This is a genomic window from Lysobacter sp. MMG2 (assembly GCF_016735495.2).
GTDB lineage: Bacteria > Pseudomonadota > Gammaproteobacteria > Xanthomonadales > Xanthomonadaceae > Lysobacter_J.
On sequence record NZ_JAERQY020000001.1, the window covers coordinates 1,082,625 to 1,138,880 of the forward strand.

At 68.2% G+C, this 56,256-nt stretch carries 52 protein-coding genes and 1 tRNA gene (2 of these 53 running past the window's edge); 16 read left to right on the forward strand and 37 right to left on the reverse strand.

Annotation, left to right across the window (positions count from 1 at the left end):
* Positions 1-756, forward strand: the 3' portion of a protein-coding gene (locus tag JI752_RS04885; protein ID WP_216959994.1) for an energy transducer TonB. It extends 117 nt beyond the left edge of the window; 756 of the gene's 873 nt are visible here — the last part of the coding sequence; its start codon lies beyond the left edge, outside the window; its stop codon occupies positions 754-756.
* Positions 757-907: 151 nt separating this feature from the next.
* Here JI752_RS04885 and tsaB read toward each other — a convergent pair whose 3' ends face one another.
* The 4 genes from tsaB to mrcB all read right to left on the reverse strand — a co-directional run bounded on the left by tsaB (position 908) and on the right by mrcB (position 6,844).
* Positions 908-1,624, reverse strand: coding sequence for a tRNA (adenosine(37)-N6)-threonylcarbamoyltransferase complex dimerization subunit type 1 TsaB (gene tsaB / locus JI752_RS04890; protein WP_216959996.1), 717 nt, complete (start codon positions 1,622-1,624; stop codon positions 908-910).
* Positions 1,621-3,756 (reverse strand): ATP-dependent DNA helicase, encoded by a 2,136-nt coding sequence (locus JI752_RS04895; protein WP_216959998.1) that lies wholly within the window; start codon positions 3,754-3,756, stop codon positions 1,621-1,623. The genes tsaB and JI752_RS04895 overlap by 4 nt, the downstream gene beginning before the upstream one ends.
* A 164-nt stretch (positions 3,757-3,920) precedes the next feature.
* A complete protein-coding gene (locus JI752_RS04900) occupies positions 3,921-4,463 on the reverse strand; it encodes a tetratricopeptide repeat protein (protein WP_216960000.1) in 543 nt (180 codons plus the stop codon).
* A gap of 2 nt (positions 4,464-4,465) precedes the next feature.
* Positions 4,466-6,844 (reverse strand): penicillin-binding protein 1B, encoded by a 2,379-nt coding sequence (gene mrcB / locus JI752_RS04905; RefSeq protein WP_216960002.1) that lies wholly within the window; start codon positions 6,842-6,844, stop codon positions 4,466-4,468.
* A gap of 144 nt (positions 6,845-6,988) precedes the next feature.
* On the opposite strand from mrcB, the gene JI752_RS19505 reads away from it, so the two are divergent.
* The 3 genes from JI752_RS19505 to JI752_RS04920 are packed head-to-tail and all read left to right on the forward strand — an operon-like array spanning position 6,989 to position 11,435.
* Positions 6,989-8,242 (forward strand): glycosyltransferase family 4 protein, encoded by a 1,254-nt coding sequence (locus tag JI752_RS19505; RefSeq protein WP_216960003.1) that lies wholly within the window; start codon positions 6,989-6,991, stop codon positions 8,240-8,242.
* Positions 8,242-8,469 (forward strand): hypothetical protein, encoded by a 228-nt coding sequence (locus JI752_RS04915; protein ID WP_216960005.1) that lies wholly within the window; start codon positions 8,242-8,244, stop codon positions 8,467-8,469. Before JI752_RS19505 ends, JI752_RS04915 begins: the two co-directional genes overlap by 1 nt.
* Entirely contained in the window at positions 8,466-11,435 is a 2,970-nt protein-coding gene (locus tag JI752_RS04920) for a glycosyltransferase family 1 protein (protein ID WP_216960007.1), read from the forward strand. Before JI752_RS04915 ends, JI752_RS04920 begins: the two co-directional genes overlap by 4 nt.
* Before the next feature lie 18 nt (positions 11,436-11,453).
* On the opposite strand, the gene JI752_RS04925 is transcribed toward JI752_RS04920, so the two are convergent.
* Both JI752_RS04925 and JI752_RS04930 read right to left on the reverse strand, forming a co-directional pair.
* The gene (locus JI752_RS04925) at positions 11,454-13,079 is read right to left on the reverse strand and encodes a hypothetical protein (RefSeq protein WP_345777320.1); all 1,626 of its coding nucleotides are present in this window, start codon (positions 13,077-13,079) and stop codon (positions 11,454-11,456) included.
* Positions 13,080-13,133: 54 nt separating this feature from the next.
* Positions 13,134-15,296: a bifunctional (p)ppGpp synthetase/guanosine-3',5'-bis(diphosphate) 3'-pyrophosphohydrolase gene (locus JI752_RS04930; RefSeq protein WP_216960010.1), complete on the reverse strand. Its 2,163-nt coding sequence runs from the start codon at positions 15,294-15,296 to the stop codon at positions 13,134-13,136.
* Positions 15,297-15,363: 67 nt separating this feature from the next.
* Between JI752_RS04930 and JI752_RS04935 the strand changes: the two genes are divergently transcribed.
* The gene (locus JI752_RS04935) at positions 15,364-15,870 is read left to right on the forward strand and encodes a hypothetical protein (RefSeq protein ID WP_216960014.1); all 507 of its coding nucleotides are present in this window, start codon (positions 15,364-15,366) and stop codon (positions 15,868-15,870) included.
* A gap of 47 nt (positions 15,871-15,917) precedes the next feature.
* Positions 15,918-16,397: a hypothetical protein gene (locus JI752_RS04940; protein WP_216960017.1), complete on the forward strand. Its 480-nt coding sequence runs from the start codon at positions 15,918-15,920 to the stop codon at positions 16,395-16,397.
* Positions 16,398-16,403: 6 nt separating this feature from the next.
* Here the strand turns inward: JI752_RS04940 and hrpA are convergent, their stop codons facing one another.
* A complete protein-coding gene (gene hrpA, locus JI752_RS04945) occupies positions 16,404-20,465 on the reverse strand; it encodes an ATP-dependent RNA helicase HrpA (protein ID WP_216961819.1) in 4,062 nt (1,353 codons plus the stop codon).
* A gap of 97 nt (positions 20,466-20,562) precedes the next feature.
* Here hrpA and JI752_RS04950 point away from each other — a divergent pair, with 97 nt between their 5' ends.
* The 5 genes from JI752_RS04950 (at position 20,563) to JI752_RS04970 (ending at position 24,930) form a co-directional block, all read left to right on the forward strand.
* Positions 20,563-21,108: a Dps family protein gene (locus JI752_RS04950; protein WP_216960020.1), complete on the forward strand. Its 546-nt coding sequence runs from the start codon at positions 20,563-20,565 to the stop codon at positions 21,106-21,108.
* Positions 21,109-21,273: 165 nt separating this feature from the next.
* Positions 21,274-23,088 (forward strand): DNA helicase RecQ, encoded by a 1,815-nt coding sequence (gene recQ / locus JI752_RS04955; protein WP_216960022.1) that lies wholly within the window; start codon positions 21,274-21,276, stop codon positions 23,086-23,088.
* Positions 23,089-23,217: 129 nt separating this feature from the next.
* Positions 23,218-23,634: a GFA family protein gene (locus tag JI752_RS04960; protein WP_216960023.1), complete on the forward strand. Its 417-nt coding sequence runs from the start codon at positions 23,218-23,220 to the stop codon at positions 23,632-23,634.
* Between the two features lie 19 nt (positions 23,635-23,653).
* Complete coding sequence (locus JI752_RS04965) at positions 23,654-24,091, forward strand: GFA family protein (RefSeq protein WP_216960025.1); 438 nt, start codon at positions 23,654-23,656, stop codon at positions 24,089-24,091.
* A gap of 566 nt (positions 24,092-24,657) precedes the next feature.
* Positions 24,658-24,930, forward strand: coding sequence for an HU family DNA-binding protein (locus JI752_RS04970; RefSeq protein ID WP_216960027.1), 273 nt, complete (start codon positions 24,658-24,660; stop codon positions 24,928-24,930).
* 359 nt (positions 24,931-25,289) lie between these two features.
* Here the strand turns inward: JI752_RS04970 and JI752_RS04975 are convergent, their stop codons facing one another.
* Complete coding sequence (locus JI752_RS04975; RefSeq protein ID WP_216960029.1) at positions 25,290-26,045, reverse strand: toprim domain-containing protein; 756 nt, start codon at positions 26,043-26,045, stop codon at positions 25,290-25,292.
* Between JI752_RS04975 and JI752_RS04980 the strand changes: the two genes are divergently transcribed.
* Both JI752_RS04980 and dcm read left to right on the forward strand, forming a co-directional pair.
* Positions 26,026-26,220 carry a hypothetical protein gene (locus JI752_RS04980; protein WP_216961904.1) on the forward strand — a complete coding sequence of 65 codons (195 nt, stop codon included), beginning with the start codon at positions 26,026-26,028 and terminating at the stop codon, positions 26,218-26,220. The genes JI752_RS04975 and JI752_RS04980 overlap by 20 nt on opposite strands.
* 67 nt (positions 26,221-26,287) lie before the next feature.
* On the forward strand, positions 26,288-27,226 hold the full coding sequence (dcm, locus tag JI752_RS04985; RefSeq protein ID WP_216960031.1) for a DNA (cytosine-5-)-methyltransferase: 939 nt from the start codon (positions 26,288-26,290) through the stop codon (positions 27,224-27,226).
* A gap of 1 nt (position 27,227) precedes the next feature.
* Here the strand turns inward: dcm and JI752_RS04990 are convergent, their stop codons facing one another.
* From JI752_RS04990 to JI752_RS05095, 22 genes are all read right to left on the reverse strand, one after another.
* Positions 27,228-28,166: a hypothetical protein gene (locus JI752_RS04990; RefSeq protein ID WP_216960036.1), complete on the reverse strand. Its 939-nt coding sequence runs from the start codon at positions 28,164-28,166 to the stop codon at positions 27,228-27,230.
* Entirely contained in the window at positions 28,156-29,271 is a 1,116-nt protein-coding gene (locus JI752_RS04995) for a hypothetical protein (RefSeq protein ID WP_216960038.1), read from the reverse strand. The genes JI752_RS04990 and JI752_RS04995 overlap by 11 nt, the downstream gene beginning before the upstream one ends.
* Before the next feature lie 286 nt (positions 29,272-29,557).
* Positions 29,558-29,633, reverse strand: a tRNA-Lys gene (locus JI752_RS05000).
* Between the two features lie 111 nt (positions 29,634-29,744).
* Positions 29,745-30,443 (reverse strand): 7-cyano-7-deazaguanine synthase QueC, encoded by a 699-nt coding sequence (gene queC / locus JI752_RS05005; protein WP_216960041.1) that lies wholly within the window; start codon positions 30,441-30,443, stop codon positions 29,745-29,747.
* Between the two features lie 25 nt (positions 30,444-30,468).
* Positions 30,469-31,146, reverse strand: a complete 678-nt coding sequence (gene queE / locus JI752_RS05010; RefSeq protein WP_216960044.1) for a 7-carboxy-7-deazaguanine synthase QueE — start codon at positions 31,144-31,146, stop codon at positions 30,469-30,471.
* Between the two features lie 17 nt (positions 31,147-31,163).
* Positions 31,164-31,943: a tol-pal system protein YbgF gene (gene ybgF, locus JI752_RS05015; RefSeq protein ID WP_216961822.1), complete on the reverse strand. Its 780-nt coding sequence runs from the start codon at positions 31,941-31,943 to the stop codon at positions 31,164-31,166.
* A 33-nt stretch (positions 31,944-31,976) separates the two neighbouring features.
* Complete coding sequence (gene pal, locus JI752_RS05020) at positions 31,977-32,486, reverse strand: peptidoglycan-associated lipoprotein Pal (protein WP_216960047.1); 510 nt, start codon at positions 32,484-32,486, stop codon at positions 31,977-31,979.
* 69 nt (positions 32,487-32,555) lie between these two features.
* Positions 32,556-33,872, reverse strand: coding sequence for a Tol-Pal system beta propeller repeat protein TolB (tolB, locus tag JI752_RS05025; protein ID WP_216960050.1), 1,317 nt, complete (start codon positions 33,870-33,872; stop codon positions 32,556-32,558).
* A gap of 164 nt (positions 33,873-34,036) precedes the next feature.
* A complete protein-coding gene (gene tolA / locus JI752_RS05030) occupies positions 34,037-35,008 on the reverse strand; it encodes a cell envelope integrity protein TolA (RefSeq protein ID WP_216960051.1) in 972 nt (323 codons plus the stop codon).
* Positions 35,008-35,457, reverse strand: a complete 450-nt coding sequence (gene tolR / locus JI752_RS05035; RefSeq protein ID WP_216960053.1) for a protein TolR — start codon at positions 35,455-35,457, stop codon at positions 35,008-35,010. The genes tolA and tolR overlap by 1 nt, the downstream gene beginning before the upstream one ends.
* Positions 35,458-35,545: 88 nt before the next feature.
* Positions 35,546-36,331 (reverse strand): protein TolQ, encoded by a 786-nt coding sequence (gene tolQ, locus JI752_RS05040; protein ID WP_216960055.1) that lies wholly within the window; start codon positions 36,329-36,331, stop codon positions 35,546-35,548.
* A gap of 67 nt (positions 36,332-36,398) precedes the next feature.
* Positions 36,399-36,830 (reverse strand): tol-pal system-associated acyl-CoA thioesterase, encoded by a 432-nt coding sequence (ybgC, locus tag JI752_RS05045; RefSeq protein ID WP_216960057.1) that lies wholly within the window; start codon positions 36,828-36,830, stop codon positions 36,399-36,401.
* The gene (gene ruvB / locus JI752_RS05050) at positions 36,827-37,858 is read right to left on the reverse strand and encodes a Holliday junction branch migration DNA helicase RuvB (RefSeq protein ID WP_216960058.1); all 1,032 of its coding nucleotides are present in this window, start codon (positions 37,856-37,858) and stop codon (positions 36,827-36,829) included. The genes ybgC and ruvB overlap by 4 nt, the downstream gene beginning before the upstream one ends.
* Before the next feature lie 62 nt (positions 37,859-37,920).
* The gene (locus tag JI752_RS05055) at positions 37,921-39,840 is read right to left on the reverse strand and encodes a potassium transporter Kup (protein WP_216960060.1); all 1,920 of its coding nucleotides are present in this window, start codon (positions 39,838-39,840) and stop codon (positions 37,921-37,923) included.
* A gap of 39 nt (positions 39,841-39,879) precedes the next feature.
* Entirely contained in the window at positions 39,880-40,470 is a 591-nt protein-coding gene (gene ruvA, locus JI752_RS05060; RefSeq protein ID WP_216960062.1) for a Holliday junction branch migration protein RuvA, read from the reverse strand.
* 130 nt (positions 40,471-40,600) lie between these two features.
* Entirely contained in the window at positions 40,601-41,128 is a 528-nt protein-coding gene (gene ruvC / locus JI752_RS05065; protein WP_216960065.1) for a crossover junction endodeoxyribonuclease RuvC, read from the reverse strand.
* A 27-nt stretch (positions 41,129-41,155) separates the two neighbouring features.
* A complete protein-coding gene (locus JI752_RS05070) occupies positions 41,156-41,884 on the reverse strand; it encodes a YebC/PmpR family DNA-binding transcriptional regulator (RefSeq protein WP_216960068.1) in 729 nt (242 codons plus the stop codon).
* A 37-nt stretch (positions 41,885-41,921) separates the two neighbouring features.
* Positions 41,922-42,572 (reverse strand): alpha/beta hydrolase, encoded by a 651-nt coding sequence (locus tag JI752_RS05075; protein ID WP_216960071.1) that lies wholly within the window; start codon positions 42,570-42,572, stop codon positions 41,922-41,924.
* Between the two features lie 160 nt (positions 42,573-42,732).
* The gene (locus JI752_RS05080; RefSeq protein ID WP_216960074.1) at positions 42,733-43,251 is read right to left on the reverse strand and encodes a GNAT family N-acetyltransferase; all 519 of its coding nucleotides are present in this window, start codon (positions 43,249-43,251) and stop codon (positions 42,733-42,735) included.
* Between the two features lie 2 nt (positions 43,252-43,253).
* The gene (locus tag JI752_RS05085) at positions 43,254-43,535 is read right to left on the reverse strand and encodes a DNA primase (RefSeq protein ID WP_216960077.1); all 282 of its coding nucleotides are present in this window, start codon (positions 43,533-43,535) and stop codon (positions 43,254-43,256) included.
* A 6-nt stretch (positions 43,536-43,541) separates the two neighbouring features.
* Positions 43,542-45,338 carry an aspartate--tRNA ligase gene (gene aspS, locus JI752_RS05090; RefSeq protein ID WP_216960080.1) on the reverse strand — a complete coding sequence of 599 codons (1,797 nt, stop codon included), beginning with the start codon at positions 45,336-45,338 and terminating at the stop codon, positions 43,542-43,544.
* 132 nt (positions 45,339-45,470) lie between these two features.
* Positions 45,471-45,785 (reverse strand): zinc ribbon domain-containing protein, encoded by a 315-nt coding sequence (locus JI752_RS05095; RefSeq protein WP_216960083.1) that lies wholly within the window; start codon positions 45,783-45,785, stop codon positions 45,471-45,473.
* Positions 45,786-46,028: 243 nt separating this feature from the next.
* Between JI752_RS05095 and JI752_RS05100 the strand changes: the two genes are divergently transcribed.
* On the forward strand, positions 46,029-46,940 hold the full coding sequence (locus JI752_RS05100) for a PhzF family phenazine biosynthesis isomerase (RefSeq protein ID WP_216960085.1): 912 nt from the start codon (positions 46,029-46,031) through the stop codon (positions 46,938-46,940).
* A 172-nt stretch (positions 46,941-47,112) separates the two neighbouring features.
* On the opposite strand, the gene JI752_RS05105 is transcribed toward JI752_RS05100, so the two are convergent.
* Entirely contained in the window at positions 47,113-48,954 is a 1,842-nt protein-coding gene (locus tag JI752_RS05105) for an ABC-F family ATP-binding cassette domain-containing protein (RefSeq protein WP_216960088.1), read from the reverse strand.
* A gap of 207 nt (positions 48,955-49,161) precedes the next feature.
* Between JI752_RS05105 and ybaL the strand changes: the two genes are divergently transcribed.
* On the forward strand, positions 49,162-50,847 hold the full coding sequence (ybaL, locus tag JI752_RS05110; protein WP_216960090.1) for a YbaL family putative K(+) efflux transporter: 1,686 nt from the start codon (positions 49,162-49,164) through the stop codon (positions 50,845-50,847).
* Positions 50,848-50,857: 10 nt separating this feature from the next.
* Entirely contained in the window at positions 50,858-51,490 is a 633-nt protein-coding gene (locus JI752_RS05115) for a YceH family protein (RefSeq protein WP_216960093.1), read from the forward strand.
* A gap of 72 nt (positions 51,491-51,562) precedes the next feature.
* On the opposite strand, the gene JI752_RS05120 is transcribed toward JI752_RS05115, so the two are convergent.
* The 6 genes in view from JI752_RS05120 to cobD are tightly spaced (each overlapping or abutting the next) and all read right to left on the reverse strand, a layout consistent with a single transcriptional unit that may run on beyond the window.
* Positions 51,563-52,309: an adenosylcobinamide-GDP ribazoletransferase gene (locus JI752_RS05120; RefSeq protein ID WP_216960096.1), complete on the reverse strand. Its 747-nt coding sequence runs from the start codon at positions 52,307-52,309 to the stop codon at positions 51,563-51,565.
* On the reverse strand, positions 52,306-52,866 hold the full coding sequence (locus tag JI752_RS05125) for a histidine phosphatase family protein (protein WP_216960098.1): 561 nt from the start codon (positions 52,864-52,866) through the stop codon (positions 52,306-52,308). The genes JI752_RS05120 and JI752_RS05125 overlap by 4 nt, the downstream gene beginning before the upstream one ends.
* A complete protein-coding gene (gene cobT, locus JI752_RS05130; protein WP_216960101.1) occupies positions 52,863-53,909 on the reverse strand; it encodes a nicotinate-nucleotide--dimethylbenzimidazole phosphoribosyltransferase in 1,047 nt (348 codons plus the stop codon). Before cobT ends, JI752_RS05125 begins: the two co-directional genes overlap by 4 nt.
* Entirely contained in the window at positions 53,906-54,427 is a 522-nt protein-coding gene (cobU, locus tag JI752_RS05135; protein ID WP_216960104.1) for a bifunctional adenosylcobinamide kinase/adenosylcobinamide-phosphate guanylyltransferase, read from the reverse strand. Before cobU ends, cobT begins: the two co-directional genes overlap by 4 nt.
* Entirely contained in the window at positions 54,415-55,890 is a 1,476-nt protein-coding gene (locus tag JI752_RS05140) for a cobyric acid synthase (protein ID WP_216960106.1), read from the reverse strand. The genes cobU and JI752_RS05140 overlap by 13 nt, the downstream gene beginning before the upstream one ends.
* Positions 55,887-56,256, reverse strand: the 3' end of a protein-coding gene (cobD, locus tag JI752_RS05145) for a threonine-phosphate decarboxylase CobD (RefSeq protein ID WP_216960109.1). Its footprint extends 626 nt past the window's final position; the window shows 370 of its 996 coding nt (coding positions 627-996); the start codon falls outside the window, past its right edge; its stop codon occupies positions 55,887-55,889. The genes JI752_RS05140 and cobD overlap by 4 nt, the downstream gene beginning before the upstream one ends.

Consider the following 56,256-nt stretch of genomic DNA (forward strand, 5'->3'; position numbering starts at 1 on the left):
AAGGCGGCGCCGGTGATGCCGACGCTGGACGTGATCCTCACCCAGACCACCAGCGCGCTGACGCCGAAACAGGCGGATTTCCTCGCCCAGGCCAACAACCAGGGCGGCGGCGAGCACGACAAGAGCACGCGCCCGCGCGAGGCGCAGTCCGGTCCCCTGCCGCAGGCCGCCACCGGCATCGCGCCGCGCACGCTGCGCGCGCAATCGCCCGCGCCACAGCCGGCGCCGCAGGCGCGCGTGGTCGCCAGCACGCGCGGCGACACCGCCACGCCTACGCCGCGCAGCACGCCCTCGCCCAGCGAGCGTCCGCTGCCGCGCGGCGAAGAAAAGATCGAGCGCGACATGCAGATGGCGCGACTGGCGGCCGAGATCCACATGCGCTCGGAGCGCTACGCCAAGCGTCCATCGCGCAAGTTCGTCTCGGCCAGCACGCAGGAATACGTGTGGGCCGGCTACCTGCGCGAATGGGTGGACCGCGTCGAGCGCGTGGGCAACCTCAACTATCCCGATGAAGCGCGTCGCCGCCGGCTTGCAGGACAGGTGGTGATCAGCGTGGCGATCCGCCGCGACGGATCGGTCGAGCGCGCCGACATCGTGCGCAGCAGCGGCATTTCCCTGCTCGATGCCTCGGCGCTTCGCATCGCCAAGCTCGCCGAGCCTTATCCGCCGTTGCCACGCACCGAGGAAAACCCGGACATCCTGCATGTCACGCGGACGTGGAACTTCCTGCCGGGCGGTGAGCTGGTCGACGATTGAGCGCGGCGCGCTCGCGGCGCAGGCCCGGTGTCATCGAGCTCGCACCGGCAACTTCGCGATTACGTCATCCCAGCGAAAGCTGGGATGACGGGTAACGGAGCGGTGGCTAATGGGCGAAGACTCGCACGAGCCAGTCGCCCGACGCCCTCAACTACCGTTTCGCTTCCCGCAGCGCCTGCTGCTCGCGCAACGTCAACGCGACGTTATTGCGCAGATACGCAGGCTCGATGCGTTCGGCCGGCACCGCTTCACCGCGCGCATAGGCCTTTACGGCGAGGCGTGCGATATCCGCCGCATGCGGCAATTGCGTTGCATCGATCGATGCAAAACGACTGGAAAGACGCTGCGAAAGCGCATTCTCGGCCGCACCGAGACCGGTACCGACACCGAACCATCCGCTCTCGTCGCCGGGCACCACGACGCTGTCGGGCGCGCCGACGCGCTCATCGCTCAACGCAAACGCATCGCCATCGCGCAGCTGGAACGCGGCCGAGTACACCTCGCCCATGCGCGCATCGATCGCGGTGAGCACGCGGCGCGGTGCGCCGTCGCCGTCCGCATCGGCCCGCATCGCAAGCGCGGCGAGCGTGGACACTGGCACCACAGGGCGGTCCAGCGCCAGCGCGATGCCCTGCGCCAGCGCGATCGCCAGCCGCACGCCGGTGAACGCCCCGGGGCCACGGCCCACGGCGATCGCGTCGAGCTGGGAGCGCTTCACGCCGGCATCGGCCAGCAGTTCGTCTGCCCATGGGAGCGAGAGTTCAGCGTGCCGGCGCGGCGCGAGCTCGAACCGCTCGCGCACCTGGCCGTCGATCGACAAGGCGATCGACAGGGCTTCGGTAGAGGTTTCCAGGGCGAGCAGCTTCATGGCGTGGATTCTAGCGGCGTGGCGGCGGTCTCCGTCGCGAAGAACGCCCCCACGTCCTCGACGTGCCGCGTCTTGGGCAGCGGCGGCAGCGAGTTGAGGAAGACGCTGCCGTAGGTCTTGCTGGTCAGGCGCGGATCGCAGAGCACCAGCACGCCGCGGTCGCTTTCGTTGCGGATCAGGCGGCCTGCGCCCTGCTTCAGCGCGATCACCGCCTGCGGCAGTTGCTCGTCGCGGAACGGATTGCCGCCGTTGCGGCGGATCGCGTCCAGGCGCGCTTCGAACACCGGGTCGTCCGGCGCGGCGAAAGGCAGTTTGTCGATCACCACCACGCTCAGCGCATCGCCGGCGACGTCCACGCCTTCGCGGAAACTCGCCGCGCCCAGCAGCACGCCATTGCCGGACGCGCGGAAGCGGTCCAGCAGCACCGGACGCGGCGCCTCGCCCTGCACGAACAGCGGCCACGGACCGTCCTTGAGCAGTTCCGCCGCTTCGCGCAGGGCCCGGTGCGAGGCGAACAGCACGAAGGCACGGCCGCCCGAAGCTTCGAGCACGGGCCGGATCTTCTCCACCATGCTCTCGTTGTAGTTGCGCACGGTCGGATCGGGCAGCCCGCGCGGCATGTAGCACAGCGCCTGCGTTTCCCAGTCGAACGGACTGGGCACCAGCAGGGTGTGCGGCGGGTCTTCACCCTTGAGGTACAGGCCGAGCTTGATCGCGAAATGCTCGAAGCGACCGCCGACGGCGAGCGTGGCCGAGGTGAAGATCCACGCCGCCTGCGAACGCGCGCGGTGCTGCGCCAGCGGGCCGGCGACGTCCAGCGGCGTGCGGCTGAGGCGGAAGCCGCGCGCGGTCAGCTCGTACCAGAGCACGCTGCCGTCGTCCTTGGGCTTCTTCTTCGCGCCGGCGCCGACGTCATCGGCGCTTGCCTCCTGCGAATCGACCTCGGCGAAATCCTCGGCGAATTCGTCCTCGTCCTGCGAGTGCGTGGAATCGTCGCGCCAGCGCTTCAACCGGCCTTCGAACTCCACCGCGCGCGCGGCGCAGGCATCGAAGCCCGGCGAGGCCGACGCGAACGGCAGCACCGCCGCATGGAACGCGCGCAGCGCATCCTCCAGCCCATCGAAGGCCTGCTCGACCGTGGGCTCTTCGGCCGCGCGGCGACGCGTGCCACGCACGGGCAGTTCGTCCATCGCGGCACGCAGCGCGCGCACGCTCTGTTCGAGTCCTCGCGCGGGATCCTGCACGGCGGCGAGCGCGGACGGCACCTGGCGGCATTCGGTCAGCGCGTCACGGGCCAGTTCGACCAGCGGACGCGCGCTCAGCGCTTCGCCGAAGAACTGCGCAGCCAGTTCCGGCAGCTGGTGGGCCTCATCGACGACGAAGGCCTGCGCACCGGGCAGGATTTCGCCGAAGCCTTCCTGCTTGAGCGCGAGATCGGCCAGCAGCAGATGGTGGTTCACGACCACCAGATCCGCCGCCTGCGCGCGCTGGCGCGCCTGCACGACGAAGCAGTCGTTGAAGAAGGGGCACTCGCTGCCCAGGCAGTTCTCCGCCGTGCTGGTGACCATCGGCAGCAGCGGCGAGTCGTCGGGCAGCGCGTCGAGTTCGGCCAGATCGCCCATGCGCGTGCGGCCCGACCAGGCGACGATGCGCTGGAACTGCGCGGCCATCTCGCGCGAAGTGAACTTGGGCTCGCCCTGCGCCTGGCGCATGCGGTAGTGGCACAGGTAATTGGCGCGACCCTTCAGCAGCGCGGTCTTCAGGCCGACGCCGAGCGCATCGCGCACGCGCGGCAGGTCGCGGTGATAGAGCTGGTCCTGCAGCGCGCGCGTGCCGGTGGAGACGATGGTCTTCTTGCCCGACAGCAATGCCGGCACGAGGTAGGCGAACGTCTTGCCGGTGCCGGTGCCGGCTTCGGCCAGCAACGTGCCGCGATGGTCGACGGCCTCGGCCACGGCCGCGGCAAGGTCCTGCTGCGCCGGCCGCGAGGCGAAGGACGGAATGTTGCGCGCGAGTTCGCCGCCTTCGGCCAGCGCTTCGCGGCTGGCCTGGGCCAGACGGCTGACCGGGCGCGCGTCGTCCGGCGCGGCGTCGCGGGTCGATTCGATGGGCGATGGCGCCTGCGCGTGCATGAGGTCTCGACGTGGTCCCGGGGTCGCGCATCTCGCGCATGGATCGCATGCGGACGCCACCTGTCACGACACGCGCCGATCAGGAGAACTCGCGGGACGGCCAGGCCGTCGCTGCGCATACGGGGCCTATTCTAGCCCCGGCCTTCCGTCCGGCCCGTCGATCGTCAGTAACGCACGGGCGCGGCGACGGTGCAGGCGTCGCGTTCGCGGCGCGCATCGGCGACCGAGTCACCCGGAACTTCGACCGGAACCGCGCGCGCCTGCCGCACCTGGGCGATGGTTTCCCAGTGGCGGCGGCACAGCGGGCCGACCTTCGAGCCGCGCTCGATGCCCTGCCGCGCGAAGCGTTCTGCGCCGGCGAGGTCCTTTTCCAGCAGCGCTGCCTCGGCGCGCTCCTGCAGCAGCGCCGGATCGTCCGGGTTGAGCTGCAGCGCGTGGTCGAGCGCCTGCGCGGCCTGCGCGTATTGGCCGGCTTTCTCGAAGCGCTCGGCGTCCTCGCGCAGGTCGTCGACCTGCGGATCGCGGATGGGCTGCACGTCCAGCTCGGTGCTGGCCGCGCCGCCGGATGCGCGGATCGCGGTCACCGCGGCGACGGGGTCGATGGTCGGCGCCGGCGGGGGCGGCGGCGTGGTGCTGCATGCGGCCAGGACGGCGCCGGCCAGTGCAGCGATTGCGATGCGGGGGATGCGGGGGATGCGGGGGGACATCATCACGGGGTCTCTGGCGGCGGGGCGTCCTCGCGCGGGGCTTCTTCTTCCTTGCGGCCGATGCCGAACCAGTCGCGCCAGCCGCCGCTTTCCTCCTGCACGGGCTCCGGCGCGGGGCACGGGGCGTACGGGGGAGCGAAGCCGGCGACGAAGGCGAAGCGGCGCGCGCCGGGGCAGTCGGCGTCGGTGGTGTTGGAGGCGATCGTCCACTGCCAGTCGATGCCCTTGTTGCCCACTTCCAGCGGCGCGGTGGGCAGGCGCGAGAAGATCGCCGACCACACGCGCATCGCGCCGGTGGCGCCGTACAGGCCGGTTTCCTTGTTCTGGTCGTTGCCGACCCAGATCACGGCGAGGTGATCGCCGGTCCAGCCGGCGAACCAGCTGTCGCGGCCATCATTCGACGTGCCGGTCTTGCCGGCGGGCGACAGACGACCCAGACCGTCGCGCACGAGCTGCGTGCCGGTGCCGTTGGACACCGCCTGCTGCAGCGCGATGGTGATCAGGCGCGCGGCGATGGCGTCGCCTTCCTGCGCCGGGGCGGGTTCCTTGTCGTAGCGGTTGAGCGCTTTCCCGTTGGCGTCGAGCACGCCGCGCACGGCGTGCAGCGGCTGGATCTCGCCGCCGGAGGCCAGGAACTGGTACAGCTGCGCCATCGCATACGGGCTCTGGTCCACCGCGCCGAGGATCAGCGAGGGGTTCGGCGTGGATTCGATGCCGGCCAGCGTGCGGATCAGGCTAGAGATGCGCTCCGGATCCACCTGCATGCCCACGCGCACCGTGGCCTGGTTGTAGGACATCGCCAGCGCATCGATCAGGCGCACCGTGCCGTGGCTGCGGCCGTCGGAATTGCCGGGGTTCCAGTTCTTGTTCTTGCCCAGCGCGACGGTGACGGGCGAGTCGTCCACCCAGCTGGCCAGCGAATACTTGCCCGGCTGCGCCAGCGCCAGCAGGTACACGAACGGCTTGAGCAGCGAGCCGACCGGACGCTGCGCTTCGACCGCGCGGTTGAAGCCGTGCTCGGCGACGCTGCGGCTGCCGACCACGGCGACGACGTTGCCGTTGTGCACGTCGGTCACCACCAGCCCGGTCTGCAGCGGCGGACGGCGCTTGTTGTCCAGGCTCTTGAGCGTACGCGCGACAGCGCCTTCGGCCATGGCCTGCGCTGAAGGCGACATGCCGCTCATCACGCTCAGGCCCGCGCCGGCCAGCGCATCGGCCGGATAGTCGCGCGCCATCTGGCGGCGGATCAGGTCGATGTAGGCCGGAAAGCGGTTCGCAGCGGTGCTGCCGGGATCCTGGGTCACGCCCAGCGGAGCCTTCAGGGCGCGCTGGTATTCGGCGTCGTCGATGAGCTGCGTTTCGTGCATTTCGCCCAGGACGAAGTTGCGGCGTTCCAGTGCGCGCTCGGGATTGCGACGCGGGTCGTAGTACGACGGGCCGCGGACGATGCCGATCAGCAGCGCGATCTGTTCGGTGCTCAGATCGGCCAGGTCGCGGCCGAACCAGAACTCCGCGCCGGCGGCGACGCCGTGGATCGCCTGCGCGCCGCGCTGGCCCAGGTACACCTGGTTGAAGTACGCCTCCAGGATCGTGCCCTTGTCGTAACGGGCCTCGATCAACAGGGCGTACAGGATTTCCTTGCCCTTGCGGCTGATCGTGCGCTCGCGGCCGATGCCCAGCAGGCCGCTGCGCGCCAACTGCTGGGTCAGCGTGCTGGCGCCCTGCGTGCTGCCGGTGGCGGTCTTGAAGGCCGCGCGGATCATGCCGCTGAGGTCGATGCCGTAGTGGCTGTTGAAGTCGCGGTCTTCCACCGCCTGCAGGCCGGTGACCAGCAGCTCCGGCACTTCGCGCAGGCGCACCAGGCGGCGTTCCTCGTTCTTCTGGCCGTAGAGCGTGGCGATGCGTGCCGGGTCCAGGCGCGCGGACTTCAGTGCGCGCTTGTTCTGCGGATCACGCACCGAGGCGACCTTGCTCCCGGAGAGCACCACTTCGATGCGACGCGCCTGGACGTCGCCGTCCACGTCCTTGAAGCCGCGGCTGGACACCAGCCAGCGTCCGCCGTTGCGGGCATAGGTACCGGGCCGGGTGCCGTCGCCGGCGTGATACGCGGCCGCGTCGAGTTCGGTCTTGAGCGTGGCGGCGTCCAGGGTCTTGCCGGGCGCCAGTTCGAGCGGGCGTGCGTAGACGCGGGTCGGAATCTGCCACTTCAGCTGGCCGAAGCGCTCGCCGACTTCGTGATTCAGATACAGCGTGTAGGGGATCAGGAAACCCAGCCCCAGGCCGATCGCCGCCAGCACCCAGATGACCAGCCTCCGGCGCCACTGCGGGGCGCGCTCGTCGGCGTTGTCGTTTTCGTCTTCGTCGTACTCGATGTGGGCCACGGCATGGGAGAATGGCAGGGCTGTGCCCTCGTCCGGGCGAGTCTAGCGCAGCCTTCCATCGCCACCCCGCGCTCAGGGTGTCCAGGGATTACTCCGAGCTGAATGAAACCGGCGGCGCACAAGCGCTGGCCTGAAGGTCAAAACGTGTTCGACGAGGTTGTCTGGCAATTCAAGCGGTGGGTTCAACGCTATCGACGCCTGCTTTCCAGCCTGCGCATGCGCGGCTGGGCGGGGACGCTCGAACGCGTGCGACAGCCCAGGCCGAATGAGGCCCCCGACACAGGGCCGGCGGTAAGCATCCCGGTGCCGGCCCCCGGCACGCGCCGCATCCTCATCGTCGATGCGGTGTTTCCGGATCCCGAACGCGATTCCGGTTCCGTGCGCCTGTGCACGATGATCCGCCTGATCGGCGAAATGGGCTGGCACGTGCATTTCCACGCCGACGAAGGACGTGCCACGCCGACGGACCTGCGCCAACTGTCCGCGCTGGGCGCAAGCGTCTGCGAAGGCGGCATCGTGCGCTGGCTGCGCGCGAATGGCGGGGCGCTGGACGCGGTGATCCTGTCGCGCGCGCCGGTCGCCGACCAGTACCGCGGCCTGGTGCGCAAGTTCGCGCCGCGCGCCCTGTTGATCTTCGATACCGTCGACCTGCATTTCCTGCGCGAACGCCGCGGGGCAGACCTGCTCGGTGATCCCGCGCTGCAAAGGCAGGCGCAAGCGACGCTGCGTCGGGAACTCGAACTGATCGCCGCCTGCGACCTGTCGCTGGTGGTGAGCGAGGAAGAGAAGCGGATGCTTGCCGACCTGGCTCCGCGACACCGCGTCGAACTGCTCAGCAACATCCACCGCGTGCATTCCAGCGCCACGCCGTTCGAACAGCGGCGCGACCTGCTGTTCATCGGCGGCTTCTCGCACCCGCCGAACCTCGACGCCATGGTGTGGTTCACGCGCGAAGTATTGCCGCTCGTCCACCGGTCGCTGCCGGAGATCACCCTGCACGTCGTGGGCGACCTCACCCAGGCCGCCATTGCGCAACTGAGCGCCCCGCGCGTGGAGTTGCACGGACGCGTGGCCGACCTCAGCGCACTGCTCGACGGATGCCGCCTGTCGGTGGCGCCCTTGCGATTCGGCGCGGGCGTGAAGGGCAAGGTGAACACCGCGATGAGCCACGGGCTGCCCGTGGTACTCACGCCCATCGCCGCGGAAGGCATGCACGTTTCGCACGAGCGCGACGCGATGATCGCCGGCGACGAGCGCGAGTTCGCCGACGCAATCGTCCGTGCCTACCTCGATCCGGCGCTGTGGCACAGGCTGTCGGACGGCGGCCTGCAGAATGTCGCCACGCATTTCTCCGAAGACGTTGCACGACAAACCCTAAAGAACATCCTTCCACACTGATGCGGATCGCCCAACTCAATCGTCTCATCACGCGCCAGCCGGCCATCAAGCGCGGCCTGGTGCGCCTGGTCGCATGTTTTCCGGCGCTGGACATGTACCTGCGCCGCAGGATGCACCGCGACCATCACCAGCCCCCGGTGCTGTTGATGGAAGCGGCGCGACTTCCGGAAGAAGCCGCCGCGATCTACCGTCGCCTCAATGAACGCAAGGCCGGTCGCCGCGCATGAAGATCCTGGTCGACCTCCTGGGCGCTCAGACCCAGAGCCATCGGCGTGGCATCGGGCGCTACACGCGCGACCTGGTGCGCGCACTGCTCGACATCGCCGATGACCGCCACGAAATCCACTTCGCACTGAGTTCGCCACTGGATGGGCCCAGCGATGCGCTGATCGCGGAGTTCGGCGCGCGAGTACCGCCGCACCGCATCCACTGGCTGCGCCTGCCCTACGAAACGGCCGCCTACGACCCCGCCAACCAATGGCGCCGCTGTGCCGGTGCGCGCCTGATGCGTCATCAGCTGGAGGCGCTGCGTCCTGACTGGGTCCTGCATACCAGCGTCGTGGAAGGTTTCAGCGACGATGCGCTGGTGCCCGATCGACCGGTCGACGCGGTCCGCACCGCATCGGTCCTCTATGACCTGATTCCGCTGCATGTTCCGGAACTGCTTCCCGAGGCGAAGAACCGGGACTGGTACGAAGAGCGGTTAACCTATCTCAAGCGCTCCGACCTGCTGGTGGCGATCTCGGAGTGGACACGGCGCGACGCGATCTCGCTCGTGGGCCTGGAAGAAGACCAGGCGATCTTCATCGGAACGGCGGTCGACCCGCGTTTCACGCCGGCCGCCGCGACATCGCCCGCCGGCCCGTTGCTCAAGGCGCGCATGCAGATGCAGCGGCCTTTCGTGATGTACGCCGGCGGCTTCGACCAGCGCAAGAACGTCAACACGCTGCTCGACGCCTATGCGCGCCTGCCCGTTGCGCTGCGCGAGGGACATCAGTTGCTGCTCGCCGGGCACGTCGACCCGACCGCACTGGAGACGCTGCGTTTCGAAGGCAGGCGACTGGGATTGGGTGAGGATGACGTCCTCATCACCGGCTCGGTTTCCGACGAGGAACTCGCCTGGTTGTACGCAAGCTGCGCGCTGTTCGTATTCCCGTCGCTCATGGAAGGATTCGGCCTGCCACCGCTCGAGGCGATGGCCTGCGGCGCGCCGGTCCTGGCCAGCTCGGCGACGAGCATTCCGGAAGTCATCGGACGCGAGGACCTGCTGTTCAATCCGGATGATCCGGGCGAACTCGCGCAGCGCATGGCACGCGTGCTCAGCGATGCCGCTTTCGCAGCGGAACTGCGCGACTACGGTCCGCGCCGCGCAAGCGAGTTCGACATGAAGCGCGTCGCCGCGCGGATGCTGGCGGGCATGGAACGCAAGGGCGGCGAGCCGCCGTTGCAGGCCCGGCCGGCCGCGGAGCGCGTCGCGATCCAGACCCCGCACGGGCTGCCGTCGTGGTTGCCCGCGAGCGCGAACGCAGCGGCCGCATCGCCGCATGGCGCCCCCTCCACGAACGATCCCATCGGCCTGACCGTGCTGCGCACCGACACGATGCCCGTCGCGGCCGTCGCCGAGGCCGCGGCCGCACGGCCCTGCGTCGTCCTGCTTGGCGAGAGCCTGCGCAAGACAACGGCCGAAGACGCTCGCGCAGGTATCTACGTCGCGAGCGGCTACGCTGCTCTGGCAGCGGCCGATCGCAGCGGAATTCAGCCCGCGCTGTCGGCGTGGGCGCCGAGCCTGCGTGAGGCGGTCGCCATCGTCGCGCAGACGCCCGCGTTGGCCGAACAGGCCCGCGCGCTGCTCGGTGATGAGGGCCACCCGCGCGTGTTCGAAGCATCCTCGCGCTGGCAGGAGGACGTCGTGCACGAGTGCGGGACGTCGGAGCGGGCGCGCGAGGCACGGCTCATCGAGGACATCATCGCCCTCCCCGGCTCGTCCACCCACGACGATCTCGCGCAGATTGCCTATGGCATCGCGGCTTCACGCGCGACGCGCGGCGAACGCTGGTTCGTCGATGTCAGCACCATCGCCGTAAACGACATCGGCACGGGCGTGCATCGTGTGGTCAGGAGCGTGCTGCGTTCGTGGCTGCAGTCGCCGCCGCCGGGCGTGCGCATCGAACCGGTCCGCTTCGACCGGGGCAGTTTCCGTTATGCGCGCGCGTACACGACGAAACTGCTGGGACTGCCCGCGCTGGCATTGCAGGACGCCATTGCCGAACCCGCGCCGGGCGACATGTTCGTGGGTCTGGACTGGTCGCCCGAAGCGATTTCGGCCGCGCTCCCGCGCCTGCAGGACTGGCGGCGCGCAGGCGTGCGAACGGCCTTCGTCGTCAACGATTTGATGCCGATGCGGCTGCCGGAGTTTTTCCATGCGTACTCGCGCGTGGCGTTCGAACAGTGGCTCGGCCACATGTCGTCCGTGGCCGATGGCGTGGCATGCATCTCGCGCGCGACCGCGCAGGACTACCGCGCGTGGTTGCAGGAAGCGCAGCCGGCGTTCCAGTTCGGCCGGGCGCCGGACGTGGGGACGTTTGCGATGGGCGTGGATTCGCACGTGCTCGAAGGCAGCGACGGCGACCTGCGCCCCACGCTTCGCGATGCGCTGGCGAAGCGACCCACCGTGCTGATGGTGGGCACGCTGGAGCCGCGCAAACGCCACGAGGACGCACTGGACGTCGCAGATCGCCTCTGGGCGCGCGGGCTCGACTTCAACCTGGTGGTCGCCGGCCAGCGCGGCTGGCTCACCGACGCGCTGATCGCACGCATGAAGGCGCACCCGCGCCTGGGCCAATCGTTGCACTGGCACGAAGACGTGGGCGATCGCGAACTGGGTGCGCTGTATCGCAAGAGCACGCTGCTGCTCGCCGCTTCGGCCGGCGAAGGCTATGGGCTTCCGCTGATCGAGGCCGCGCGGCACGGACTGGCGGTGGTCGCGCGGGACCTGCCGGTGTTCCGTGAAGTGATGGGCGACAGCGCGCAGTACCTCGACCCCGATCCCGCCCTTTGGGACGAGCCGCTGACGCGAATGCTGAGCGCCCCGCTCCCGCCGGCGGCACAAAGGTCGTGGCCGAGCTGGGACGATTGCGCGAACGAACTGGCGGCGCTGTTGCGACAGGTGCGTCGCCAGGGCGCTGCGTTCTAGCGCAACAAGATCGCCGACTCAGTTCGCGGCCGACGCCGCACGCAGGCGATCGGCGAACTCGCCCAGGCCGATGGCCTGCGGATCGAGTTCGCGCGCCGCGCTCAGCGCGGCCTGCGCGGCGGTCAGTTCGCCTGCGCCCAGGCGCTCGTCGCCGACGGCGATCCAACGCTGCGCCAGTCGCCTGCGCGCTTCGCGCAGCGCGGCGCTCTCACCTTCCAGCGCGGCGCGGGCGTCCAGGCATTCACGGGCGCGGCGCAGGCGGTTGCCGCGCAATTCCTCTTCGAAACATCGGCGCGCCGCCGGCAGCAGTCGCGCCATCGCGCCACGCACGCGCGGATCCTGCGGCGCCAGCGCCTGGGCGGCACGCAGCTTGTCGAAGGCGCTCTCGCCGGGCGGTGTGAGCAGATCGCCGCGTCCTTCGGCCTGCGTGGCATCGGTCAGCAACTGGTCGACGCGACGCTTGCGCTGCGCCGAAGGCTCGCGCTGTCCGTAGCGCTGCTGCGTCTGCCGGGCCTGGGTGAGGCGCTGCTCGGCCTGGGCGATGCCGGGCGCCTGGAGCGAAATCGCGCGCGCGTCGCGCAGCGCGGCCTCGGCTTCGTCGAAACGGAAATCGGCGGCGTAGCGTTCGCTGCGCTCGGCATAGGCATTGGCGACGTGCAGCAGGCCACGCTCGGCGGCGCCGTCCTCGGGCATCGCGGCGAGTGCGGCGAGGTAGCCGTTCAGGGCGTCGTCGAGTCGGCCACGACGCAGGTCAGCATCGGCCTGGGTGCGGCGCTGCTCGCCGGCTCGGGAAAGTTGCGCCAGCGCATCGGGTAGATCCACATGCCCCGCGTCGGCGGATTGCACGCGACGGATGCGCGCGGACGCCTCGGCCAGTTCGCCGCGCGCCAGCGAAGTGCGCGCCAGTTGCAGCAGGTCGGCCAGCGTGTCCTCGCGGCCCTCCAGTGCCTCGGTGCGGTTGGGCTGCAACGCGAGCACGCGCTGGTACAGCGGCAGCGCGGTGTGCTCCGCCCCGTCCAGCTGCCCCGCCAGACGCGCGGCGGCGGCCTGCGCGAGCAGCGTGTCGATGCCGGCTTCGGCGGATTCGCGGGCACGCAGTTGCTGTTCCAGCGCTTCCACCTTCGCGCGCGGAACGGCCATCTCGCGTGCCAGGGCGATGAGCGTATGCGCCTGCGGGTACTGGCGCGCGCGGATGGCCGCTTCGGCACGCACGAGCGCGGCCGCGCCCACCTTCGCCAGCCCCTGCCGCGCCTCGTTGCGATCCGGGTCCAGCGCCAGCGCGGCCGCATACAGCTCGCGCGCACCGCGACCGTCGGGCGAGGTCAGCCGACCCTGCGCCAGCGCGCGAGCGGCATCGACCTGCAACTGCTGCGCCCGCGTTTCCGGCCAGAGCAGGTCCGACAGCGGCTGTCGCAGCACGAACAGGCCCGCGCCCACCGCGCCCAGCGCCAGCATCGCCACCAGCCATGCCCACGGCCGGTTGCGCACCACCGGCACGGCGGGCCGGCGGGATGCGGGCTGGAAATCGGCCGGATCCCACGCGCCCAGCGTCGGCTCCACGCGCCCACCCGGCGGCACCGCGCCGTCGGACGGCGCGCCGGGAATGCGGTCAGGGTTGGGGTCTCGGGGTGTCGTGGAACTCACCGGGCAAGGATAACGCCCGGATGGTCGCCCGTTCGTCGCGCTTTCCTCGCGCGTTCAGCGGCGTTGTGCGTGCTCCACGCCCGGAAGCGCAGACAGCTTCCCCAACAGCGTCGACAACTGGCCGAAATCGCCCACCCGCAGGCGCAGGCCCAGACGCACGCGTGCGCCGTTGCGCTCGGTGTCGCTGCGGATGCTGACCACATGCGCGTTGCCCTGCGCGATCAGGTTGGTGACTTCCTTGAGCAGCCACTTGCGATCCAGCGCCAGCACTTCCACGTCCACTTCGTAACCGCTGCCCGCGCGCCCCCATTCCACCGGCAGCACGCGCTGCGGCTGCGCCGCGGCCAGGCGCTCGAACGACGCGCAGCCGGGGCGGTGCACGCTCACGCCGCGCCCGCGCGTGAGGTAGCCCACGATCGGTTCGCCCGGCAGCGGCTGGCAGCAGCGCGCCAGCTGCACCAGCAGGTTGCCCACGCCCTCGACGGTGAAGTCATTGGACTTGCGCGGCACGCGGCGCGGCGGCGGCGGTGTGGTGACGGTCGTCGTGGCCGGTGCCGCCTGCGCGGCTTCGCGGGCGCGTTCGTGTTCCAGCAGCGCGCGGCCCACCTGGTGCGGACCGATGTCGCCCAGCGCGACCTGCACGTACACCTCGCCGTCGCTGGCCAGGTTGAACTTCTCCCGCGCAGGGGCGAGGTCCGCGCCCAGCAAGCCGAGGCGGCGCAGTTCCTTGTCGAGCAGATCCTTGCCGGCGGATTCGTTGCGCGCGCGATCGAGCTTGTGGAACCACGCGCGCACCTTGTCGCGCGAACGGCCGCTGGCGAGGAAGCCGTTGGCCGCGACCAGCCAGTCGCGGCGTGGCTCGCCGGTCTTGGCGGTCATGATCTCCACGCGATCGCCGCTGCGCAGCTTGTGGTCCAGCGGCACGATGCGCCCGTCCACCTTCGCGCCGCGGCAGCGGTGACCGACCTCGGTGTGCACGTGGTAGGCAAAATCCAGCGGCGTCGCACCGGTGGGCAGGTCGATCACCTCACCCTTGGGCGTGAGCACGTAGATGCGGTCCTCGACCAGTTCGGTGTCGAACTCGCCCGCCAGCGACGCCTCCTCGCGCCCGGCCTCGCCGCCGGCCTCCAGCAGCCGCCGCATCCAGGCGATCTTGCGATCGAACGCCGCGTCGGCGCTGTGGCTGCCCACTTCCTTGTACTTCCAGTGCGCGGCCACGCCGAGTTCGGCCTGCCGGTGCATGTCGTGCGTGCGGATCTGCACTTCCAGCGTCTTGCCTTCCGGGCCGATCACCGCGGTGTGCAGCGAGCGGTAATCGTTGCGCTTGGGCCGGGCGATGTAGTCGTCGAATTCGCTCGGAATCGGCGTCCACGTCGCGTGCACCACGCCCAGCGCGGCATAGCAGTCACCGAGGCTGTCGACCAGCACGCGCACCGCGCGCAGGTCGTAGAGTTCGCCGATCGGCACGTTCTTGCGCTGCATCTTCTTCCAGATGCTGTAGATGTGCTTCGGGCGCCCGGCGATCTCCGCCTTCAGCCCCTGCGCGGCCATCGCCCCGCGCAGCGTGCGCTTCACTTCTTCGATGTAGCGTTCGCGATCGCCGCGCTTCTCGTCGAGCAGGCGGGCGATCTGCTGGTAGGTCTGCGGTTCCAGGTAGCGGAACGCGAGGTCCTCCAGCTCCCACTTGAGCTGCCAGATGCCGAGCCGGTTCGCCAGCGGTGCATGGATGTCACGGGTGAGCATCGCCAGTTCGCGGCGCTCGGGCTCGGGCAGGCGTTCGGCGTGACGCATCCGCGCGAGCTGTCGCGCCAGCAGGATCGGCACCACGCGCAGGTCGCGCACGATTGCCAGCAGCAGGCGGCGCAGGCCTTCGTTGCCGGCCTGGCCGTGACGCTCCGCGTGCAGTGCCCAGACCTGCTCGGCGGCGCGCTGGCCTTCCAGCAGCGGCGCCACGCCGGGGAAATCGCGTTCGACCAGGGTCCGCAACGAAGCTTCCCAGGCCGGGTTCGCATGCAGCAACGCGGCGGCCACGGTGTCGCCGTCGGCGCCGAGCAGCGCGAGCGCGTCGAGCATGCTCGCCACGACATCGGGCGGCTCGCCGGCCCCGTTCTGCGCCGTCGCCGCGGCCTGCTGCATCGCACGGCGCAGCGTCGCGGGAATGCCCGTGCTGGCGGGATGCGCCAATGCGTCATGCGGCAGGGAAGACGGTGTTGCCATGGCGGTGGAACGGTAGGCGACGCGGGGACGGTCTACACTAGCCCGCATCCCCCTGGAGGAACAGCGCATGACCCGCATCTCCCCGCCGATCCGCCTCCGCCTGGCCGCGCTCGCCGTGTCCGTGGCGCTGATGCCCCTGGCCACGACCGCACTGGCCCAGCAGAAGATCGAGCAGCAGATGTCCTACGAGCAGTTCAAGGCGTCGGGCCTGGACAAGCTGTCCGCGGCGGAGCTGGCGAACCTCAATGCCTGGCTGGATGGCAAGCTCGAGGTCGAGACGGCGAAGGCGGCCGAAGTCGCCAAGCAGGAGACTTCCGATGATCGCCGCGGCCTGCTCGAGCGCGAATCACGCGACCCGGTGACGGCGGCACTCGCCGGCGGTTTCACCGGCTTCGGCAAGGGCCGCAGCTTCACGCTCGATAATGGCCAGGTGTGGCAGCAGATCGACGACGCCTCGCTCAGCGCCAAGCTGGACAAGCCGCAGGTGCGCATCACGCCGAGCCTGGTGGGCGGTGCGTGGTACCTGTCGGTGGAGGGTTACAACACCCGGGCCAAGGTGCAGCGCGTCAAGTGATCCGCACCGCCTGACGTCCCTGCCCCATCGACCCGCGAGGTGAACCGATGCGTTGCTCCACGCTGTTGCTTGCGATCGCGATGCTGCTGTCTGTGCCGGCCCTGGCCGCGCAGCGCGACTACGTTCCCCTCGAACAGCGCCTGAGCGCGGAAGAACTGCGCGCGACCGGGCTGGACACGCTGTCGGCGGACCAGCTCGCGCTGCTCAACCGCCTGCTCAGCCAGGAGCGCGCCGAAGCACTGCGCGCCGCCGACACGCAACGCACGCAGGACGAGGCCGGAAAGCGCCCGCCACGCACGGCGGCGCAGGCGGTCACCGCCACCGTGCCGGGCCAGGCGCGCGGCTGGACGAAAGGACAGACGCTGCTGCTCGACAACGGCCAGCGCTGGCGCGTGCTCGACGGCGGCGTGAACTTCGCACGCCCGGTGAGCGACCCGAAGGTGACCATCGCGCCGGGTTTCCTCGGCGCGTGGTACCTGCGCATGGACGACGGCACGCCGCCGATCAAGGTGCAGCGCGTCGACTGACGCGCGTCAGCGACGCAGCTGCGACAGCCGCTGCGCCAGTTTCTTCGGCGACACGCCGCCGCGCGTGCCCAGTTCCTGCGCGAACAGCGACACGCGCAGCTCCTCCAGATCCCAGCGCAATGCCTGCCATTCGGGAGTGTCGTCCTGGCCGGTTTCCGTGGCCGTGGCCAACGCGTCGACGAACGGCTTGAGTTCGAGCATGCGCGCCTGGTCGCGCACCGGATCGCGCAACGCACGCTCACCGCGCAGCGCGAGTGCCTTCAGATAGCGCGGGTACTCGCGCAACGCGTCGGCCGGCACGCTGCGCAGGAATCCCGGCGGCGTCAGCGTCGCCAGGTGCGCGCGCATGTCGTCGAGGTTGCCGCTGGCCCATCCCATCAGCGGTGATTCGAGCTTGGCGCGTGCTTCGGCAACGGCGGACAGGATCGCCTCGGCCTGCTTGAGCCGCTCCATCGCATCGCCGAACAGTTGCTTGGCGATGGCGTCGCGGTGCGAGGCGAACGTCGCGGCATCGCGGATGTCGCCCAGCGCTTCTTCCGAGGCCAGCGAGGCGAACGCACCGTCGACGAGGTCCGCGCGCAAACGATCGCCTTCCTTGAGGCCGTCCGTACGGGGCGCGGCCGCCTCGATCGAGGCGTAAAGCAGCCCCGTCTTCGGCGACACCGGCAGTTGCTTGCGCGCCTGCTTGAGCTTGTCCGCCAGCGCGATCGCGAGCAGCCGGCGCACGCCGCGCGGGTGTTCGCGCCGCGCGACGTCGCGTTCGGCGTGCACGCGCAACGACACGCTGTCGCCATCGTCGTGCAGCGCGGGATACGCGGGCACGCCGCCGGCGCCCGCCACCGACACGGGAATCGGCGCGTCCGGGAACGTCGTCAAACCGCGTTGCGCCAGACCGTCCGCCGCCTTCGCCGCGAAGGCCGCCGCCGCGCGTTCGCCGAAGCGGGCGCGCAGATCGTCCAGGTCGCGCGACTCGGCCAGCACGGACTTGCCGTCACGGTCGAGCAGCCGCAGATTCATGCGCAGGTGCGGCTCCAGTGCGGCCTCATCGAAATCGATCGCCGCGACCGCAACGCCGCCGAGCTTGTGCAGGAAGCGTGCGAGTTCGCCGGTGATGCTATCGGCGCCGGGCTGCGGATTGGCTTCGTGGAAGGCGCGGGCGAAATCCGGCGCCGGCACGAAGTTACGGCGGATCGTCTTCGGCAGCGTCTTGATCAGCGCGGCGGCCTTGTCCTGCACGAAGCCCGGTGCGAGCCAGCCCAGGCGCACCGCATCGAGGGCATTGAGCAGATGCAGCGGAACGGCGAGCGTCATGCCGTCGTCGGCCGCGCCGGGCTCGAATCGGTACTTCACCGCAAGCCGCGCGTTGCCCAGCGCGAGGTACGGCGGGAAACGCACGGCGTCGCTCTCGTCGCCGATCATCAGGTCGGCGAGCGACCATTCCAGCGCGGCCTTCTCGTTCGCGGGCAGCTTGCCGTACCACGCATCCAGCGCCTGCGCGTTGTGCACGTGCGGAGGCAGGCGGTCGAGGTACCACTGCGTCATCCAGTCCTCGTCCACGACCAGACCGCTGCGGCGCTGCTTGGCTTCCTCGTCGCGCGCCTTCGCCAGCGTGGCGAGGTTGCGCGGCAGGAACTGTGCACGCGTGTTGATCTCGCCCATCACCAGCGCGTCGCGCGCGAAGATCGCGCGGCTTTCTTCAGGAAACAGCGCGCCGTAATGCACCGGACGCTTGGGCGCCAGCACCAGGCCGAACAGGCTGATCTGCTCGCTGCCGACCACGCGTCCCTGCGAGCGCGACCAGCGCGGATCGTGCTGGCGACGCGAGAGCAGGTGCGAAAGCTCCGCGATGGCCCAGTCCGGTTCGATCGCGGCATTGGTCAGCGACCACACGCGCTCGGTGTCGAGCAGCGTCGCCGACAGCACCCACGGCGGTGGCTTCTTCGCCAGCGGCGAACCGGGGAAGAGCTGGAACTTGCGCCCGCGCGGGCCGTCGTACTGGCCACGATCGCCGCGCGTGCCGACCTGCGTCGGCAGACCGGCGAGCAGCGCCTTGTGGAGCGTGGCGTAGGCGGACTGGTCGAGTGCGCCTTGTTCGTTCACGGCGGCGCGCGATTCCTTCCAGTCCAACTCTTCGGCCATCAGCTTCAACTGCCGATGCAGCTCGCGCCATTCACGCATGCGCAGGAAACCGAGGAAGTGCTTCTCGCACCAGCCGCGCAGCTTCGACTGCGTGAGGTCCTCGTGCGCCGCGTTGTAGGCGTCCCACAGCTTGAGGATGCCAACGAACTCCGACTTCGCATCGGCGAACTGCGCGTGCGCGTTGTCGGCGGCGGCGCGCTGGTCGGCGGGACGCTCGCGCGGGTCCTGGATGCCCAGGAAGGACGCGATGACCAGCACCTCGCGCAGCACGCCGTGCTGGTTCGCCGCCACCAGCATGCGCGCCAGCTTCACGTCGACCGGCAGGCGCGACATCAACTTCCCGGTCGGGGTGAGCCGGCGTTCTTCATCGACGGCGCCCAGCTCGGCCAGCTGCTGCCAGCCGTCGGCGATCGCACGCGGATCGGGCGGTTCGAGGAACGGGAATTCCTCGATGCGCCCCAGGCCCAGCGAGAGCATGCGCAGGATCACGCCCGCCAGCGCGGCACGGCGGATTTCCGGATCGGTGTAGCGCGGGCGCGATTCGAAATCGGCTTCCGAATACAACCGGAAACAGGTGCCTTCACTGATGCGTCCGCAACGGCCCTTGCGCTGGTCGGCGCTGGCCTGGCTGACCGGCTCGATGTGCAGGCGATCGAGTTTGCCGCGCGGACTGTAGCGCTTCACGCGCGCCAGGCCCGGATCGACAACGTAGCGGATGCGCGGCACCGTCAGCGAGGTTTCCGCGACGTTGGTGGCCAGCACGATGCGGCGCTTCGGGCCGGGGTTGAACACGCGGTCCTGGTCGCGCACGGACAGGCGCGCGTACAGCGGAAGCACTTCGGTCTCGCGGTATTTGCGCCGCTCCAGCGACAGGTGCGCGTCGCGGATCTCGCGCTCGCCCGGGAGGAAGATCAGCACGTCGCCGCGCGGATCCTCGCGGGTGATCTCGTCGCAGGCGGCGACGATGCCGTCGTTGGTGGTGCGCTCGCCTCTCCCTTCGGCATACGTTGCAGTGGCCATCCCTGGCGCGACGCCACCGCCTTCGGAAGGCCCGGCCCGGCCATCCATGCCCGGTCGTTCGGAGGCGCGGCGTGCACTGTCGTGCCCGCCAGCTCGCGCCTCCTCACCCTCCAGCGGGCGGTAACGCACGTTCACCGGATAGCTGCGGCCTTCCACGTTCACCACCGGCGCGCCGTCGAAGTGCGCGGCAAAGCGCTCGGTGTCGATCGTCGCGGACGTCACGATGATCTTCAGGTCCTTGCGACGTTGCAGCAGCTGCTTGAGATAGCCCAGCAGGAAATCGATGTTGAGGCTGCGCTCGTGCGCCTCGTCGATGAGGATGGTGTCGTACTGCGAGAGCCAGCGGTCGGACTGGATCTCCGCCAGCAGGATGCCGTCGGTCATGAACTTCACCGCGGTCTGCTCGCCGACGTTCTCGGTGAAGCGAACCTGGTAGCCGACCGCGCCGCCCATCTGCGTCTGCAGTTCTTCGGCCACGCGACGGGCCACGGCGCGTGCGGCGATGCGGCGCGGCTGGGTACAGCCGATCATGCCGGCGGCGCCGCGGCCGGCGGCCAGGCACAGCTTCGGCAGCTGGGTGGTCTTGCCCGATCCGGTCTCGCCGGCGATCACCACCACCGGGTGCGCACGAATCAACTCGACGATCTCGTCGGCCTTTGCCGCAATGGGCAGGTTGGGGTCGACGGGCGCCGCGGGCAGCGAGGCGGTGCGCGCTTCGCGCTGCGCCACCGATGCCGCCAGCGCCTGCGCGAATGCATCACGCGCGCGAGCGTCGGCGGGCTTGCCGCTCCAGCGCGACCACAGTCCGTGCAGGCGGCCACGGTCCCGGCTCAGCGCACCATCGATGGCGCGCCGGGCCTGGCGTAACGCATTGCTGACATCGGCCTGACTAGACTCCGCCGGGTCCATAGACTTCATCGATTGCACTGCCAGAAAGAATGTATTTCACGTCGCGGTCGACGCCGCCTATTGTCGCCGCAATGCCATGATCGAAGGGAGAACACCGATGGCCAAAGCCAAGAACACCAAGCCCGCCAAGTCCGACAAGACCCCGCTGACGCCCACGGCCTCCAGCCAGGCGATCGACATCGGCATCACCGCCGGCGACCGCAAGAAGATCGCCGAGGGCCTGTCGCGGTTCCTGTCCGACAGCTTCACGCTTTACCTGAAGACCCACAACTTCCACTGGAACATCACCGGGCCGATGTTCAACAGCCTGCATGTGATGTTCGAGGGCCAGTACACCGAGCAGTGGAACGCGCTGGACGAAACCGCCGAGCGCATCCGCGCCCTGGGCTTCAACGCGCCGGGCTCGTACGCCGAGTTCATCCGCCTCAGCTCCATCCCCGAGGAGCCCGGCCTGACCGAAGCGCCGGACTGGAAGGAAATGGTGCGCCAGCTCGTCGCCGGCAACGAGGCCGTGGCCCGCACCGCGCGCAAGGTCCTCAAGACCGCCGACGATGCCGGCGACGACCCGACCGTGGACCTGATGACGCAGCGCCTGCAGACCCACGAGAAGTACGCGTGGATGCTGCGCTCGCTGCTGGAGTGATGGCGGCGCGCCGCGTTTTCAAGCGTTCCTGAGCCCTCTCCCGCGCACGGGAGAGGGCTTGGCGAGGGCGCAGCCGGCCTTTCGCGCCCGGATCGCGGCCCTCTCCCACCCGATTTCCCGGCCTTTTCCGAATCCCTGCGACAACGCGCCGGCTAAACTAGGCGCATGTCCGACCCCGCTCTCGATCTGCTCCGCCGCGTATTCGGCCACCCCGACTTCCGTGGCGAGCAGCGGCAGATCGTCGAGCACGTCACCGGCGGTGGCGACGCCCTGGTCCTCATGCCCACCGGCGGCGGCAAGTCGCTGTGCTACCAGCTGCCCGCCTTGCTGCGCGAGGGCTGCGGCCTGGTGGTCTCGCCGCTGATCGCGCTGATGCAGGACCAGGTCGAGGCGCTGCGCCAGCTGGGCGTGCGCGCGGCTTACCTCAATTCCACGCTCGACGCGGCCGGCGCCGCGGAGGTCGAACGGCAACTGCTCGCTGGCGAGCTGGACCTGCTCTATGTCGCGCCCGAGCGGCTGCTGACCGGGCGGTTCCTCTCACTGCTGGAGCGCGCGCGCATCGGCCTGTTCGCCATCGACGAGGCGCACTGCGTCTCGCAATGGGGCCACGATTTCCGCCCGGAATACCGCCAGCTCACCGTGCTGCACGAGCGCTGGCCCGACATTCCGCGTATCGCCCTGACCGCGACGGCCGACGCGCCGACGCGCCGGGAGATCGCCGAACGCCTGAACCTGGAGGACGCGCGCCAGTTCGTCAGCTCCTTCGACCGGCCGAATCTGCGTTATCGCGTGGTCCACAAGGACGGCGGCGGCGTGCGCCAGCTGCTGGATTTCCTCGACGGCCACCGCGGCGAGAGCGGCATCGTCTACGCCTTCTCGCGCAAGCGCGTGGAAACCGTGGCCGAACAGCTGCAGGCGGCGGGGATCAACGCCCTGCCCTACCACGCGGGCATGGAGGCATCGCTGCGCGCCGGCAACCAGCGGCGTTTTCTGCAGCAGGACGGCATCGTGATGGTCGCGACCATCGCCTTCGGCATGGGCATCGACAAGCCCGATGTGCGTTTCGTCGCCCATGTCGACCTGCCCAAGTCGATCGAGGGCTATTACCAGGAAACCGGCCGCGCCGGCCGCGACGGCGAGGCCGCCGAGGTCTGGCTGAGCTACGGACTGGGCGACGTAGTCAACCTGCGCCAGCTGATCCAGCAGGGCGAAGCCGGCGAGGAGCGCAAGCGCCTGGAGTTGCGCAAGCTCGATGCGCTGCTGGGCTACTGCGAATCCACGCAGTGCCGCCGGCAGGCGTTGCTCGGCTGGTTCGGCGAATCGCACGCGGGCGCCTGCGGCAACTGCGACAACTGCCTGGAGCCGCCGCGCAGCTGGGACGGCACGCAGGCCGCGCGCAAGGCCCTGTCATGCGTGTACCGCACCGGCCAGCGTTTCGGCGCGGGGCATGTCATCGACGTGCTGCGCGGCGTGAGCACCGACAAGGTCCAGCAATGGGGCCACGAGCGCCTGAGCACCTGGGCCATCGGCAACGATCTGGACGAACGCCAGTGGCGCGGCGTGTTCCGGCAACTCGTGGCGGGCGGCCTGCTGGAGGCCGACGTCGAACACCACGGCGCCCTTCGCCTCACCCCGGCGAGCGGGCCGGTGCTTCGCGGCGAAGTCGAGCTGCGTTTCCGCCACGAGCCCGAGAAGCCGACGCGTGGCCGGCGTGGCCGAGGCGGCACGGCCGCCGCGCCGATGATCGACCTGGATCCGGACTCGCAACTGCGCTTCGACGCGCTGCGCGAATGGCGCACGACCACCGCGCGCGAGCAGAACGTCCCCGCCTACGTCATCTTCCACGACAGCACCCTGCGTGCGATCGCCCAGGCCGCGCCGGACGACCTGGACGAGCTCTCCCGAGTGCCCGGCATCGGCGCCAGCAAGCTCGACCGGTACGGCGAGGCGGTGCTGCAGCAGCTGTTCGACGCCGCCTGAGCGCTCAGGTTGGCGCCGCAGCTGCCGCTATCCAGAGTGGGCCAACCGGGCGGCCCATCGTTCATGCGTCCTCGCGCCACAGACACGGCCGGGGCCGTATAACCGCGAAAACCCGCCACGTTCAGGGTCGTGGAGGACAACATGGGACTGAACATAGAAGGTGGCTGCCTTTGCGGAGCCGTGCGCTACCGGGCCACTGCGCCACCGGTGTCGCGCAGCATCTGCCACTGCCGGAGCTGCCGGCGCGCGAGCGGCGCACCCTCGGTCGCGTGGTCGACCTTCCATGTCAACAGCATCGTTTTCCTCAGCGGCATGCCCGTGCGCTATCGCTCATCGACCCACGTGGTGCGCACGTTCTGCGGCAACTGTGGCACGCAGCTGAGCTACCGGCACGACGACGACGTGGGCAGCATCGACATCACGACCGCCACGCTCGACGCGCCCGAGGAGTTTCCGCCGACCAAGGAAATCTGGATCGAGCACAAGCTTCCGTGGGAACGGACCAACGAGGCGATGCGGCATTACCCGCGCACGAGCACGTCGTGATGAAACAGGGAGGCAGACGATGTCGGAGCAGATGATCTTCGACGGTGGCTGCCTCTGCGGCGCCATTCGCTACCGCGCGACCAGCGCACCGTTGCGCGGCGTGATCTGCCATTGCGGGATCTGCCGGCGCCACTCCGGTGCGCCGGCCCTGGCGTTCGTGCATTTTCCCGCCGCGGCCTTCCAGTGGCTGACTTCACCGCCGAGCTGGTACCGCTCCTCTCCACACGCCGAACGAGGCTTCTGCTCCGTGTGCGGAAGCACGGTGGGCATGCGCGAGGATGTCCTCGCCGACCGCGTGCAGGTATGCGTCGGCAGCCTCGATGCTCCATCCGCCGTACGCATCGACGACCACGTCTGGACGAAGTCCCGCTTGCCATGGTTCGACACCACCGATGGCCTCCCCCGTTTCGCGCACAGCAGCACGGCCGTGCCCAGCCAGGCCTCGAGCACAGACTGACGCAATGACTGCAGTGGCGCTGCGACGGAACCTCCCGCGTGGTGGGCCCGATGCCTGTTCCGCAATCGTCACATTTTCGCATCGACAACAGCGATGCACCCAGCGAAAGTCCCGCGCGCACCGGCGACGGAACGCCCCATTCCCTCAGGCAATACCGATGAATGCCCTACTGCAATCCGGAGTGCTCTTTCTCCTGCTCTTCCTGGTCTCGCTGCCGCTGCGTGCTCATCTCCCGACTTTCGTACACGTTTGCGCGGTAGCACTGGCGGTGGACCTCGTCCTCGTGCTGATTCGTCGGAGCACGCGCTCGCGCGCCTACTAAGTCCTTTGCGGTGCGCATATCGGCTGGATCAACCACCCAAGGGTGCTGGATGGACCTCGGAGCTTCCGCATGCTGGTGCCGAATGTCGGCCGCGATTGCGGTACCCGGCGGCCGATCCCGCCTCGCCATGGCCTAGCATCATTTGCCGCCCAAGGAAAGGTGCCATCACCGCGATCGGGGCCGCAGCCACGAGGCGCGCCCGCCTTGGCTGTAGACTATCCAGTCTTTCAAAGCAGGAACCCGCATGAACAAGGCACAGCTCGTCGAATCCATCGCAGAACGTTCGCAGCTCACGAAGACCCAGGCCGAAGCCGCGGTCAATGCGCTGGTCGAGTCGGTGACGCAGGCCCTGAAGCAGGGCGAGGTCGTCACGCTGGTCGGCTTCGGCACGTTCGAGGCCCGCAACCGCGCAGGCCGCACCGGCCGCAACCCGAAGACGGGCGAAGACATCGCGATTCCGGCGACGATCGTGCCCGCGTTCAAGCCGGGCAAGGCATTCAAGGACGCGCTGAAGTAATCGCATCCGTGTAGAACGCGGCCGCATTTGCGGCCGCGTTTGCTTTGACAGGCGTATAGACGCGAAGCCACTGACGAGACGGCAAAGCGGATTCGCGACGCAGCGACGCCTTCCAATCCAGCATCGCAATCGTCTGATGTGGATTGTGGTCGTGATGGATTCGAACCATCGACCAGTGAAATACGAACCGAAGATTCTGTTGAAGAATCAAACGGTTATGGGCAAAAGGACGACGGCAGTGCGCCCAACTGTCAGAGTTTCCAGCCCTTCCTAAGGTGGAACTATAGTGGCCTCCGCCCCCCTTGGCCGAGTCGCCTGCCAACCTTACCCGAAGCCAAAACCCGATCCAGCACGCACACTCACGCACTGGAGCAGCATGGATCGACGGGCTCATACGGCCACGAGCACTTAGTCCCTTGGACGGCCCTATTGGATCCACGGGGGCGTTGCGCCACGAGCGCACTCCCCTGCCCCCCGGAGTTGGGTGGCACGCGCGGCTGGCGCGCCGCGGATGACCAGCCGAGATCCGACAGGCGGACCTCGATCTGGGTGCGCACGACGTGCAGGCCTTCGGCCGCGTGCAGGTCGTTGAAGTCGCTGGCCTTGCGGCCATGTTCGAGGAACGCCGCCTGGCGTGCCGACTCCTCGCGAAACTGAGGCACCACCCACGCGCCGTTGACCTCCAGCGCCGCGGCGCTCGCCGCTGTCACGCCGGTGTTCGTGCGCGTGTGTGGCGCACCGCAGTGGGGGCAATCGTGCGAGTGCTGAGGGAGCACGACGCGGCCTTGGCAGCCGATGCACTTCCCGTAGATGTCGTCGTCCGCGCAGATCAGCACGCGCGCCTGCTTATAGCGCTTGTGCAGCGCGGCGGCGACCGCCCCGAGGTTGCCGGCGTCGAACGCTACGGCCACGGGAAAGCCCGTAGCCTCGTGGAGCGTCGCCGCCGTCGCATAGCCTTCCGCCACAAGCACGATCCAACTTGGTGCGCCGATCAGGTGGAAGTGCCCCTTGGTGGCCACGCCGCGCGGCCAGTATTCCTTGTCGCGCTGGCCGGGCTTCGCTGCCTTGCCGCGGATGATCTGCAGGCCGTGAATCTTGCCCGAGGCGTCGAGCATCATCGAAGCCGGCGCGATTACAGAGGGCCAGCGATTCAGCCCGCATGACCTCAAGCGGAAGGGTGGAACCGACACCACCGGCAACCGGGCCGAGAAGCAGGATGCCCTCGGTGTCTCCGAGGCGATGATGAAGGTCTATGACAAAAGCGTCCCGAAAGTCCGGCCGTCCGGTTGAGCCAGCCACGTTTACGGCGCCGCGGTCCCACCCTATCCTTTAGCTAATCACAGCCTGCCAATAACCCATGCCCACTGCAGTATCGCTCTTCACCGGTTGCGGCGGATCGGACGCTGGCCTCGTGGCCGCTGGATTCGACGTGCTAATGGCTAACGACATTCTGAGCTATGCCGCTGAGGTCTATACGGCCAACTTGCCGGAGACCGACTACAGAGTCGGTAACGTAGAGAAAATCAAGGCATTCCCGCGAGCTGACCTCCTGGTCGGGTGCTACCCGTGCCAAGGCTATAGCCAAGGCGGAGCTCGAGAAGTTGGAAGAGACATCAATTACCTCTTTCGCGAGTTCGGTCGTGCACTGCGACAGATCAAGCCAAAGGCCTTCATCGTCGAGAATGTTTCCGGGCTAACTCGCGAAGACAACAAGTTCCTTTTTCAAATGCAACTGAGGAACTTTCGTGCTGCTGGCTATCGAGTGACGTGGAAGCTTCTCAACGCGGCCGACTTTGGCGTTGCCCAAGAACGCCATCGAGTGATTATCGTGGGCATGCGCTCAGATTTTGGTGACTCTTACGAGTTTCCGGAAGCGACGCATGGCCCAGGGACCACTCAGCCATATGTAACGATTCGCGAGGCTCTAGACGGCCTGCCCGAATGGCCAGCAGGCGAGTTTAACGATGAACCGTTCCATTGGTACTACATGTCCAGAAACCGGAGGCGGGACTGGGCAGAGTTATCTAAAACCATAGTCAGCCGTGCGCGTCACATGCCCCTCCACCCTCTTAGTCCCAAACTAGTCCCGGCTGGCAAAGACAAGTACGTTTTCGAAACGGACGCGCCTGCGCGCCGCTTCAGCTACAGAGAGGCAGCTAGGCTCCAAGGGTTTGCAGGTGAAATGGCCTTCCCCGACTCGTGTGGGATGTTCACTCGATACAAGGTGGTCGGCAATGCAGTTCCGCCCCCGCTTTTCGAAGCGGTGGCGAGATCCCTGCCTCCCAACATTTGGTGATTTAGCCCACGATCGCTCGAACCTTGTCGAGGCGCTTACGCAGCGCGGGCCGCACAATCTTTGGCGTCATCCTTTCGGCAATTAGCACTAAGCGCGCTCGATCGAAGACCATTCCTTTGCTCCGCTGCGCCGTCTCACGGAGTGATTCGTCGCCAAGCATAAAGGGAGTGGTGAATGCCTTGATGGGATTGACAATCCAAGGGGGATTAAACCACTTGCTGATCTGATGCTCGTTCGGATCGGTGATTTTCGTGTCCCAGTCATTGCCACAAGCGCATTGCCCCAACACGTAGAGGTTGCCGGCGCGCTGATCTAGAAAATCGGACCTGATGACGAAGTCTACCGTTTCGTCTTTTTCGGCCGTAGGGTCGTCAGGCAGGCCCGCCTGCGGCTGCCAGTTCCACTCGTAACCGTAATAGTTCAAGGGCGCCATGGCTGCTTTGAACCGCGTGCTCGGTGTCCGGGGAAACCCTGTGTGCAGCGCCCACGCGGCCGGACCAAAGTACGTTTTGACCAAGCCGGTTACAGCGCGTTCGAATGTTCTGGGAAGCGCTGTATTAGGACCCGTGGTGATATTCGTTGTTTGCGCTACAACCAAGCAGAACTCGTAAAACCCGGTCCCACTCGCACGATACGTTAGACGGTTTCCCGCCAGGTCGAACGGGTATGCGTCTCCCATCATTTTGATTCGACGCTTGATCTCCTGCGCGGCTTCGCCCACAAGTTCTTCCTGACGAATGTCCTGCTGCTGCCAGGCAATGCGACCTTCCTCGCTGGCCTCAATTTCTGAAAGGTCGTCGAGCTCCCCCGACACGATCTCATCCCTGGCGGCGTCGTCGACTACTGCGAAGACGCTGCGCAAGGCGGTCAACTCAATTTGATCGGCATCTCGAGCGATCCTCGGTTCACCTGGTCGCTTCTGATAGGGACTACGGGGCATTCTGATTTGCTCCCACCGCCGCCTCCTGCAGTTTGCGGAGGAGCGACGCACTCAAGCTCGACACGGCACTCGCTGGGCCGATTAGAGCCGCGGCAATCTCGCGCTCAATCTGAGTTTCGTCCATGCGCGACGTCATGTCTCGCAAGGCAGCCCGAACTTGCTCGATGCCCAGCCGCAACTTGTCATTGATAGGCTGAGTCGCCGCTTCGATCTCCTCCACGGTCTTACCCTGCTCGACCATCGTCAGCGTCTCAGGGTTCACGAGCAGCGAGGCAAGCCGTCCGAGCTGCCGGGAATCATCAACCGACGAATTGCGTCCCGTTTTTCGATCGCCAAACATGGCGCTCATGAGTACCGCGCCCTTGCGTCGACCGTCTTCAGAAAGCGGCTCCGGTGCAGTCGCGACCCCCTCCAGGCCGAGATACCGCTTCGTCGCTTCGTAGCCAAGCATCGTGTAGACCCATGAGAACGGGTAGTCGGTCACCGACCCCCGGCCGCCCCGAATACTGTCATTCGGTCGGAAATCGCCCGAGTCGATCAGCTGGCGGATCAAGTAGTAGCCTTGAAGAAGACGCTCGATAGTCTTGTGCTGGTCGCCAATCATGATGGCGATGTCCGCCACAGGGAGACCATGCTGCTCAACTACATCGGCGACCCACGCAGCCTTTGCAAAAGAATCCCAGCTGCGTGAAGCAGAAATGTGGCGCACACCCAAATAGGAAAGCAGCCCGCGCTTCGCGTCTTCGCCTTCAAACACAATGACGGGGACCGGATCCAAGCGCGGTCGTCCATGCTTTTCCCATTCGACGCGGAACTTCTCTGCCTTGTCGTCGACCCGACGTGCTCTGTTATCGCCCGTGAGCATGAGGCATGCCGCCAGCCGGCGATTGCCTTCAGCCACAATTAGTTCATTGCCGACCTTGCGAACAACAAGCGGCTCAGCTTCGAAATAGCCATTGACAGATAGCGAACTCAGCAGATCGTCCACGCCGAACGTGTCCACGATGTGCTCAAGCACTTCGTCTTGGCTGCGCACACGGTCGACTTTTCCGCCGAACCTCGGATTCTCGACGTCGAGTTGCAACTGCGAAAGTGCAACCTCCATCTTCTCGGGTGCCTTACCCTCGATTGCTGGGACACTCACTGTTCGCTCTCCGACTCTTGGATGTTTCGAGGGCGCATAAATATTGGTCTGCGGCCCTGCACAGCGCCCAACGGCGCGTTCGCGCGAGATGGCGGATCGCCGGGTACCCCATCCCCCCTGCCGCGAGAGCCGATCCGCTTCGCCGGCGACCATACCGCATAGGTGGTGTATTGTCGCGAGCCCCAGCCTATTTTACGGAGGGATTTACGGATGCTCGGCTCTTGGCTTCGCAAGTCATTGACACGTATGGTGGGCCGTGATGGATTCGAACCATCGACCAGCGGATTAAAAGTCCGATGCTCTACCGACTGAGCTAACGGCCCACGTTTTGAAGATCGGCGCGACCGCGATGCGGCGCGCGGGCCCGACGTTGCGCCGGGGCGTGCATTCTAGCGCAGGCCGCCGTGACGGTGCAGGCGACGCGCCGGGAAGATTCAGACGTAACGCGTGGGGTCGGGCACGCCGGCCGCGGTGAAGCCTTCGGCACGCAGGCGGCAGGCGTCACAGTGGCCGCAGGCGCGGCCTTCGTCGTCGGCCTGGTAGCAGGAAACGGTCTGCGCGAAATCCACGCCCAGGCGGACGCCCTCGCGCACGATGTCGGCCTTGCTCATGAACTGCAGCGGAGCGTGCACGCGCAGGCCCGCGCCCTCCACGCCGGCCTTCGTGGCCAGGTTGGCCAGCTTCTCGAACGCGTCGATGAACTCCGGCCGGCAGTCCGGATAGCCCGAATAATCCACGGCATTGACGCCGCAAAAGATGTCGTTGGCGCCGAGCACTTCGGCCCAGCCCAGCGCGATGGACAGCATGATGGTGTTGCGCGCGGGCACGTACGTGACGGGAATGGCGTCCTTCACCGCCGCCTGTCCGACCGCGTGGCCGTCGGCATCGGTGGGCACGAGGATCGATTCGTCGGTGAGCGCGGAGCCGCCGATGCTGCGCAGGTCGACGTTCACCGTCTTGTGCGCGACGGCGCCGAGCGATGTCGCGACGCGGTCGGCAGCGTCGAGTTCGGACGTGTGGCGCTGGCCGTAGCGCACGCTCAGCGCATGCACGGCAAAGCCCTGCGCGCGGGCGATGGCGACGACGACGGCGGAGTCCATCCCGCCCGATACCAGGACGACGGCGTTCTTCATGGGGTTTCCTTCAATACGAACCCGCTCAGCGGCCGGGCTCGTCGTTCCACAGGATCTTGTGCAATTGCAGCTGGAAGCGCACCGGCAGTTTGTCGGCGACGATCCAGTCGGCCAGGTCGCTCGGCTTGATCTGAGTGAAGCTGGGCGAGAACAGCACGTCGCAGACCTCGGTCAGCCGGTGCTCGGCCACGATGCCCTTCGCCCAGTCGTAGTCCTCGCGCGAGCAGATCACGAACTTCACCTGATCGTGCGGCGTCAGCAGCGGCAGGTTGGACCACAGGTTGCGGTGCACTTCCATCGAGCCCGGCGTCTTGATGTCGAGCACGCGCGAAACGCGCAGGTCGACGTCGGCGATGTCGATCGCTCCCGAAGTTTCCAGCGAGACCTCATAGCCGGCATCACACAGGCGCTCGAGCAATCCGATGCAGCGCTTCTGGGCGAGCGGCTCGCCGCCGGTCACGCAGACGTGGCGGGCGCCGTGCTGGGCGACCTCGGCCAGGATGTCGTCGATCTGCCGCCACTCCCCGCCGTGGAAGGCGTAGGCGGTGTCGCAGTATTGGCAGCGCAGCGGACAACCGGTCAGGCGCACGAAGACGGTCGGCCAGCCGATAGCACGGGCCTCGCCCTGCAGGGACAGGAAGATTTCAGTGATGCGCAGCCGGTCGGGCGATGCGGCGGCCGCATCGAGGGGGACGGCGTTCATGCCGCCATTTTAGCGGATCAGCGCAGCCGGCCGAGCTGGATCGCGTTGAGGCGGTCGCTGGCGGTGCGGGCGGCGTCGGTGCCGGGGTACTTCGTGGAGACCTCGGCGAGCGTGCGCTCGGCGGCCTCGACCTGCTTCTGGTTGAACTGCGACAGGCCGATCTTGAGCATGGCGCCCGGGGCCTTGTCGTGGGTCGGGTAGCGGTCCAGCAGCGACTGGAACTGCACCTGCGCCATCTGGTAGTTCTGGGTGACGTAGTAGCTCTCGCCCAGCCAGTACAGCGCGTTGGGCGTGTAGGCGCCCTCGGGGTGGGTCTCGATGAAGGCCTGGAACAGGCGGGCCGATTCGACGTAGTCGCCGGCCTTCAGGGCGTTGAACGCGGCGTCGTAGGCGACGCGCTCGTCGGCGCTCTTGGCGATCGCGCCCTTGTCGCCGTAGACCGCCGGAGGGCGGTCCTTGGCGGCGGCCGACGGCGCGGCGGGCTTGCCCGCCGGCGCCGGGGCCGCGTTGGGAGCGGGCGGGACGACCGCGCCACTCTCCAACCGGTTGATGCGACCGTCCAGGTCCAGGTACTGGGCCTTGGAACTCTGCAGCAGTTGTTGATTCTGCTGCTGCAACTCCTCGACCTGCGAACGCAGGGCCTGGACCTCGTTGCGCAGCGCCGAGACCTGGTTGAGCAGGTCCACGTTGCCCTGGTTGTTAGCCGCCTGCTGTTCGAGAACAGTCACGCGGTCGGCCAGGCTGGCGCGCTGGGCGACAGCAGGCGCGGCGACCACGAAGGTCGCCGCGAATGCCATGACGAGTACGGTCTTGCGGATCATCGTCAACGCTTACTTGGCGGTGTAGACGATCTCGACGCGACGGTTCTTGGCCCAGCAGTCCTCGTTGGAGTCGGTGCAGACCGGGCGCTCTTCGCCGTAGCTGGTCACGGTGATCTGGCTGCCCGAACCACCGTTGGCCTGGATGGCCGACGACACGGCATTGCCGCGGCGCTCGCCCAGGCCCAGGTTGTATTCGCGGCTGCCGCGCTCGTCGGCGTGACCTTCGAGGGTCATACGCGAGGACGGACGGTCACGCAGGTACTTGGCATGGCAGCCGACGATGGCCTGGAACTCCGGACGCAGGGTGTCCTGGTCGAAGTCGAAGTACACCACGCGCTGGCGCAGGCAAGCGTCGGTGTCCAGATCGTTCGGGCCGTAGACGCCCGACGTGGCAGGCTGCTCGACGGGGGCCGGGGCCGGGGCGGTTTCGGTCGGAGGGGTTTCCTTGACCTTCTTGGAGCAGGCCACGGCCGCGGTGCAAAGCACGGCGGCGAGCAGGATGCGAGTCGTGTTATTCATGGTTCTTCCTCGTCAAATCGGGGACAGTTCGGGGCGAACAGCTGTAATCAATACACCGCTATCGTCATATCAACGCGGCAAACGGAACGGCCCCCAGGCGGGCTCACGCACGTCCCCATCCGCAAGCACCAGGCGCTGGCGCACCCGGGCATCGGACGAAACGGCGTAGAGCACGCCCCGGCGGCCCTCGCGCGCAGCATAAAGGATCATTGCGCCGTTAGGTGCAAAGCTGGGCGACTCGTCGAGGGAACCGGGCGAAAGTGTGCTCCAGCGCGCAGCGCCCAGCGTGCTGTCCATCAGGGCGATGCGGTAGTTGTTGCCGGCGCCCTGGGCGGTGGCGATCTTCTTGCCATCGGCCGACACGCTGGCGCTGGCGTTGTAGCTTCCCTGGAAGGTCACACGGGTGGCGCTGCCGCCGGTGGACGGAACCGAATAGATCTGCGGACGGCCACCGCGGTCAGACGTGAAGTAGATCGTGCCGCCGTCGGCACTCCAGGTCGGTTCGGTGTCGATGGAGAAGTGGTTGGTCAGCTGCGTCAGTGCCTTGCTGCCCAGGTCCATCACATAGATCTCGGGATTGCCGCTGCGCGAGAGGGTCAGCGCCAGTCGGCGACCGTCCGGCGAGAACGACGGCGCACCGTTGATGCCCCGGTACTTGGCGACCAGCTCACGCGCACCGGTGGCGATGTTCTGGATGTAGATCGACGAGCTGCCGCCTTCGAAGCTCACGTACGCGAGGCGGTTGCCGTCCGGGCTCCACGACGGCGACAGCAGCGGCTCGGGCGAGCGCACCACGGTCTGCGGGTTGAAGCCGTCGGAGTCGGCGACCATCAGCGCGTACTGCGCACCGCGACCGGTACCGGTGGCCGTGACGTAGGCGATGCGGGTAAAGAACGCGCCACGCACGCCGGTGATCTTCTCGTACACCGCATCCGCGATCTGGTGCGCGACGTCGCGCATCGCGTTGGCGCGAGCGGTCAGTGCGAAACCCAGCAGGCGCTGCTGCTTGGCCACGTCGAACAGCTCGTACTCCACGCGGTAGCTGCCGGCGCCGGCGTCGAGCACGCGGCCCACCACGATGTAGTCCTGGTTGAGCGCACGCCACGTCGGGTAATTGATCTCGCCGCCGCGGGTGGGCTTCTCGGTGATGTCGTTGACCGGCAGTGGGCGGAACTGGCCCGAACGCGCCAGGTCGGCGGTGACCACCTCGGCGACGTCCGTCTGCGGCGCGGCGGCACTGCCCTGGTAGGGCATGGGCACCACGACGATCGGCAAGGCCGCGGCGTTGCCGCCGACGATGTCGATCTCCAACCCTTGCTGGGCGGCGGCGGACAGGGGCAGCAGGAGGGCAAGCAGCGAGGCCAGCCAGGCGAGGGATCGTTTCATCGGCACTCCAGTCATCAATCCATTCGTTGGGCGGATCGGCGCAGGGACAATCCGTTCAGCTTTGTAATTGTTAACGCCGGCAGGTGAACGCCGGCTCAAAACTGAACCCTGCCCGCGACTCCTTCCCGGCCAGCGGGGCCGACCGGGACCCAAGCCTGGACCGCTCAGCGGTCCTCGGCGGTGAAGTTCAGCGTGAGATTGCGTTCGAACACCGACTCGAAGCCGGCGAAGGGCAAGGGCTGGGCCTTGAGCACGGCCGCCTCGATCGAGCGGCGACCCTGCTCATCGTAGGCGCAGGGCGATGACACTTCCGCACTCATCACCTGCCCGCCCGGGAGTTGGCGGATCACCAGCCGACAGCGCGCGCCGACCGGCACCGTCTCCGGCCGCGTCCATTTGGCGAGGATCGCCTCTTGGAGCGCCGCGGCGTAGCGGGCCTTGAGGCCGGCGTCGGCGCCGTTGTTGCCCGGGGGCGGGCTGGCGTCGCTGGAACCGGTGCTGGGCGCGGTCTCGCTCGAGGACTGGCGGGCGCGGACGTCGGCGATCTGGCGCAGGCGCTGCTCGGCCAGATTGGCCTCGCGGGCGGCCTGTTCGCGCTTCTTGCGGATGTCGGCGAGCTTCTGCTGGCGCTCCTGGTCCTGCTGTTCGGCCAGGCGGCGCTGCTGTTCGACTTGCTGCTGGCGCTTCTGCTCGGTCAGGTCGACCTGCTCCTGCTTGCGCTTGAGTTCCTGCGCCTTCTTTTCCTCGGCCGGCGTCGGGGTCAGCGTTTCGACCACCGCCTCCTGGTTCTCGGTGTCGGGCACCGGGATGAAGTCCTGCGCCTGCTGCTGCGGCGGCGCGACCGCATCCTGCGGCACCGGCTCCGGCAAGGGCTGCGGAAGCGGCGCGGTGTCCTCGGGTTCGGGCGGCGGCGGCACGTCTTCGATCGGCTTGGGCCGGTTGCGCAGCGTGCGCTGCATCGCCGGCGACAGAGCGTTGGCGTCGATCAACTCGGCCGAGACCGGCGAGCCGGCCACGGACACCGGCGCCGTGGCACGCGTCCAAAACAGACCGATGAACATCAGTCCGAACAGGAACACATGCAGCAGCAGCGCCCAGACGATCGCCTGCGTGGTGTCGGCGCGCGACTCGCGCATCAGCGACCGCCCTGGGTGGCCTGGTCGGGTTGGCTCATCAGGCCGACCTTCTTCACGTTGGCGCTCTGCAGGAGCACCAGCGCGTCCATCACCCGCTGGTAATTGGCCTTGGCGTCACCGGCCACGAACACCGCCACGTCCGGATTCTGCGAGACGATCGCGCGCACCTTGGCTTCCAGCGCCTTCGCATCGACGGCTTCGTTGCTGCCGGACTTCACCGTCAGGAAGTAATGGCCTTGCGCATCGACGCTGACGATGACCGGGTCCTTCTTCTCCTGGATCGACTTGGCGTTGGACTGCGGCAGGTCGATGTCCACGCCCAGGTTCAGCAGGGGCGCGGTGACCATGAAGATGATGAGCAGCACGAGCATCACGTCGATGTACGGAACGACGTTGATCTCGGCTTTGAGCTTGCGCTTGCGATGGCGGCGCGCGGTGATCCCGGCCATGGCCTTCCTCTACTGTTCCGGTGCTTCTGATGCCAGTGCGGAGTAAGAGTCCGCACATTGGCGTGCGGGCTCTTGCGACGGACTCGCGCTAGGTTTCGTCGACCTGGCGCTGCAGGATCGAGGAGAACTCTTCGGAGAAGGCGTCGTAACGGACCGACATGCGCTCGACCTTGGTGGCGAAGCGGTTGTAGGCCCACACCGCCGGGATGGCCGCGAACAAGCCCATCGCAGTCGCGACCAGCGCTTCGGAGATGCCCGGCGCGACGGTGGCGATGGTCGCCTCCTTCATGTTCGCCAGACCCTGGAACGAAATCATGATGCCCCACACCGTGCCGAACAGGCCCACGTATGGGCTGATCGAGCCGACGTTGGCGAGGAACTCCAGGTTGTGCTCCAGGCCATCGATCTCGCGCGAACCCGTGGCGCGCATGGCGCGCTGCGCGCCTTCCAGTTGCATGCGGCTGTCGGCGCCGCGGCGCTGGCGCAGGCGGCTGAATTCGCGGAAGCCGGCTTCGAAGATGGCTTCCAGTCCGCTGACCTCGCGGTTGCGCTCGGTCGCGCCGGCGTAGAGCTTGGACAGCTCGGCACCGGACCAGAAACGTTCTTCGAACTGATCGGCCTCGCGCGCGGCACGGTCGAGCACGCGCTTCTTGCGGAAGATGATGACCCACGAAGCGATCGAACCGAACAACAGCAGCAGCATCACCAGCTGGACCGGGATGCTCGCATGCAGCACCAGCTGCAGCAGATTGAGGCTGTTGGCGTCGGCGGCGCCGGCGGTCACGGCCTGCGCGGCAGCGCCTGCGGCGTTGGCGGCGTCTTCCGGCAGGGCTTCGACCGAGGTGGCCTGCAGCGCGGTCAACAGTGGCGTCATGCTTGGTTCTCCGTGCCCGTCTAGCGGGACTGTCTGCAACGTGTGTCTTGTTTGTCGGGTGGTACGGTCAGCGCGGCCGTTCGAGCGCCTTGAGCTCTTCCAGCAGCGGCGACGGGATTCCGCGCGGGCGGAACCCGGCGGCGTCGAGCGCGGCCACGCGCACCTGCGCAGTCAGCAGCACATCGCCGCCGCGGCGAATCGTCTGTGCAAACACCGCGCTGGCGCGGCGGCATTCCACCAGCTCGACCTCCACCGCCAGCGCATCGTCCAGTCGCGCCGGCTTGAGGAAGTCGATCTGCATCGCGCGCACCGCGAACACCAGATCGTGTTCGCTTCGCAGGGCCTCCTGGCCATGACCCTCCGCGCGCATCCATTCGGTCCGTGCGCGCTCCAGGAAGGCCACGTACCGCCCGTGGTAAACCACCCCACCGGCGTCCGTATCTTCCCAATAGACGCGTGTCGGCCAACTGAACGTCGCCGAAACCGTCTCGCCCGTCATGGCTGTTCCTCGAAAAGACCGCCCGTGCCGGGCTTGGGCTTCAGGCCGATGTGGCGATACGCCTTCGGCGTGGCCATGCGGCCGCGTGCGGTGCGGATCAGGTAGCCCTGCTGGATCAGATACGGCTCGACCACGTCCTCGATCGTGCCGCGCTCCTCGCTCAGCGCCGCGGCCAGCGATTCCACGCCGACCGGGCCGCCGTCGAAGGAATCGACGATGGTGTGAAGCAGGCGGCGATCGAGTTCGTCGAAGCCTTCCGGGTCGACTTTCAACATCGCCATGGCCGCGTCGGCCACTTCGCGCGTGATGTCGCCGCCGGCGCGCACCTGTGCGAAGTCACGCACGCGGCGCAGCAGACGGTTGGCGATGCGCGGCGTGCCGCGCGAACGCCTGGCGATCTCCGCCGCGCCCTCCGGTTCGCAGGCGATGCCCAGGATCTTCGCCGAGCGCCGCACGATCCGGGTGAGCTCCTCGGCGTTGTAGAACTCCAGGCGCTGCACGATGCCGAAACGGTCGCGCAGCGGCGCCGTCAGCAGGCCCGCGCGCGTGGTCGCACCGATCAGGGTGAAAGGAGGCAGATCGAGCTTGATCGAGCGCGCGGCCGGGCCCTCGCCGATCATGATGTCGATCTGGTAGTCCTCCATCGCCGGATAGAGCACTTCCTCGATCGCCGGCGACATGCGGTGGATCTCGTCCACGAACAGCACGTCGTGCGGCTGCAGGTTGGTCAGCAGCGCGGCCAGGTCGCCGGCTTTTTCGATCACAGGGCCGGAGGTCTGGCGCAGGTTCACGCCCAGTTCGTTGGCGATGACGTGGCTCAGCGTGGTCTTGCCCAGGCCGGGCGGCCCGAAGATCAGCACGTGGTCCAGCGCCTCGCCGCGCGCCTTGGCCGCCTCGATGTAGATCTTCATCTGCTCGCGCACCGGCTGCTGGCCGAGGTACTCGTCCAGCCGCTTGGGGCGGATCGAGGCCTCGATGGCCTCGTCCTCGCGCGTGGCGCCGGCGGCGATGATGCGGTGATCGTTCATCCGCCTATGTTCGCACGCGCGGCGCGTGGGTCACAGCGACGTGGGGCACGCTCCGGCGCCCATCAGATCTCAACCTGCGCGCCCAGTTCCACCAGCCGGTTGCCCGGAATGCGGAAGAACCCGGTCGCCGGCGCCGCATTGCGGTGCATGAACGCGAACAGCCGGTCGCGCCAGATCGGCATGCCGCGGTGACGGCTGGCCACCACGGTCTCGCGGCTGGCGAAGTACGTGGTGTCCATCGGGTCGAAATAGGTGCCGCCGGCGTCGCAGGAACGCATCAGCGCGAGCGGGACATCGGGGACTTCCATGAAGCCGAAGCGGATCAGCACGCGGTAGAAGTCCTCTCCGGCGATCGACTCGATCTTCAGGCGCTTTTCCCTCGGCGCGTACGGGATGTTCAGCGTCTCCACCGTGAGGAAGACGTTGCGCTCGTGCAGCACCTTGTTGTGCTTGAGGTTGTGCAGCAGCGCGTGTGGCACCACGCCCTTGTCGGCGGTCATGAAGATCGCCGTGCCCGGCACGCGCACCGGCGGTGCGAGCATCAGGCCGGGGATGAAGCTGTCCAGGCCGATGCCTTCCTTGCGCACCTCGTCGTGCAGCAACTCGCGGCCACGACGCCAGGTACGCAGCAGCGTGAACACGACCACGCCCAGCAGCAGCGGGAACCATGCGCCGTCCAAGAACTTCGCGCCGTTGGCGACCACGAAGCCCACATCGACGATGAAGAACACCAAGCACAGCGGCAGCACCCACGTGCGCCAGCGCGGCCACAGCGCGCGCGCGACCAGCGCCAGCAGCAGCGTGTCGATCAGCATCGTCGCCGACACCGAGATGCCGTAGGCCGTGGCCAGCGCGGTGGAACTGCGGAACATCAGCACCACGACCAGCACCGTTACCATCAGCAGCCAGTTGATGCCCGGCACGTAGATCTGACCGATGGTTTCGTGCGAGGTGTGCTTGATCTGCATGCGCGGCAGGAAGCCCAGCTGCATCGCCTGCCGCGCCACGGAGAACGCGCCGGTGATCACCGCCTGCGAGGCGATCACCGCCGCCATGGTCGCCAGCACGATCATCGGATACAGCGCCCACGGTGGAACGGCTTCGAAGAACGGGTTCTTCACCGCCTCCGGATGCGCGAGCACGAAGGCGCCCTGCCCCAGATAATTCAGCGTCAGGCACGGCAGCACCATGAAGTACCAGCCGTGGCGGATCGGCCGGGCGCCGAAATGGCCCATGTCCGCGTACAGCGCCTCGCCGCCGGTGACGGCCAGCACCACCACGCCCAGGATCATCACCGACAGGAGGCCGTGCGACATGAAGAACTGCATGCCCCACCACGGATTGAGCGCCTGGATCACGGCCGGCGCCTTGACGATGTTGTAGATGCCGATCGCCGCCAGCGAGAAGAACCACACCAGCATCACCGGGCCGAACACGCGGCCGACCTTCTCGGTACCGAAGCGCTGGGCGAAGAACACCAGCACGAGAATGACCACGGCCAGCGGCACGATGAAGCGATGCAGCCCGGGCGCGGCGACTTCCAGGCCTTCGACCGCGCCGAGCACGGTGATCGCCGGCGTGATCACGCTGTCGCCGAAGAACAGCGACGCGCCGAAGATGCCCAGGATGCCCACCACGTAGGCCGATCGCGAGCCCTTCGCCAGCGTGCGCTGGGCCAGCGCCATCAGCGCCATGATGCCGCCTTCGCCCTGGTTGTCGGCACGCATGATGATGGTCACGTACTTCAGGGTGACCACGATCATCAGCGCCCAGAACACCAGCGATAGCATGCCCAGCACGGTCGCTTCGTCCACCACCATGCCCAGTTGCTGGGCGAAGTGCGGCGAGAACGCTTCCTTCAGCGTGTACAGCGGGCTGGTGCCGATGTCGCCGAAGACGACGCCGATCGCGCCGACGACCAGGCCGGCCAGCCCCTGCTTGCCATGGCCGTGGCTGCGCGAATCGGTTGCGGGAAGGGACATGGGATAGGAATCGACAAGGGCGGCGCGAAGCGCCACGGGTCAACGAAGCGCGGACTTTAGCGCTTTGCGGATGATGGTGGCAGCGTCGTCGCCGACGGCCACGGCTTCGCGCGCCATGCGCACGGCCTCGGCGGGCTTGTAGCCCAGCTGCTGCAGGGCGATGACGGCCTCGCTCTGCGGATCGGCCGCGCCGCCCGGTGAGGCGAGCGTGGCGCCTGCGCCGGCGAGGTCCGCCGCGCGATCGCGCAGTTCCACCACCATGCGCTCGGCGGTCTTCTTGCCGATGCCGGGGATGCGCGTCAGCGCGGTGATGTCACCGGCCTGGACGAGCCGTGCGAATTCGTCTACCGAAACGCCGGAAAGGACCGCCAGCGCGATCTTCGCGCCGATGCCGGAGACCTTCTGCACGTCGCGGAACAGCCTGCGTTCGCCTTCGCGCAGGAAGCCGTACAGCGACACGCTGTCTTCCTTCTGCGCGTAATGCGTGAACAGCGACACCTCGCGCCCCAGGTCCGGCAGGTCGTAGAAGGTGCTCATCGGCGCTTCCAGCTCGTAGCCGACGCCATGCACGTCCACGACCAGCCACGGCGGCTGCTTGAAAACCAGGGTGCCTTTGAGGCGGCCGATCATCGCAACGCTCCTGGGTGAAGCGGAAACACGGAAGTGAAAACAATGAAGGAAACGCCGCGAGCGCACGCAACGCATCGGCGCGAAAGCGTCGCCTTCCCGGGTTTCCGCCCCCCGTTCCCGTTCTTGAAGCTCATGACCCCCGCCTGCGCAGCAGCGCCGTCGACAGGCCGGTTCGCGCCGACGTAGCGCTCATGTGGGCGTGGGTGAGCGCCACCGCAAGGGCGTCGGCGGCGTCGGCCTGCAGCTTCACTTCGGGCAGGTTCAGCAGCAGCCGCACCATGTGCTGGACCTGGTCCTTGTCCGCCGCACCGCGCCCGACCAGCGACTGCTTGATCACCCGCGGCGCGTACTCGCTGATGGGGATGCGCCGCCGCACGACGGTGGCCAGTGCCGCGCCGCGGGCGTGGCCCAGCTTCAGCGCGGAGGTCGCCGACTTGTCCATGAACACCGTCTCGATCGCCACCTGATGCGGCTGCCACTGGTCCAGCAGCGCCTCCAGCCCCTCGCAGAGCAGGCCCAGGCGCGACGGGAAGTCCTCCGCGTCCAGCAGCTTCAGCGCCTGCGCGTGCACGAACGTGCAGCGCCCGTCGGCGGCGACGTCGATGACGCCCACGCCGGTGCGCTGAGAGCCGGGATCGATGCCCAGGATGCGGATCACGTCGTCAGCCTATACCGGACGCGAGGGTCAGGCGTAGGCGCCCTCGTCGAGGTCGGCGTTCGAATAGACGTTCTGGACGTCGTCCATGTCTTCCAGCCAGCGCAGCAGCTTGACCACCTGCTGGGCGGTCTCGCCGGCGACGGCGATGTCGTTGTCCGCGCGCATCGTCACTTCGGCGATGTCGGCGGCCAGGCCCGCGGCGTCCATGGCGGCCTTCACGCTGGCGAAGGCGTCCGGCGCGGTGATCACGTCGATGGCGCCGTCGTCGTAGACGACCACGTCGTCGGCGCCTGCGTCGATGGCGACCTCGGTGATCCTTTCTTCGTTGGCCCCGGCGGCGAACGACAGCACGCCGACCTTCTTGAACATGAAGGAGACCGAGCCGTCGGTACCCAGGTTGCCGCCGAACTTGCCGAACGCGTGGCGCACATCGGCCACGGTGCGGACCTTGTTGTCGGTCAGGCAGTCGACGATCACGGCGACACCGCCCGGGGCGTAGCCCTCGTAGCGGATCTCCTCGTACACCACGCCTTCCAGCTCGCCGGTGGCCTTCTTGATGGCGCGCTCGATCACGTCCTTGGACATGTTGACCGACAGCGCCTTGTCGACCGCCGCGCGCAGGCGCGGATTGCCCGACGGATCGCCGCCGCCGCCGCGGGCGGCCACGCCGATCTCGCGAATGATCTTGGTGAAGATCTTGCCGCGCTGCGCGTCCACCGCGTTCTTGCGCGCTTCGATCGAGGGACCTCTGCCCATGGAGTCTTCCGGCTGAAACGTGTCGAAGCCGACAATTTTACTCGATCGGACCGCCGCTGCCGCGCACCGGGAAGCGCCCGTCGCGGAAGAAACCCACCGCCAGGCGGACCACCTCGGGCGAATACAGCAGGCCGGTGTGGCTGACCGGGATCACGGCATGGTCCGCCAACCCGGGCAGGCGAGTCTCGGCGACCGCCACGGTGCCGTCGTTCTCGCCTTCGAACCGGCCGAAATAGCGCCCCAGCCCCAGCGGCGTGCGCCCGGCGACCATGCCGATGGCGGCCGGCCCGTTCCACACCGGGCAGCCCTGGCGGAGCAAGCGGGCACTCCGGCCCAGGTAAGGCGCGCTCCAGGCCTGGGCCGCGAGGGTTTGCGCGGCCGCGCTTCCGCACAGGGGCGAGCCCAGGCACACGACGCGGGCGACGGGCAGGTCAGGGTGGGATTCCAGCGTGCTCAGGGCGACCAGCCCGCCCAGGCTGTGGGCCAGCAGATGCGCCGGGCGCCCGCGCAGGCGCTCGGCCAGCCGCGGCAGTGCCGCATCGGGGCCGCCGGCGATGGTCGCGTAGCCGAAGAAGTCGGGCTCATAGCCTTCCGCACGGAGCCGCCGCGCCACCCAGTGCATCGACAGGCGCGGCATCCACAGGCCGTGGAGCAGGACGACGCGGCGGGTGTCGGAGGGATCGGTCATGCCGGCATGGTGCCCGAAGTCAGTCCCATTGCCGTCGTTCCCGCGAAGGCGGGAACCCAACGACCCACCGCCATTCCGGCTTCCGGAGAGCGTGATGCCGGCCGCCTTGGATCCCCGCCTTCGCGGGGATGACAGCTGAAAGGTCTACCAGCCGAAGGCGCTAGTCGACAGCCGCCGCCCTGCGCAGGATGAATTCGTGGTCCCGGGTGCTCCCGACCACGAAGTCGTAGTCCCCCACCCGCTCGAACCCGTGCCGGGCATAGAACCGCTGCGCACCCAGGTTTTCGCTCCACACGCCGATCCACAGCGTGCGCGGTCCGTCGCGCAGCAGCCACGCCTGCGCCGCATCGAACAGGCGCGAGCCCCAGCCACCGTTGTGGTGTTCGCGCAGCACGTACAGGCGCTTGAGCTCGCCGTCGCCGGGTTGCACGTCGTCGTGCGGCAATGCGCAGGCGCCGGCCGTCGCATAGCCGACCGCCACGCCGTCGACCTCCAGCAGCCAGGTCGCATACGCCTCATCGGAAAGCAGCGAGGCCCATTCCGCAACGGAATAGGCCTCGTGCAGGAAGTGACGCAGATCCTCCGGCGGGTACAGATGGCCGAAGGTTTCGGTGAAGCATGCCGCGGACAGCACCGAAAGCACGTCGGCATCGGCAGACGTCGCGCGGCGCAGCTGCATGCTTACTTCTCGTCCTCTTCGTCTTCCTCGGACTCTTCGTCCTCGTCTTCCTCGTCCTCTTCGGCGTCTTCGTCCTCTTCCTCGTACTCGTCGCCGAAATCCTCACCGTCCCAGCGGAACTGGTCGTCGGCCACGAACGCCATCGACACCTGCCCGCCGGTCGTGCGCGTGCGCACCAGCCAGCCGCCGAACACCTGCGCGCGCTCGGTCACCAGGCCTGCACCTTCGGACGAACCGGTCTCGCCCAGCAATTCCCACTCGAGATCAAAAGCCACTTCAGTCATTTCGTTTTACTTCCCTTCTTTGGGTCGAACCTGGATGTGCACTTCCGCCAGCTGGACGTCCGGCACCGGCGACGGGGCGCCGGTCATCAGGCACTGCGCAGTGGTGGTCTTGGGGAACGCGATGACGTCGCGGATCGACTCGGTGCCCGCCATCAGCGCGGCGATGCGGTCGATGCCGAAGGCGATGCCGCCGTGCGGCGGCGCGCCGAAGCGCAGCGCGTCGAGCAGGAAGCCGAACTTGCCTTCCGCCTCTTCCGCGCCGATGCCGAGCAATTCGAACACCGCGCTCTGCATCTGCGAGTTATGGATGCGGATCGAACCGCCGCCGATCTCGTTGCCGTTGAGCACCATGTCGTAGCCGCGCGACACGGCGGTCTTCGCGTTGGCGCGCAGGTCGTCGATCGAATCGACCGCCGGCGCGGTGAACGGGTGATGCAGCGCGACGTAGCGGCCTTCTTCCTCGTCCCACTCGAACATCGGGAAGTCGGTGACCCACAGCGGCGCCCAGCCTTCCGCGACCAGGCCCAGGTCCTTGCCGAGCTTCAGGCGCAGCGCGCCCATGAAATCGCTGGCGGACTTGTACGTGGCCGCGCCGAAGAAGATCGCATCGCCCGTCGTGGCGCCGGTGGCCTGCACGATGGCGGCCAGCGTCGCGTCGTCGAGGAACTTGGCGATCGGCGAATTGACGCCCTCGCGGCCCTTGGCGGCGTCCTCGATCTTCATCCACGCCAGGCCCTTGGCGCCGTACTTGGCGGCGTGCGCGGCGTAGTCGTCGATCTGCTTGCGGCTCAACGTCGAGGCGCCCGGAACGCGCAGCGCGACCACGCGGCCGTCCTCGTGGTTGGCCCAGTCGGTGAAGACCTTGAACTCGCAGTTCTTGACGAGCTCGGCAATGTCGGTGAACTCCAGCGCGATGCGCAGGTCCGGCTTGTCCGAACCGTAGCGACGCATCGCTTCGGCGTAGGTCATGCGCGGGAACTGCGCCGCCAGCTCGACGTCCATCACTTCGCGGAACACGGCGCGGATCATTTCTTCCACCAGATCCTGCACGTCGCGCTCGGACACCCACGCGAACTCCATGTCGAGCTGGGTGAACTCGAGCTGGCGGTCGGCGCGAAGCGCTTCGTCGCGGAAGCAGCGCGCGATCTGATAGTAGCGATCGAAGCCCGCCATCATCAGGATCTGCTTGAACAGCTGCGGCGACTGCGGCAGCGCGTAGAACTCGCCCGGATGCATGCGCGCCGGCACAAGGAAGTCGCGCGCGCCTTCCGGCGTCGCCTTGGTCAGGATCGGCGTCTCGATGTCCTGGAAGCCGCGCGAATCCAGGTAGCGACGCAGCGCCTGCACCAGCTTGATGCGCGTGCGCATCATCTGCTGCATCTCGGGGCGGCGCAGGTCCAGGTAGCGGTACTTCAGGCGGATGTCCTCGCCCGCGTTCTCGTGGGCGTGGAACGGCAGCGGCTCGGCCTTGTTCAGCACCTCGATCCGGGTCGCGACGACTTCGACCTGGCCGGTCCGGATCTTGTTGTTGACCGACTCACGCTTGCGCACCACGCCGGTGACGCGCAGGCAGTCCTCGTAACCCACGTTCGCCGCGGTCGCGATGACGGCCGCGTTGGCCTCGCCCGCGCCCAGCGCCGCGTCCGTGGTCGGCTCGGCCACGATCTGCACGATGCCCTCGTGGTCGCGCAGGTCGATGAAGCACAGGCCGCCGAGGTTGCGGGCGACGTCGGCCCAGCCGCAAAGGGTGACGGTCTGGCCGATCAGGGCCTCGTCGACGAGGCCGCAGAAATGGGTACGCATGGGGGCTCCAGTGGATCGCAACGGTCCGGCGCGGGGCCGGAGAACCGTGCATTTTAGCGGCAGCCGCGGGCGTTGGCCCATGCGCGACCGGCGGTCGGGCGCCGGCGGATGCGGGCGTGGCGCCCGGCCCCGTCAGGCCTTGGCCGGCGGGTCGGGCTTCTTCTCGGCCGGCTTGGCTTCGGCGGGCTTGGATTCGGCGGGCTTGCTCCCGCCGGCGGCGGACCCCGAGCCGCCCTCGCCCGCCAGGTTGCGCTTCTTGTCGCCGTCCTTCTTGAAGTCGGTCTCGTACCAGCCGCCGCCGGCGAGGCGGAACTGCGGCGCGGTCAGCTGGCGGCGCACCTGCGGCTCGCCGCAGGCCGGGCACTGCGCCGGATCGGCGTCCGACAGCTTCTGCAGACGGTCGAAGGTGTGGCCGCAGGCGGCGCACTCGAAGGCATAGATCGGCATGGCACCGCGGACATTGCGAAAGTCAGGCGGGCATTTTGGCGGCGAATGCTCGATTTTCAAGGTCATCGGGCCTTGCCGGCGGCCGGATCGGCCGACGCGCGGCCCGCAGATCCGCCATGGGCAGGTCCGCTCACGGACTCCTCGCGCGCACTTCCTGCGGCGAAACACTGTGATTCTGGCTCACGCGCGAGTTCCGCCGCACACGCGCCCTACACTGCGGATCCCCCCACGTCGGATCACGCAATGGAACCGCTGCGCCTGTACCGCATCGACGCATTCACCACGCATCCCGGCGAAGGCAACGCCGCTGGCGTCGTCACCAACGCCGCCGGCCTGGACGAAGCCCGGATGCAGGCCATCGCGGCCGAACTGGGCCATTCGGAGACCGCCTTCGTCCTGCCCGCGCGCGACTCCGGGCACGACCTGCACATCCGCTACTTCACGCCCACGACCGAAGTGCCCGTGTGCGGCCACGCGACGGTCGGCGCGCATTTCGCGCTGGCGCTGGAAGGCGCGGCGCCCGGCGTGCGCCGGCAGCTCACCGGCGCGGGTGTGCAGTCGGTGGAAACGCGCCGCGACGCGGATGGGATCGTCGTGCGCATACAGCAGAATCCGCCGACGTTCAGCCAGCCGCTGTCGCCGGACCTGGTGCACGAACTTGCCCTCGCGCTCGGTCTCGCTCTGGACGAGTTCGATCGGCGCGGTCCGGTGCAGTTCGTCAGCACCGGCCACGGCAAATTGATGATTCCGATCCGAAGCCGCGCGCGCCTGCATGCGCTGCGGCCGGACATGACGCGCCTGGCCGCACTGGACGAGCGCACGGGCTCCCGGGGCTACTTCGTCTTCACGCTCGATTCCGAAGACGGCGGCGACGCGTTGACGCACGGGCGCATGTTCGCGCCGGGCATCGGCATCCACGAGGATCCGGTGACCGGCAACGCGAACGGTCCGATGGGCGCGTGGCTGGTGAAACACGGGCTGATCGACACGCGAAACGGCGAAGTGCGATTCCGCGCGCGCCAGCGCACCGGCGAAGGACGCGGTGGCTTCATGGACGTCACGGTCACTGTCGACGACGGCGAGCCGGTGGCGGTGGCGATCGAAGGCCGTGCGGTGCTCGGCGAACGGATGGAGCGGACGGTCGAAGTGGCGTAGGCGTACTGCGAAGAGCGCCGTCATCCCGCAAGCGGGACAAGGGAGCTTGTCACTCTCCCGCCGCGGGAGCGTCAAACGAAATCAAAGCCCCTCTCCCGCTGGCGGGAGAGGGGTTGGGGTGAGGGCAAACTGTCGCGATGAACGCAGAACGAAGCAGCAGCGCGAAAGCCGCTCAGCCGTACAACGCCAGCAACGCCTCTTCCGCATCGGCCAGCTGCGCAGCCACCTGATCGCGCTGCTTCGACAGCGCCGCCGCATCGGTGCCACCGCCGGCATAGCGATCCGGATCGGCCAGATCCATGTCCAGCGTGTGCAGCTTCGATTCCAGCTCGGCGACGCGCGCCTCGGCCTGCGCCAGCTTGTGCGCGTTGACCTTGGGAGCCTTTGCGACCGTCTTCGCTGCGGGCGCAGCGGCGACCGGCGCCTTCGGCCGCTCGGCCGCGCTGTCGCGCGTGCGCAGCCACACCGCATAAGCGTCGAGGTCGCCGTCGAACGGCTGCGCGACGCCATCGGCCACGCGCCAGAACGTCTCGCACACCAGGCCGATGAGATGGCGATCGTGCGAAACCAGCACGATCGCGCCGTCGAAACTCGCCAGCGCCTCGGCCAGCGCTTCGCGCATGTCCAGGTCGAGGTGGTTCGTCGGTTCGTCGAGCAGCAGCACGTTGGGCTTGAGCCAGGCGATCAGCGCCAGCGCCAACCGCGCGCGCTCGCCGCCGGAGAACGCGTCCACCGACTCGAACGCACGGTCGCCCGGGAAATTCCACTTGCCCAGGAAGTCGCGCAGCTGCTGCGTCGCCACGCCCGGCGCGATGTCGGCCAGGTGGTCGATGGGCGTGCGGCCTTCCTGCAGCGATTCCACCGTGTGCTGGGCGAAGTAGCCGATGCGCAGGTCCGGATGGCCGCCGCGCTCGCCGCTGAGCAGCGGCAATTCGCCGACCAGCGACTTCACCAGCGTCGACTTGCCCGCACCATTGGGCCCCAGCAGTGCCACACGATCGCCGGCTTCGAGGATGAAGCCGATCTGGTGCAGCACGGTGTGATCGCCGTAACCGCAATCGGCATGCGTCACGCGCAGCAACGCGTGCGGCAACTTTGCCGGCGCCGGGAACTCGATCCGCAACGCACGCTCCACGCGCACGGCTTCGGTGTTGGCCATCTTGGCCAGGCGCTTGACGCGCGACTGCGCCTGCTTGGCCTTGGCCGCGCTGGCGCTGAAGCGGTCGATGAAGCTTTGCAGGTGGGCGCGCTCGGCCTGCACCTTTTCGTGGGTGATCTGCTGCAGGCGCAGGTGCTCGGCGCGCTGGCGCTCGAAGGCGGTGTAATCGCCCGTGTAGAGCTTGCCCTTGCCGTCGTGCAGGTGGAGCGTGTGCGTGGTGATCTCGTCGAGGAACTCGCGATCGTGCGAGATCAGCAGCAGCGTGCCCGGGTACTTCAGCAGCCACTGCTCCAGCCACAGCACGGCGTCGAGGTCGAGGTGGTTGGTCGGTTCGTCGAGCAGCAGCAGATCCGACGGCGTCATCAGCGCACGCGCCAGGTTCAGGCGCACGCGCCAGCCGCCGGAGAATTCCTTCACCGCGCGCTCGTGCGTGTCGGGCGTGAAGCCCAGCCCGTGCAGCAGCTTGCCGGCGCGCGCGGTGGCATCGTAGCCGCCGAGCTCCTCCAGCAGATGGTGCGCATCGGCGACCGCCTCCCAGTCCTCGCGCGCCATCGCGTCGCGCTCCTTGACGATCGCCGCGTACACCGCGGCATCGCCGGAGAGGACGAAGTCCAGCGCCGGATCGTCCAGCGCGGGAGTCTCCTGCGCGACGCTGGCGATGCGCACGCGCGCGGGGATGTCGATGTCGCCCTTGTCGGCCTCGACATGGCCCTGCAGGGCGGCGAACAGCGACGACTTGCCGGTGCCGTTGCGCCCGATCACGCCCACGCGCCAGCCGGCGTGCAGGGAGAGGTCGACGTTGGACAGCAGCAGGCGCTCGCCCCGGCGCAGGGCGAAATTGCGGAAGGAGATCACGGTGAAACCATGGAAACGGCGGATCCGGGCTGGATCCGGGTCGCGTAGTCTAGCCGTTGGCCCGCTCGAACCGGGCCGCCGCGCGGCTGCTGACCGCCGGTTTACGTGGTTTGACGCAATCTGGCGCTCGCAACCGCGCGCTCAATCCCGGGTTGCATCGACGGCCCCCCGCCCACATCCTGAACAGGATCACCCTCTGGAGAGCCGATGCATCACACGTCCCTGATCGCGATCCTCGTGGCCGGATTCGTCCTGGCCTTCATCTTCGGCGCATTGGCGCAGAAGCTGCGCCTGTCGCCCCTGGTGGGCTATTTGCTGGCCGGCGTCATCGCCGGACCGTTCACTCCCGGCTTCGTCGGCGACCAGACACTCGCACCCCAGCTCGCCGAAATCGGCGTGATCCTGCTGATGTTCGGCGTGGGCCTGCACTTCTCCCTGCGCGACCTGCTCGACGTGAAAGCGATCGCCCTGCCCGGCGCCATCGCGCAGATCGCATTGGCGACGGCCCTGGGCTGGGGCATGGCGCTGCTGCTGGGCTGGTCGCATGGCGCGGGACTGGTGTTCGGCTTGTCGCTGTCGGTGGCGAGCACCGTGGTGCTGCTGCGTGCGCTGGAAGAACGTCGACTGGTCGAGACCGCCCGCGGCCGCATCGCGGTGGGCTGGCTGATCGTCGAGGATCTGGCGATGGTGCTGGCGCTGGTGCTGCTGCCGGCGCTGGCGGGCTTGCTCCGCGGTGGCGAGACCGACGCGGTGGAAGTGTGGGAAGCCTTGTTCAAGACGCTCGCCAAGGTGGGCGGCTTCATCGCGGTGATGCTGATCGTCGGCCGCCGCGTCATCCCCTGGATCCTGGAACGCGTGGCCGGCACCGGTTCGCGCGAACTGTTCACGCTGTGCGTGCTCGCCATCGCGCTGGGCGTGGCGTTCGGTTCGGCGGCGATGTTCGGCGTGTCCTTCGCACTGGGCGCGTTCTTCGCCGGCATGCTGCTCAACGAGTCCGAGTTCAGCCACCAGGCCGCGGCCGAAACACTGCCGCTGCGCGATGCCTTCGCGGTGCTGTTCTTCGTCTCGGTGGGCATGCTGTTCGACCCGATGATCCTGGTCGAGCGCCCGCTGCAGGTGCTGGCGACGTTCTTCATCATCGTCTTCGGCAAGTCGGTCGCCGCGTACGCGATCGTGCGCATGTTCGGCAAGCCCAACAACACCGCGCTGCTGATTTCCACCAGCCTGGCGCAGATCGGCGAGTTCTCCTTCATCCTCGCGGGCCTGGGACTGCAGCTGGAAATCCTGCCGAAGGAAGGCCAGGACCTGATCCTCGCCGGCGCGCTGCTGTCGATCATCGTCAATCCGCTGCTGTTCGCCTGGCTCGACCGGCGCGAAGCACGCGACGAGACGGCGCGCACGCCCGCACCGGACGAACACATGTATCCGCCGATCCCGCCGGACCTGCACAACCACGTCATCCAGATCGGCTACGGCCGCGTCGGCAGCGAGCTGGGCCGGCTGCTCACCGATCGCGGCGTGGGCCTGGTGGTGATCGACGGCGAGGAAGACCTGGTCAATCGCGCGCGCGCCGCCGGCATTCCCGCGATCCGCGGCAACGCCGCCAACGAGCGCGTGCTGCGCGAGGCCGCGCCGGAACGCGCGCACACGGTGATGGTCGCGATTCCCAATGCGCTGGAGGCGGGCGAGATCATCGCCAAGCTGCGCGAGATCAACCCGGCGCTCACGATCGTCGCGCGCGCGCACAGCGATGCGGAAGTGAAACACCTGCTCCAGCACGGCGCCGATGGCGCAGTGATGGCCGAACGCGAACTCGCCCACAGCCTCGCCGAAATGGTGATGGCTACGCCGGTCTATCGCGGATCAAAGCACCTGCCGCCGGCCACGGCGTGAGTAAATCGCCATGAACGAAACCACTGCACAACTCACCCCGGTGGAAGCACGCATCGTCGCCTGTCTGTTCGAGAAGGAAGCGACGACGCCGGACACTTACCCGCTCACGCTCAACGCGATCGTGTTGGCCTGCAACCAGAAGACCGCGCGCGAGCCGACGATGGAACTGGAACCCGGCGAAGTCGGCAATGCCCTGCGGCGGCTTGAAACGCGCGGCTGGGTCAAGTCGCAGCACACCGCACGCGCCGAACGCTATTCGCACCGCCTCGAAGCGGTGCTGGGCCTGACCCGGCCGCAGACCGCACTTCTGACACTGCTGATGCTGCGGGGCGCGCAGACGGCACACGAACTGCTCGCACGCAGCGAGCGGCTGGCGAAGTTCGAGAACGCCGAGGACGTGCAATACGCGCTGGAACGCCTCGCGCAACGTGCGACTGCGCTGGTCGTCGCCCTGCCCCGCCAACCGGGACAGCGCGGCGAGCGTTTCGCGCACCTGCTCAGCGGCGAGCCGGACATCGTCGAATCCGCGCCATCGAGCGAACGCAGGACGTCGACCGACGACCGCATTGCCCAACTGGAGCAACGCGTGGCCGAACTGGAAGCGCGCTTGGACGCGATGGGCGGCGAGCGCGATTCCGGCTGATCCGGAGCCGTCGTCATCCCGGCGAAGGCCGGGACCCAGGGCCTCAGCGCATGGGCACTCCTTCCGCGGCCCTCACGTGCCGGAATACAGCGCCAAGCCGACCAGCACCGACGCTTCGACCAGTTCCACCAGCGCGCCTGCGGTATCGCCGGTGATGCCGCCCAGGCGGCGCATGCACGCGCGCCGCCACATCACGAACACCACTACGGCGCACGCCAGCGCGATCGCGCCGCGCCATCCTGCCAGCGCGCACGCCGTCGCACCCAGCAGCAATGCCAGTGCGCACGCGACGCGCGGCGCCTCCGCCAGCCCCGTGCCCAAGCCGCCGCTGCGCACATAGGGCGTACCGATGAATGCTGCCGTCACCGCCATGCGCGCGAGCAGCGGCGCGATCCACAACGATGCCCATGCGCTCGGCGCGATGCTTGCCAGCGCAGCGAACTTCAACAGCAACAGCAGCACGAGCGCGGTGACGCCGGCCGGCCCGCTGCGGGGGTCCTTCATGATCTCGAGCGTGCGCGCACGGCGTTCGTCCCACGTGCCTGCCATGCCGCCGATCCACGCGTCCGCGCTGTCGGCCAGTCCATCCAGATGCAATGCGCCCGTCAGCGCGACCCATGCGACCAGCAGCAGTGCCGCGCACAGCAACGGCTTATCCGCAGGCAAGGCCCAAGCGAGCGCGCACAGAACTGCGCCGATAAGCGCTCCGACCAGCGGATACCAGGCCAGCGATCGCACTCGTGCCTGCGCATCGTCGAACACCTTGATCGGCACCGGGATGCGCGTCAGGAACCCCAGCGCGACCAGCAGCCCGTTCACCGTTCGCCGCCCGTCCACGCCAGCGGATGCAGCGATGCATGCGGCACGTCGATGCCGGCCATGTCGCCGAAGCTGCGCTGCTCGACCACGCAACGCAGCAGCCGGATCGCGCCACCGTGGGTGACGACGAGCACGCGTCGTCCCGCCGATGTCCGTACGATCTCGTCCATCGCGCTCGACAGGCGCTCACGGAACTGCGCGAACGTCTCGCCCCCGGGCGGAGGATTGGCGACCGGATCGGCCCAGAAGCGGCCCAGCGCATCGCCCTGCTCGTCCGCGAGCGTTTCGATCGGCACGCCCTGCCACTGCCCGAAGTGGTACTCGGCCAGGCGCGCATCGATGCGCATCGTCATCCCGCGCGCCTGCGCCAGTTCGCGCGCGAACACCGCACAGCGTTGCAGCGGCGAGGACACGATCAGCGACCAGTCTCCGCCCGCCACGGCCTCACGCAACTGCGTCCAGCCCAGCTCGCTCAGCGGATCGTCCAACTGCCCGCGATAGCTGCGCTGCCCGGTGTCGCCGTGGCGCAGCAGTTCGATGTGCGCCGGCCCGCTCATGCCTGCGACACCCCAGCCTGCTCGAACGTCGCCATCTCGCGATGCAGCGCGCACGCCATCCGCAGCAACGGCACCGTCACGGCGGCGCCACTGGCCTCGCCAAGGCGCATGCCGACATCGAGCAGCGGCTGCGCCTGCATCGCCTCCAGCACGCGCGCATGACCGCGCTCGCGCGACTTGTGCGAGAAGCACAGCCAGTCGCATACGCCCGGATTCAAACGCATCGCCGCCAGCGCGGCCACGGTGACGATGAAGCCGTCCACCAGCACCGGAATGCGCGCCTGCGCGGCTGCGATGCAGGCGCCCGCGAGCGCGGCGATCTCGAAGCCGCCCAGGCAGCGCAGCCGCTCCAGCGGCGTGTCCGCATGCGAGTTGCACAGCAGCGCACGCTGCACCACGTCGCATTTGCGCGCGATGCCGGCCGCGTCCAGTCCCGTTCCTGCGCCGACCATGTCTTCAGGCGCTACGCCGAGCAGCGCGCACGCCAGCGCCGTGGCGGCCGTCGTGTTGGCGATTCCCATCTCGCCGCCGATGAACAGGTCCGCGTCCGCATCCAGCGCCAGCGCCACGCGCTCGGCGCCGATCCGCATCGCCTCGGCCAGCTGCGCCTGCGTCATCGCCGGCGCTTCGCAGAAGTTCGCCGTGGACGGCGCGATCACCGCGCGATGCACGCCGGGAATCTCGCCGGGATCGTTCACGGTGCCCAGTTGCACGACGTCCAGCGTCGCGCCCAGGTGGCGCGCCAGCACGCTGATCGCCGCGCCACCGCCGGCGAAGTTGCGCACCATCTCGCCCGTCACGGCCTGCGGGAACGCGGACACGCCCTCCGCTGCGACGCCGTGATCGGCCGCGAACACGCTGATCCACACGCGTTCGATCCCGGGTCGGTCCGTCCCCTGACGCTGCGCCCACCACACGGCGACGTCTTCCAGCACGCCGAGCGAACCGGGCGGCTTGGTCAGCATGTCCTGGCGCGCACGCGCGGCATGCGCTGCGAACGGGTCCGGAACCGGACACGGCATGGTCCACCATGCGTCGATCATTCGATGTTTCCCTTGAGTGCGAGCGGCAGTCCCGCCGCGACGAACAGCACGCGCTCGCAACGCGCGGCCAGTGACTGGTGCAGACGTCCGGCTTCATCGACGAAGCGCCGCGTGAGCGCGCCCATCGGCACGATGCCAAGCCCGACCTCGTTGCTCACCAGCACGATCTCGCCGGGCAACGCAGGCAGCGCCTCCAGCAGCGCGTCGCGCTCGGCGACGAAACGCTGCTCGTCGTCCGATCCGAGCAGGTTGCTCATCCACAACGTCAGGCAGTCGACGAGCACGCAACGCTGCGGATGCGCATGCTCGCGCAGCGTCGCGGCGAGCGCGAGCGGCGCTTCGACGCTGCGCCAATGCGCAGGCCGACGCGCGCGGTGATGAGCGATGCGCTCCGCCATCTCCGCGTCGTGAGCCTGCGCGGTGGCGACGTACACCACCTCGCGGCCTGACTGCGACGCAAGCCGTTCGGCCAACGCGCTCTTTCCCGAACGCGCGCCACCGAGGATCAGGCTGCGCATGAGGTCGCTCCGCACAGCAGCGCACGCAGTGCGTCGCCATCCAGGTGTGCGGCCACTGCGTCGGCGAGCCGCTCGATCGACGTCTCGCGCAGCGCCTGTACGTCGATCGCCACGGCATCGTGAAGTCCGGCCCATCGCAGCAGCGCCGCGAGTGCCTCGGGATGATCGAACACGCCGTGCAGGTAGGTCCCCATCACCTGCCCGTCGGCCGAGATCGCACCGTCCATGCGCCCATCGTCCAGCCGGCTCGACGGCAGCGCCATGCCCGATCCCTCGCTGACACCACAATGGATTTCGTAACCGCGCACGCGCGCATCGCCGATCAGCAATCGGCCGCTCACGCTGCGCAACTGCTTGTGTGGCGCAAGGGTGGTGCGCAGATCGAGCCAGCCCAGGCCGTCGCTCGATCCCGCCTCGCCTTCGATGCCATGCGGATCGTGCACCGCGTGTCCGAGCATCTGTAGCCCACCGCAGATCCCGAGCACCTTGCCGCCGTAGCGCAGGTGCCGCGCGATTGCGGCCTGCCATCCGCCCGCGCGCAGCCACGCCAGGTCCGCGCGCGTGGACTTGCTGCCGGGCAGCACGATCAGATCGCACGGTGGCGGAACTTCACCCGGCCCGACAAACACCACGTCCACCTGTGGATGCGCGCGCAGCGCATCGAAATCGGTGTGGTTGCTGATTCGCGGCAATGCAGGCACGGCGATGCGCAGGCGCGCACCTGGTTGCGCCTGACGCGACGGCGGCAGCGCATCCTCGGCCTCCAGGTGCAGCCCATGCAGATAGGGAAGCACGCCGAACACGGGCTTGCCGGTCTCGCGCACCAGCCAGTCCAGTCCAGGCTGCAGCAGCGCCAGGTCACCGCGGAAGCGGTTGATGACGAAACCTTGCACGCGGGCGCGCTCGCTCGGGCTCAGCAGCGCGAGCGTGCCGACGAGGTGCGCGAAGACGCCGCCGCGGTCGATGTCCGCCACCAGGATGACGGGGCAATCCACCGCCTCCGCATAGCCCATGTTGGCGATGTCGTTGTCGCGCAGGTTGATCTCCGCGGGGCTGCCGGCGCCTTCCACGACCACTGCTTCGTACTGCGCGCACAGGCGTGCGTGCGAGGCGAGCACCGCGTCGCGCGCGATGCGCTTGTAGTCGTGGTAGCCGCGCGCGTCGAGGTTCGCCACCGCGCGCCCATGCACGATCACCTGCGCGCCCGTGTCGCTGTTGGGCTTGAGCAGGATCGGATTGAAATCGGTATGCGGCGCCAGCCCGCAGGCCTGCGCCTGCACGGCCTGCGCGCGGCCGATCTCGCCGCCGTCCTCGGTGACTGCGGAATTGAGCGCCATGTTCTGCGGTTTGAACGGCGCCACGCGCACGCCCTGCCGATGCAACCATCGGCACAGCGCGGCCACCAGCGTGCTCTTGCCCGCATCGGACGTGCAGCCCTGCACCATCAGCACGCGCGCGCTCATGCCGCGTCCTCCGACAATGCAGACGCGAGTCCCGAGGCGAGCCGCTCGAAACCGGCCTCGTCCGCCGGCAACCCGAAGCGCAGGCTTGCAGGCTGCTCGAACAGTCGCGTGAGAATGCCGCGCCGTGCCAGCGCCTCGTGCAATGCGGCCGCGCGCGGATCGCGCCGCCACTGGAAGAACGCGCAGCCGGCGGTAGGCGCGAGGCCCGCGTCGGTCAGCACGCGGCGCAGGCGTTCGCCCGCGGCAAGAAGACGCTCGCGCTGCGTCGCCTGCCATGGGCGATCGGCGAGCGCATGGCGCAGTGCCCAGCGCGTGGGGCCGGAGAGCGTCCACGGGCCCAGTGTTTCGCGCAGTCGCCCGATCAAC

Bases quoted from the DNA above. Each gene is read 5' to 3' on its own strand.
- tsaB (WP_216959996.1), bottom strand. From the start codon at position 1,624: ATGAAGCTGCTCGCCCTGGAAACCTCTACCGAAGCCCTGTCGATCGCC.
- JI752_RS04895 (WP_216959998.1), bottom strand. From the start codon at position 3,756: ATGCACGCGCAGGCGCCATCGCCCATCGAATCGACCCGCGACGCCGCG.
- JI752_RS04900 (WP_216960000.1), bottom strand. From the start codon at position 4,463: ATGTCCCCCCGCATCCCCCGCATCCCCCGCATCGCAATCGCTGCACTG.
- JI752_RS04915 (WP_216960005.1), top strand. From the start codon at position 8,242: ATGCGGATCGCCCAACTCAATCGTCTCATCACGCGCCAGCCGGCCATC.
- JI752_RS04920 (WP_216960007.1), top strand. From the start codon at position 8,466: ATGAAGATCCTGGTCGACCTCCTGGGCGCTCAGACCCAGAGCCATCGG.
- JI752_RS04930 (WP_216960010.1), bottom strand. From the start codon at position 15,296: ATGGCAACACCGTCTTCCCTGCCGCATGACGCATTGGCGCATCCCGCC.
- JI752_RS04935 (WP_216960014.1), top strand. From the start codon at position 15,364: ATGACCCGCATCTCCCCGCCGATCCGCCTCCGCCTGGCCGCGCTCGCC.
- JI752_RS04940 (WP_216960017.1), top strand. From the start codon at position 15,918: ATGCGTTGCTCCACGCTGTTGCTTGCGATCGCGATGCTGCTGTCTGTG.
- hrpA (WP_216961819.1), bottom strand. From the start codon at position 20,465: ATGGACCCGGCGGAGTCTAGTCAGGCCGATGTCAGCAATGCGTTACGC.
- JI752_RS04950 (WP_216960020.1), top strand. From the start codon at position 20,563: ATGGCCAAAGCCAAGAACACCAAGCCCGCCAAGTCCGACAAGACCCCG.
- recQ (WP_216960022.1), top strand. From the start codon at position 21,274: ATGTCCGACCCCGCTCTCGATCTGCTCCGCCGCGTATTCGGCCACCCC.
- JI752_RS04965 (WP_216960025.1), top strand. From the start codon at position 23,654: ATGTCGGAGCAGATGATCTTCGACGGTGGCTGCCTCTGCGGCGCCATT.
- JI752_RS04970 (WP_216960027.1), top strand. From the start codon at position 24,658: ATGAACAAGGCACAGCTCGTCGAATCCATCGCAGAACGTTCGCAGCTC.
- JI752_RS04975 (WP_216960029.1), bottom strand. From the start codon at position 26,045: ATGCTCGACGCCTCGGGCAAGATTCACGGCCTGCAGATCATCCGCGGC.
- dcm (WP_216960031.1), top strand. From the start codon at position 26,288: ATGCCCACTGCAGTATCGCTCTTCACCGGTTGCGGCGGATCGGACGCT.
- JI752_RS04990 (WP_216960036.1), bottom strand. From the start codon at position 28,166: ATGCCCCGTAGTCCCTATCAGAAGCGACCAGGTGAACCGAGGATCGCT.
- JI752_RS04995 (WP_216960038.1), bottom strand. From the start codon at position 29,271: ATGGAGGTTGCACTTTCGCAGTTGCAACTCGACGTCGAGAATCCGAGG.
- queC (WP_216960041.1), bottom strand. From the start codon at position 30,443: ATGAAGAACGCCGTCGTCCTGGTATCGGGCGGGATGGACTCCGCCGTC.
- queE (WP_216960044.1), bottom strand. From the start codon at position 31,146: ATGAACGCCGTCCCCCTCGATGCGGCCGCCGCATCGCCCGACCGGCTG.
- ybgF (WP_216961822.1), bottom strand. From the start codon at position 31,943: ATGGCATTCGCGGCGACCTTCGTGGTCGCCGCGCCTGCTGTCGCCCAG.
- pal (WP_216960047.1), bottom strand. From the start codon at position 32,486: ATGAATAACACGACTCGCATCCTGCTCGCCGCCGTGCTTTGCACCGCG.
- tolB (WP_216960050.1), bottom strand. From the start codon at position 33,872: ATGAAACGATCCCTCGCCTGGCTGGCCTCGCTGCTTGCCCTCCTGCTG.
- tolA (WP_216960051.1), bottom strand. From the start codon at position 35,008: ATGCGCGAGTCGCGCGCCGACACCACGCAGGCGATCGTCTGGGCGCTG.
- tolR (WP_216960053.1), bottom strand. From the start codon at position 35,457: ATGGCCGGGATCACCGCGCGCCGCCATCGCAAGCGCAAGCTCAAAGCC.
- tolQ (WP_216960055.1), bottom strand. From the start codon at position 36,331: ATGACGCCACTGTTGACCGCGCTGCAGGCCACCTCGGTCGAAGCCCTG.
- ybgC (WP_216960057.1), bottom strand. From the start codon at position 36,830: ATGACGGGCGAGACGGTTTCGGCGACGTTCAGTTGGCCGACACGCGTC.
- ruvB (WP_216960058.1), bottom strand. From the start codon at position 37,858: ATGAACGATCACCGCATCATCGCCGCCGGCGCCACGCGCGAGGACGAG.
- JI752_RS05055 (WP_216960060.1), bottom strand. From the start codon at position 39,840: ATGTCCCTTCCCGCAACCGATTCGCGCAGCCACGGCCATGGCAAGCAG.
- ruvA (WP_216960062.1), bottom strand. From the start codon at position 40,470: ATGATCGGCCGCCTCAAAGGCACCCTGGTTTTCAAGCAGCCGCCGTGG.
- JI752_RS05070 (WP_216960068.1), bottom strand. From the start codon at position 41,884: ATGGGCAGAGGTCCCTCGATCGAAGCGCGCAAGAACGCGGTGGACGCG.
- JI752_RS05075 (WP_216960071.1), bottom strand. From the start codon at position 42,572: ATGACCGATCCCTCCGACACCCGCCGCGTCGTCCTGCTCCACGGCCTG.
- JI752_RS05080 (WP_216960074.1), bottom strand. From the start codon at position 43,251: ATGCAGCTGCGCCGCGCGACGTCTGCCGATGCCGACGTGCTTTCGGTG.
- JI752_RS05085 (WP_216960077.1), bottom strand. From the start codon at position 43,535: ATGACTGAAGTGGCTTTTGATCTCGAGTGGGAATTGCTGGGCGAGACC.
- aspS (WP_216960080.1), bottom strand. From the start codon at position 45,338: ATGCGTACCCATTTCTGCGGCCTCGTCGACGAGGCCCTGATCGGCCAG.
- JI752_RS05095 (WP_216960083.1), bottom strand. From the start codon at position 45,785: ATGCCGATCTATGCCTTCGAGTGCGCCGCCTGCGGCCACACCTTCGAC.
- JI752_RS05100 (WP_216960085.1), top strand. From the start codon at position 46,029: ATGGAACCGCTGCGCCTGTACCGCATCGACGCATTCACCACGCATCCC.
- ybaL (WP_216960090.1), top strand. From the start codon at position 49,162: ATGCATCACACGTCCCTGATCGCGATCCTCGTGGCCGGATTCGTCCTG.
- JI752_RS05115 (WP_216960093.1), top strand. From the start codon at position 50,858: ATGAACGAAACCACTGCACAACTCACCCCGGTGGAAGCACGCATCGTC.
- JI752_RS05125 (WP_216960098.1), bottom strand. From the start codon at position 52,866: ATGAGCGGGCCGGCGCACATCGAACTGCTGCGCCACGGCGACACCGGG.
- cobT (WP_216960101.1), bottom strand. From the start codon at position 53,909: ATGATCGACGCATGGTGGACCATGCCGTGTCCGGTTCCGGACCCGTTC.
- cobU (WP_216960104.1), bottom strand. From the start codon at position 54,427: ATGCGCAGCCTGATCCTCGGTGGCGCGCGTTCGGGAAAGAGCGCGTTG.
- JI752_RS05140 (WP_216960106.1), bottom strand. From the start codon at position 55,890: ATGAGCGCGCGCGTGCTGATGGTGCAGGGCTGCACGTCCGATGCGGGC.